This is a genomic window from Actinoplanes sp. NPDC004185 (assembly GCF_053603475.1).
Genome location: NZ_JBSGFR010000013.1, coordinates 1 through 55,691 on the forward strand (window position 1 = coordinate 1; position 55,691 = coordinate 55,691).

The 55,691-nt window shown below is 67.1% G+C and carries 60 protein-coding genes and 1 tRNA gene (1 of these 61 running past the window's edge); 43 read left to right on the forward strand and 18 right to left on the reverse strand.

The window, feature by feature from the left end:
- The 5 genes from ACWEOZ_RS15280 to ACWEOZ_RS15300 all read right to left on the reverse strand — a co-directional run.
- A partial coding sequence (locus tag ACWEOZ_RS15280) for a helix-turn-helix domain-containing protein (RefSeq protein ID WP_451911299.1) occupies nucleotides 1-365 on the reverse strand: 365 nt, incomplete at its 3' end.
- 150 nt (nucleotides 366-515) lie between these two features.
- Nucleotides 516-1,073 (reverse strand): hypothetical protein, encoded by a 558-nt coding sequence (locus ACWEOZ_RS15285; RefSeq protein WP_451911300.1) that lies wholly within the window; start codon nucleotides 1,071-1,073, stop codon nucleotides 516-518.
- Between the two features lie 87 nt (nucleotides 1,074-1,160).
- Nucleotides 1,161-1,583: a hypothetical protein gene (locus ACWEOZ_RS15290; protein ID WP_451911301.1), complete on the reverse strand. Its 423-nt coding sequence runs from the start codon at nucleotides 1,581-1,583 to the stop codon at nucleotides 1,161-1,163.
- A 98-nt stretch (nucleotides 1,584-1,681) separates the two neighbouring features.
- On the reverse strand, nucleotides 1,682-2,569 hold the full coding sequence (locus tag ACWEOZ_RS15295; protein ID WP_451911302.1) for an SDR family NAD(P)-dependent oxidoreductase: 888 nt from the start codon (nucleotides 2,567-2,569) through the stop codon (nucleotides 1,682-1,684).
- Nucleotides 2,570-2,573: 4 nt separating this feature from the next.
- Complete coding sequence (locus ACWEOZ_RS15300; protein WP_451911303.1) at nucleotides 2,574-3,338, reverse strand: SDR family oxidoreductase; 765 nt, start codon at nucleotides 3,336-3,338, stop codon at nucleotides 2,574-2,576.
- A gap of 100 nt (nucleotides 3,339-3,438) precedes the next feature.
- Here ACWEOZ_RS15300 and ACWEOZ_RS15305 point away from each other — a divergent pair, with 100 nt between their 5' ends.
- The 4 genes from ACWEOZ_RS15305 to ACWEOZ_RS15320 all read left to right on the forward strand — a co-directional run bounded on the left by ACWEOZ_RS15305 (nucleotide 3,439) and on the right by ACWEOZ_RS15320 (nucleotide 6,856).
- Nucleotides 3,439-4,290, forward strand: a complete 852-nt coding sequence (locus ACWEOZ_RS15305; protein ID WP_451911304.1) for a helix-turn-helix transcriptional regulator — start codon at nucleotides 3,439-3,441, stop codon at nucleotides 4,288-4,290.
- Nucleotides 4,291-4,617: 327 nt separating this feature from the next.
- The gene (locus ACWEOZ_RS15310) at nucleotides 4,618-5,559 is read left to right on the forward strand and encodes a helix-turn-helix domain-containing protein (protein ID WP_451911305.1); all 942 of its coding nucleotides are present in this window, start codon (nucleotides 4,618-4,620) and stop codon (nucleotides 5,557-5,559) included.
- 39 nt (nucleotides 5,560-5,598) lie between these two features.
- Nucleotides 5,599-6,189: a hypothetical protein gene (locus ACWEOZ_RS15315; RefSeq protein WP_451911306.1), complete on the forward strand. Its 591-nt coding sequence runs from the start codon at nucleotides 5,599-5,601 to the stop codon at nucleotides 6,187-6,189.
- A gap of 478 nt (nucleotides 6,190-6,667) precedes the next feature.
- The gene (locus tag ACWEOZ_RS15320) at nucleotides 6,668-6,856 is read left to right on the forward strand and encodes a DUF397 domain-containing protein (protein ID WP_451911307.1); all 189 of its coding nucleotides are present in this window, start codon (nucleotides 6,668-6,670) and stop codon (nucleotides 6,854-6,856) included.
- Nucleotides 6,857-6,878: 22 nt separating this feature from the next.
- On the opposite strand, the gene ACWEOZ_RS15325 is transcribed toward ACWEOZ_RS15320, so the two are convergent.
- Both ACWEOZ_RS15325 and ACWEOZ_RS15330 read right to left on the reverse strand, forming a co-directional pair.
- Nucleotides 6,879-7,895: a toll/interleukin-1 receptor domain-containing protein gene (locus ACWEOZ_RS15325; protein ID WP_451911308.1), complete on the reverse strand. Its 1,017-nt coding sequence runs from the start codon at nucleotides 7,893-7,895 to the stop codon at nucleotides 6,879-6,881.
- Nucleotides 7,892-8,494, reverse strand: coding sequence for a hypothetical protein (locus tag ACWEOZ_RS15330; protein ID WP_451911309.1), 603 nt, complete (start codon nucleotides 8,492-8,494; stop codon nucleotides 7,892-7,894). Before ACWEOZ_RS15330 ends, ACWEOZ_RS15325 begins: the two co-directional genes overlap by 4 nt.
- Before the next feature lie 737 nt (nucleotides 8,495-9,231).
- Between ACWEOZ_RS15330 and ACWEOZ_RS15335 the strand changes: the two genes are divergently transcribed.
- Nucleotides 9,232-10,389: a hypothetical protein gene (locus tag ACWEOZ_RS15335; RefSeq protein ID WP_451911310.1), complete on the forward strand. Its 1,158-nt coding sequence runs from the start codon at nucleotides 9,232-9,234 to the stop codon at nucleotides 10,387-10,389.
- A gap of 448 nt (nucleotides 10,390-10,837) precedes the next feature.
- On the opposite strand, the gene ACWEOZ_RS15340 is transcribed toward ACWEOZ_RS15335, so the two are convergent.
- Together ACWEOZ_RS15340 and ACWEOZ_RS15345 are read right to left on the reverse strand one after the other, a co-directional pair.
- On the reverse strand, nucleotides 10,838-11,629 hold the full coding sequence (locus ACWEOZ_RS15340) for a protein phosphatase 2C domain-containing protein (RefSeq protein WP_451911470.1): 792 nt from the start codon (nucleotides 11,627-11,629) through the stop codon (nucleotides 10,838-10,840).
- Nucleotides 11,630-11,646: 17 nt separating this feature from the next.
- Nucleotides 11,647-12,471, reverse strand: a complete 825-nt coding sequence (locus ACWEOZ_RS15345) for a winged helix-turn-helix domain-containing protein (protein WP_451911311.1) — start codon at nucleotides 12,469-12,471, stop codon at nucleotides 11,647-11,649.
- Between the two features lie 143 nt (nucleotides 12,472-12,614).
- Here ACWEOZ_RS15345 and ACWEOZ_RS15350 point away from each other — a divergent pair, with 143 nt between their 5' ends.
- The 17 genes from ACWEOZ_RS15350 to ACWEOZ_RS15430 all read left to right on the forward strand — a co-directional run bounded on the left by ACWEOZ_RS15350 (nucleotide 12,615) and on the right by ACWEOZ_RS15430 (nucleotide 25,190).
- Entirely contained in the window at nucleotides 12,615-13,004 is a 390-nt protein-coding gene (locus ACWEOZ_RS15350; RefSeq protein ID WP_451911312.1) for a hypothetical protein, read from the forward strand.
- A 125-nt stretch (nucleotides 13,005-13,129) separates the two neighbouring features.
- Entirely contained in the window at nucleotides 13,130-14,065 is a 936-nt protein-coding gene (locus ACWEOZ_RS15355) for a hypothetical protein (RefSeq protein WP_451911313.1), read from the forward strand.
- 117 nt (nucleotides 14,066-14,182) lie between these two features.
- Nucleotides 14,183-15,037: an FtsK/SpoIIIE domain-containing protein gene (locus ACWEOZ_RS15360; protein ID WP_451911314.1), complete on the forward strand. Its 855-nt coding sequence runs from the start codon at nucleotides 14,183-14,185 to the stop codon at nucleotides 15,035-15,037.
- Entirely contained in the window at nucleotides 15,034-15,225 is a 192-nt protein-coding gene (locus ACWEOZ_RS15365) for a hypothetical protein (protein ID WP_451911315.1), read from the forward strand. Before ACWEOZ_RS15360 ends, ACWEOZ_RS15365 begins: the two co-directional genes overlap by 4 nt.
- Before the next feature lie 113 nt (nucleotides 15,226-15,338).
- Nucleotides 15,339-15,863 (forward strand): DUF6197 family protein, encoded by a 525-nt coding sequence (locus ACWEOZ_RS15370; RefSeq protein WP_451911316.1) that lies wholly within the window; start codon nucleotides 15,339-15,341, stop codon nucleotides 15,861-15,863.
- Nucleotides 15,860-16,048: a hypothetical protein gene (locus ACWEOZ_RS15375; RefSeq protein ID WP_451911317.1), complete on the forward strand. Its 189-nt coding sequence runs from the start codon at nucleotides 15,860-15,862 to the stop codon at nucleotides 16,046-16,048. The genes ACWEOZ_RS15370 and ACWEOZ_RS15375 overlap by 4 nt, the downstream gene beginning before the upstream one ends.
- A 776-nt stretch (nucleotides 16,049-16,824) precedes the next feature.
- On the forward strand, nucleotides 16,825-17,172 hold the full coding sequence (locus tag ACWEOZ_RS15380) for an RRQRL motif-containing zinc-binding protein (protein ID WP_451911471.1): 348 nt from the start codon (nucleotides 16,825-16,827) through the stop codon (nucleotides 17,170-17,172).
- Complete coding sequence (locus tag ACWEOZ_RS15385; RefSeq protein ID WP_451911318.1) at nucleotides 17,169-17,441, forward strand: hypothetical protein; 273 nt, start codon at nucleotides 17,169-17,171, stop codon at nucleotides 17,439-17,441. The genes ACWEOZ_RS15380 and ACWEOZ_RS15385 overlap by 4 nt, the downstream gene beginning before the upstream one ends.
- Nucleotides 17,438-17,863, forward strand: a complete 426-nt coding sequence (locus ACWEOZ_RS15390) for a DUF3307 domain-containing protein (protein WP_451911319.1) — start codon at nucleotides 17,438-17,440, stop codon at nucleotides 17,861-17,863. Before ACWEOZ_RS15385 ends, ACWEOZ_RS15390 begins: the two co-directional genes overlap by 4 nt.
- A gap of 14 nt (nucleotides 17,864-17,877) precedes the next feature.
- Nucleotides 17,878-18,084 (forward strand): hypothetical protein, encoded by a 207-nt coding sequence (locus ACWEOZ_RS15395; protein ID WP_451911320.1) that lies wholly within the window; start codon nucleotides 17,878-17,880, stop codon nucleotides 18,082-18,084.
- Nucleotides 18,081-18,989 (forward strand): DUF2637 domain-containing protein, encoded by a 909-nt coding sequence (locus ACWEOZ_RS15400; RefSeq protein ID WP_451911321.1) that lies wholly within the window; start codon nucleotides 18,081-18,083, stop codon nucleotides 18,987-18,989. The genes ACWEOZ_RS15395 and ACWEOZ_RS15400 overlap by 4 nt, the downstream gene beginning before the upstream one ends.
- A 97-nt stretch (nucleotides 18,990-19,086) precedes the next feature.
- On the forward strand, nucleotides 19,087-19,428 hold the full coding sequence (locus tag ACWEOZ_RS15405; RefSeq protein ID WP_451911322.1) for a hypothetical protein: 342 nt from the start codon (nucleotides 19,087-19,089) through the stop codon (nucleotides 19,426-19,428).
- A 41-nt stretch (nucleotides 19,429-19,469) separates the two neighbouring features.
- On the forward strand, nucleotides 19,470-20,999 hold the full coding sequence (locus ACWEOZ_RS15410) for a replication initiator (RefSeq protein ID WP_451911323.1): 1,530 nt from the start codon (nucleotides 19,470-19,472) through the stop codon (nucleotides 20,997-20,999).
- 41 nt (nucleotides 21,000-21,040) lie between these two features.
- Nucleotides 21,041-21,250, forward strand: a complete 210-nt coding sequence (locus tag ACWEOZ_RS15415; RefSeq protein WP_451911324.1) for an excisionase family DNA-binding protein — start codon at nucleotides 21,041-21,043, stop codon at nucleotides 21,248-21,250.
- Nucleotides 21,250-22,398: a tyrosine-type recombinase/integrase gene (locus ACWEOZ_RS15420; RefSeq protein WP_451911325.1), complete on the forward strand. Its 1,149-nt coding sequence runs from the start codon at nucleotides 21,250-21,252 to the stop codon at nucleotides 22,396-22,398. Before ACWEOZ_RS15415 ends, ACWEOZ_RS15420 begins: the two co-directional genes overlap by 1 nt.
- 484 nt (nucleotides 22,399-22,882) lie before the next feature.
- The gene (locus tag ACWEOZ_RS15425) at nucleotides 22,883-24,181 is read left to right on the forward strand and encodes a hypothetical protein (RefSeq protein WP_451911326.1); all 1,299 of its coding nucleotides are present in this window, start codon (nucleotides 22,883-22,885) and stop codon (nucleotides 24,179-24,181) included.
- 355 nt (nucleotides 24,182-24,536) lie between these two features.
- Nucleotides 24,537-25,190: a DUF6082 family protein gene (locus ACWEOZ_RS15430; protein ID WP_451911327.1), complete on the forward strand. Its 654-nt coding sequence runs from the start codon at nucleotides 24,537-24,539 to the stop codon at nucleotides 25,188-25,190.
- A 253-nt stretch (nucleotides 25,191-25,443) separates the two neighbouring features.
- Here ACWEOZ_RS15430 and ACWEOZ_RS15435 read toward each other — a convergent pair whose 3' ends face one another.
- On the reverse strand, nucleotides 25,444-26,031 hold the full coding sequence (locus tag ACWEOZ_RS15435; RefSeq protein WP_451911328.1) for a hypothetical protein: 588 nt from the start codon (nucleotides 26,029-26,031) through the stop codon (nucleotides 25,444-25,446).
- Between the two features lie 701 nt (nucleotides 26,032-26,732).
- Between ACWEOZ_RS15435 and ACWEOZ_RS15440 the strand changes: the two genes are divergently transcribed.
- Nucleotides 26,733-27,290 carry an HD domain-containing protein gene (locus ACWEOZ_RS15440; RefSeq protein WP_451911329.1) on the forward strand — a complete coding sequence of 186 codons (558 nt, stop codon included), beginning with the start codon at nucleotides 26,733-26,735 and terminating at the stop codon, nucleotides 27,288-27,290.
- Here the strand turns inward: ACWEOZ_RS15440 and ACWEOZ_RS15445 are convergent.
- Both ACWEOZ_RS15445 and ACWEOZ_RS15450 read right to left on the reverse strand, forming a co-directional pair.
- Nucleotides 27,278-27,748 carry an NUDIX hydrolase gene (locus ACWEOZ_RS15445; RefSeq protein ID WP_451911330.1) on the reverse strand — a complete coding sequence of 157 codons (471 nt, stop codon included), beginning with the start codon at nucleotides 27,746-27,748 and terminating at the stop codon, nucleotides 27,278-27,280. The genes ACWEOZ_RS15440 and ACWEOZ_RS15445 overlap by 13 nt on opposite strands.
- A gap of 12 nt (nucleotides 27,749-27,760) precedes the next feature.
- On the reverse strand, nucleotides 27,761-28,504 hold the full coding sequence (locus ACWEOZ_RS15450; RefSeq protein ID WP_451911331.1) for a helix-turn-helix domain-containing protein: 744 nt from the start codon (nucleotides 28,502-28,504) through the stop codon (nucleotides 27,761-27,763).
- Nucleotides 28,505-28,662: 158 nt separating this feature from the next.
- On the opposite strand from ACWEOZ_RS15450, the gene ACWEOZ_RS15455 reads away from it, so the two are divergent.
- From ACWEOZ_RS15455 to ACWEOZ_RS15530, 16 genes are all read left to right on the forward strand, one after another.
- Nucleotides 28,663-28,980 (forward strand): hypothetical protein, encoded by a 318-nt coding sequence (locus ACWEOZ_RS15455; RefSeq protein WP_433724610.1) that lies wholly within the window; start codon nucleotides 28,663-28,665, stop codon nucleotides 28,978-28,980.
- A 252-nt stretch (nucleotides 28,981-29,232) separates the two neighbouring features.
- Nucleotides 29,233-29,658: a DUF3307 domain-containing protein gene (locus ACWEOZ_RS15460; RefSeq protein ID WP_451911332.1), complete on the forward strand. Its 426-nt coding sequence runs from the start codon at nucleotides 29,233-29,235 to the stop codon at nucleotides 29,656-29,658.
- An 87-nt stretch (nucleotides 29,659-29,745) separates the two neighbouring features.
- On the forward strand, nucleotides 29,746-30,672 hold the full coding sequence (locus tag ACWEOZ_RS15465; protein WP_451911333.1) for a hypothetical protein: 927 nt from the start codon (nucleotides 29,746-29,748) through the stop codon (nucleotides 30,670-30,672).
- A gap of 9 nt (nucleotides 30,673-30,681) precedes the next feature.
- Entirely contained in the window at nucleotides 30,682-31,056 is a 375-nt protein-coding gene (locus tag ACWEOZ_RS15470; RefSeq protein WP_451911334.1) for a hypothetical protein, read from the forward strand.
- 68 nt (nucleotides 31,057-31,124) lie between these two features.
- Nucleotides 31,125-32,003 (forward strand): FtsK/SpoIIIE domain-containing protein, encoded by an 879-nt coding sequence (locus ACWEOZ_RS15475; protein WP_451911335.1) that lies wholly within the window; start codon nucleotides 31,125-31,127, stop codon nucleotides 32,001-32,003.
- Nucleotides 32,004-32,098: 95 nt separating this feature from the next.
- Nucleotides 32,099-32,539 carry a DUF6197 family protein gene (locus ACWEOZ_RS15480; protein WP_451911336.1) on the forward strand — a complete coding sequence of 147 codons (441 nt, stop codon included), beginning with the start codon at nucleotides 32,099-32,101 and terminating at the stop codon, nucleotides 32,537-32,539.
- 2 nt (nucleotides 32,540-32,541) lie between these two features.
- Nucleotides 32,542-32,862 (forward strand): hypothetical protein, encoded by a 321-nt coding sequence (locus ACWEOZ_RS15485; RefSeq protein WP_451911472.1) that lies wholly within the window; start codon nucleotides 32,542-32,544, stop codon nucleotides 32,860-32,862.
- Nucleotides 32,859-33,275: an RRQRL motif-containing zinc-binding protein gene (locus ACWEOZ_RS15490; RefSeq protein ID WP_451911337.1), complete on the forward strand. Its 417-nt coding sequence runs from the start codon at nucleotides 32,859-32,861 to the stop codon at nucleotides 33,273-33,275. The genes ACWEOZ_RS15485 and ACWEOZ_RS15490 overlap by 4 nt, the downstream gene beginning before the upstream one ends.
- Complete coding sequence (locus tag ACWEOZ_RS15495; RefSeq protein ID WP_451911338.1) at nucleotides 33,272-33,460, forward strand: hypothetical protein; 189 nt, start codon at nucleotides 33,272-33,274, stop codon at nucleotides 33,458-33,460. The genes ACWEOZ_RS15490 and ACWEOZ_RS15495 overlap by 4 nt, the downstream gene beginning before the upstream one ends.
- The gene (locus ACWEOZ_RS15500; protein WP_451911339.1) at nucleotides 33,457-33,747 is read left to right on the forward strand and encodes a hypothetical protein; all 291 of its coding nucleotides are present in this window, start codon (nucleotides 33,457-33,459) and stop codon (nucleotides 33,745-33,747) included. Before ACWEOZ_RS15495 ends, ACWEOZ_RS15500 begins: the two co-directional genes overlap by 4 nt.
- Nucleotides 33,744-34,034: a hypothetical protein gene (locus ACWEOZ_RS15505; protein ID WP_451911340.1), complete on the forward strand. Its 291-nt coding sequence runs from the start codon at nucleotides 33,744-33,746 to the stop codon at nucleotides 34,032-34,034. The genes ACWEOZ_RS15500 and ACWEOZ_RS15505 overlap by 4 nt, the downstream gene beginning before the upstream one ends.
- Complete coding sequence (locus ACWEOZ_RS15510) at nucleotides 34,031-34,729, forward strand: hypothetical protein (RefSeq protein WP_451911341.1); 699 nt, start codon at nucleotides 34,031-34,033, stop codon at nucleotides 34,727-34,729. Before ACWEOZ_RS15505 ends, ACWEOZ_RS15510 begins: the two co-directional genes overlap by 4 nt.
- Nucleotides 34,726-35,022 (forward strand): hypothetical protein, encoded by a 297-nt coding sequence (locus ACWEOZ_RS15515; RefSeq protein ID WP_451911342.1) that lies wholly within the window; start codon nucleotides 34,726-34,728, stop codon nucleotides 35,020-35,022. Before ACWEOZ_RS15510 ends, ACWEOZ_RS15515 begins: the two co-directional genes overlap by 4 nt.
- A complete protein-coding gene (locus ACWEOZ_RS15520) occupies nucleotides 35,022-36,842 on the forward strand; it encodes a replication initiator (RefSeq protein ID WP_451911343.1) in 1,821 nt (606 codons plus the stop codon). Before ACWEOZ_RS15515 ends, ACWEOZ_RS15520 begins: the two co-directional genes overlap by 1 nt.
- 26 nt (nucleotides 36,843-36,868) lie before the next feature.
- A complete protein-coding gene (locus ACWEOZ_RS15525; RefSeq protein WP_451911344.1) occupies nucleotides 36,869-37,057 on the forward strand; it encodes a helix-turn-helix transcriptional regulator in 189 nt (62 codons plus the stop codon).
- Entirely contained in the window at nucleotides 37,054-38,436 is a 1,383-nt protein-coding gene (locus tag ACWEOZ_RS15530; protein ID WP_451911345.1) for a tyrosine-type recombinase/integrase, read from the forward strand. Before ACWEOZ_RS15525 ends, ACWEOZ_RS15530 begins: the two co-directional genes overlap by 4 nt.
- Nucleotides 38,437-38,656: 220 nt before the next feature.
- Here ACWEOZ_RS15530 and ACWEOZ_RS15535 read toward each other — a convergent pair.
- Nucleotides 38,657-38,729: transfer RNA gene (locus tag ACWEOZ_RS15535), tRNA-Arg, on the reverse strand.
- A gap of 272 nt (nucleotides 38,730-39,001) precedes the next feature.
- Here ACWEOZ_RS15535 and ACWEOZ_RS15540 point away from each other — a divergent pair.
- On the forward strand, nucleotides 39,002-40,009 hold the full coding sequence (locus ACWEOZ_RS15540; RefSeq protein ID WP_451911473.1) for a beta family protein: 1,008 nt from the start codon (nucleotides 39,002-39,004) through the stop codon (nucleotides 40,007-40,009).
- Between the two features lie 68 nt (nucleotides 40,010-40,077).
- Here the strand turns inward: ACWEOZ_RS15540 and ACWEOZ_RS15545 are convergent, their stop codons facing one another.
- The 5 genes from ACWEOZ_RS15545 to ACWEOZ_RS15565 form a co-directional block, all read right to left on the reverse strand.
- A complete protein-coding gene (locus ACWEOZ_RS15545; RefSeq protein WP_451911346.1) occupies nucleotides 40,078-41,229 on the reverse strand; it encodes an endo-1,4-beta-xylanase in 1,152 nt (383 codons plus the stop codon).
- Nucleotides 41,230-41,547: 318 nt separating this feature from the next.
- Nucleotides 41,548-41,802 carry a hypothetical protein gene (locus tag ACWEOZ_RS15550; RefSeq protein WP_451911347.1) on the reverse strand — a complete coding sequence of 85 codons (255 nt, stop codon included), beginning with the start codon at nucleotides 41,800-41,802 and terminating at the stop codon, nucleotides 41,548-41,550.
- A 10-nt stretch (nucleotides 41,803-41,812) separates the two neighbouring features.
- On the reverse strand, nucleotides 41,813-42,271 hold the full coding sequence (locus ACWEOZ_RS15555; RefSeq protein ID WP_451911348.1) for a hypothetical protein: 459 nt from the start codon (nucleotides 42,269-42,271) through the stop codon (nucleotides 41,813-41,815).
- Between the two features lie 175 nt (nucleotides 42,272-42,446).
- Nucleotides 42,447-42,770 carry a hypothetical protein gene (locus ACWEOZ_RS15560; RefSeq protein ID WP_451911349.1) on the reverse strand — a complete coding sequence of 108 codons (324 nt, stop codon included), beginning with the start codon at nucleotides 42,768-42,770 and terminating at the stop codon, nucleotides 42,447-42,449.
- Between the two features lie 9 nt (nucleotides 42,771-42,779).
- On the reverse strand, nucleotides 42,780-48,908 hold the full coding sequence (locus ACWEOZ_RS15565; protein WP_451911350.1) for a DUF6531 domain-containing protein: 6,129 nt from the start codon (nucleotides 48,906-48,908) through the stop codon (nucleotides 42,780-42,782).
- 306 nt (nucleotides 48,909-49,214) lie between these two features.
- On the opposite strand from ACWEOZ_RS15565, the gene ACWEOZ_RS15570 reads away from it, so the two are divergent.
- From ACWEOZ_RS15570 to ACWEOZ_RS15580, 3 genes are all read left to right on the forward strand, one after another.
- Nucleotides 49,215-51,758 (forward strand): RICIN domain-containing protein, encoded by a 2,544-nt coding sequence (locus tag ACWEOZ_RS15570; protein ID WP_451911351.1) that lies wholly within the window; start codon nucleotides 49,215-49,217, stop codon nucleotides 51,756-51,758.
- A gap of 113 nt (nucleotides 51,759-51,871) precedes the next feature.
- On the forward strand, nucleotides 51,872-52,885 hold the full coding sequence (locus ACWEOZ_RS15575) for a hypothetical protein (RefSeq protein WP_451911352.1): 1,014 nt from the start codon (nucleotides 51,872-51,874) through the stop codon (nucleotides 52,883-52,885).
- Nucleotides 52,882-55,691 carry the 5' portion of a hypothetical protein gene (locus ACWEOZ_RS15580; RefSeq protein WP_451911353.1) on the forward strand. 1,390 nt of this gene lie beyond the right edge of the window, so the window shows 2,810 of its 4,200 coding nt (coding positions 1-2,810); its start codon is at nucleotides 52,882-52,884; the stop codon falls past the right edge of the window. Before ACWEOZ_RS15575 ends, ACWEOZ_RS15580 begins: the two co-directional genes overlap by 4 nt.

Here is a 55,691-nt window from a genome sequence, read left to right on the forward strand (position 1 = left end):
GTGGCCCGGTCGAGGTGGGTGAGCCGGTCGAGGCGGTAGCGGGTCAGGACGCGGTGGACTGTGGCCGGGTTCAGACCGAGCAGGTAGGCGATCCGTGCGGGTCCCCAGCGGCGCAGGATCCGGACTTTGATGATCCGCCGTTCGGTGCGCGCGGGAGTCCGGTTCGGGCTGTGCCCAGGTCGTGACGAGCGGTCCGTCATCGCGGCCGGCCCGCCGGTGCGGTAACGCTCGGCCCACCGTTTCGCTGTCGTCGCGCTGACCTGGAAGCGTTCCGCGGCTCGGCGCAACGGCCAGCCGTCCTCGACGACACAACGGGCCAGGCGCAGCCTGCCGGTCTCGGACAGCGGGGCATTACGGTGGGGCATGAGGGCCTCCGGTCGTTCGGGGTAGGACGTCGCAATCCACACCGAACCCGAAGGCCCTCACCTACTTCAAGATCTCCCGTCACCAACGTCCCGGGTCAGTACATCTAGCTGTCCAGCCCGCTTTCCCATCGGCCGCTGCGCACGGCTTGGTCAGCCGGCGCAGGCGACCTCGGCTTGTTCGCTCCACGGGGTGCCGTCGAAGCCGTCGCGGGGGCGGGTCTCGCGGTCCTCGTCGTCGTAGGTCCGCACCGCCAGCGTGATCGGGAGCCGGCCGAGCGGCAGCCCGTGGGCACAGTCGACCTGCACGTCGGCGTCGGCCTGCACCGTCGCGCCGGGCGCGACCCAGCGTTCCTTGTTCACCCCGCGCACGCTGACGCCCGCCCGCGACGCGGAGAGATCGAGAATGTTGATCGGCAGCGGGCCGGCGTTCACGAGCGTCACCCGCCGGGTGAGCGTGACGGTCGCGACCCGGCCGCCGGAGACGACGGTGTCCGCGGGCAGGCCGTCGACGAACGGGCTGGCCTCGGCGAAGACGAAAACGGCGACCTGCCGCTCCCGGGCCACGGTCTGCCGGTGCACGGACCAGCCGTAGGTGGCGCAGGCGCCGAGGACGGCGCCGATCACCAGCGCGGAGGCGACGAGCAGGCGGGACTTGCGCTGCGGAGCAGGGGGTACGACGGCCGGCCGGTCCAGATCGATCACATTCATACGAGGCCCTCGCCCTGGCTCGGAACGGGAACGGACGGTCAGTGAACGTACGGCATGAGCAGTGGGTTGCGGCCTGGGCCCAGAACCCTAACCGTCCGTGGCGTCCTGCACCCGTTCCACCGTGGCCGATGCGCCCGCTGCCCGCAGCCGGCCGGCCAGCAACTGCAACTCCGTCTCCGTGCCGGGCATCCCGTCCCCGGTCAGGGCAGCGAGCGATTCCGGTACGGCGGCCAGCGACGTCCCCCGCGCCCGCAGCACCTTCATCACGGCGACCTTCGCGGTGCTCTCCCGCACCAATCGGAGCCGGTACGTGCCGCACTGATCAAGCAAGGCCTGCCGCAGGTCGCCGGGTGTCTCGTCCCAGCCCATCGCCTCGACGAAGCCGTCCCCGCAGTCGTGGGTCAGCACCCAGTGCAGCCGGCCGTCGATGATCGTCTCGTAGACCTGCCCGGCCGCCGGCCCGTCACACGACTCGCATGCGACGGGCACGACGGCTTCGCAGTCGTTCATGGTCGTGAGCGTAGCGACCGCTTTCTGCGTACCGTTTCTTTCGTGGTCTTGACCGGCCCCGCGGTCAGCTCTCTTTGCGGTCTTGGCGGACCTTGCGGTCAGCCGGCCGTGGCCGGCGTCAGCAGGTCGGCCAGGCCGATGCGGCGCAGGAACTCGCTGCGGATGCGGTCGGCGACGGCGCTGACCACCTCGCTGCCGTCGTCGCTGGGATCGACGTGCACCCGGAACGGGCGCTGTCCGGGCGGCGTGCCGACGATCGTCGTGATGGCGTCGGCCACCTGGTTGACGTCGGCGGTCGGCGGGGTGAGCGCGGCCAGGGCCTCGCCGACGTGGTTCATGACTCCGGCGTACTTCTGCTCGTAGGCGGCCACGGTCGCGGTGTCGGCCGGGCTGCCGGCGTGCGCGAAGTGGTTGGTGCCGGTGGTGAAGGCGCCCGGCACCACGATGGAGGTCTCGATGCCGAAGCGGGCCAGCTCACCGGCGTAGCTGACGGCCAGGGCGTCCATGGCGGCCTTGGCCGCGAAGTACGGGCCGAGGTAGGGCGGGGTGCCGCCGCGAGTGCTGGTGCTGCCGACCCACACCAGCAGGCCGTGACCCTGAGCCCTCAGCTGGGGCAGCACCGCACGGTTCACCCGCTGGGCGCCGAGCACGTTGACGTCGTACAGCGCCGCGAGCTGCTCGGGGGTGAAAGCCTCCGCCGGTCCGGTGACCATGTGCCCGGCGTTGTGCACGACCACGTCGAGCCGGCCGATCGTCCGGGCGGCTGCTGCGACCGACTCGTCGGCGGTGACGTCGAGCTCCACGGTACGGAGATCCACGCCGTGCCGGGCCGCGTATTCGGCTGCGTCGGCCACGGCGGGGGCGTTGCGGCCGTTCGGGTCGCGGATGCCCGCGTACGCGATGTGCCCGGCGCGGGCCAGGGCCCGCGCCGCCAGCGCACCGAATCCGCTGGACGCGCCGGTGATCAGGATGGTCTGGCTGCTCATGTCGTCACTTCCCGTGCGGGTCGGCGGAGTTCACCGTTTGGACGACCTGGTCGTACTCGCCGCGCACCTCGGCGTATCGGAGGAACTTGACCCGCTCGACCTGGATCTCCTTGGCGTCGGGGTGGTCCTGGAGCAGGGACACGACCTCCGACACGTACTCGTCGAGCGGCATCGCGAAGTCGCTGGTCTCCTGGCCCGGCAGCAGCGCGGTCCGCACCGAGGGCGGGACCAGTTCGACGATCTTGACCGAGGTGTCGGCGAGCTGCAGCCGCAGCGACTCGCTCAGCATGTGGATCGCGGCCTTGGACGCGTTGTAGCTCGGCGTGACCCGGAGCGGCACGAACGCCAGGCCGGAGGAGACGGAGACGATCGTCGCGTCGGGCTGCTTCTGCAGGTGCTCGATGAACGCGCCGATGAGCCGGATCGGGCCGAGGACGTTGGTGGTGATGGTCGCCTCGGCCGAAGCGAGGAAGGAGGACGGGGTGTGCCAGTCCTCGACCCGCATGATCCCGGCCATCGTGACGATCACATTGAGGCCGGGGTGGCGGCCGAGCACCTGCTGCGCGGCGGCGTCGATGCTGGCCGGGTCGGCGGTGTCGATCCGTACGGTGTCGATCCCGGGATGTTCCCGCGCGATCTGGTCCAGCAGGTCCTCGCGCCGGCCACCGACAATGACGGTGTTGCCGCGGGCCTGCAGCGCGAGGGCGAGGGCAAGGCCGATGCCGCTGGTCGAGCCGGGGATGAAGATGGTGTTTCCGGAGATGTTCATGCCCTGAAGTCTGGGCAGCCGGGCGGACCGGCGGCAGAGATCCGTCATCGGGGGATCAGAAGTCCCTGGATGTGCCGCGCGGGCCGACGATACTGGGCAGGTGGACCGTGCCGCACTCGCCGACTTCCTACGCCGCCGCCGTGCATCTCTGCAGCCGAGCGACCTTGGTCTGCCCGCTGGGCTCCGCCGCCGCACGGCGGGACTGCGCCGCGAAGAGGTGGCGACGCTGGCGTCGATGTCGACTGATTACTACACGCGGCTGGAGCAGCAGCGGGGGCCGCAGCCGAGCGAGCAGATGCTGGGGTCGTTGGCCCGGGCTCTGCGGTTGAGCAACGAGGAACGGGACTATCTGTACCGGGTGGCCGGCCACAACGCCCCGACCCCGGCGACCGCGGCGACGCAGGTGGCGCCGGCTCTGATGCGGGTGCTGGAACGCCTCGACGACACCCCGGCGCTGATCCTGTCTCTTCTGGGCGAGCGCTTGGTGCAGAACGCCATGGCTGCGGCGCTGCTCGGGGACGTGTCGGGGTATACGGGGCTGGCTCGGAGCGAGATCTATCGGTGGTTCACGGATCCGGCTGAGCGGCTCCGGTATCCGGCTGAGGATCGGGATCGGCAGAGCCGGGCTCAGGTGGCTAATTTGCGGGCGGCTTATGGGGCTATGGGGGCGCGGTCCCGGGCCGGGGAGCTGCTGCGGGCGCTGCAGGGGGTCAGTGCGGAGTTCGCGGAGCTCTGGGAACGGCATGAGGTGACCCGGCGGTTCGGGGATCACAAGGTGCTGGTCCATCCGGTGGTGGGGGAGATCGAGCTGGACTGCCAGGCGCTGTTTACGGAGGACCAGTCGCAGTGTCTGCTGGTGCTGACGGCGCCTCGGGGTAGTGAGGGGTTTGAGAAGCTGCAGCTGCTGGGCGTGATGAGCCGGCGCGGCGTGACAGAAACGGCCAGCGCCTGACGGTGTCCCGGCAGGATGGAACCTACGGCGATGGTTACGACCCATCGCGATCTCGAGCTTGTCATTCGCCAGCCCTTTCCACTGTGTCAGGGCCGAGTGCCGTCGTGCCGATCGGCGCCGTCCTCGTCACACCGGCCCGGCAGGTCTCGCTCCTGTGAGTCCACTGCATCGTGACATCGTATTAATGTGACCTGACTCGCACGTGACGTCACTCCCGGGTGTATGGTTCGGGATGAAACCTCAAATGTGACGTCACAAGATCACCTCCCAGCGATGCGTGACGTCTCATGGACGGGCAAATGCCGATCAGCCATATGGAGACGCCGTATGACAACCCGCGAGCGGGGACCCGCAGTTGCACGTAGACAACTGCGCCTCACCCTGCGCAAAGCACGTGCCGTGGCGGACAAGACGCAGGCGGAAGTCGCTGATGCGCTCGACTGGTCGCCGTCGAAGATCATGCGCATCGAGAACGGGCAAGTGGCCGTCCAAACCTCCGACCTGATGGCTCTGGGCACCCAGTACCCGAGCCTGACGCACGAGCAGATGAACGAACTCAAAGAGCTGGCCCGCATCGCCCGGTCGCCCAACGTGGCCAGCCGGTACGAGGACGTGCTGACCAAGGAATTCAAGGAGTGGCTGGAGTACGAGGCGTTCGCTCGATCGATCCGGCAGTACGAGACGCAGTTCGTGCCCGGTGTCCTGCAGACCGACGAATACGCCACCGGCATCGTCATCGGGCTGATGGGCGTCGGCCGCTCCGACCGGCGGGCGGAGCGGATCGTCCAGGCCCGCCTCGAGCGCGCGGAGCCTCTCGTCGGTCCTGATGGGCCGGCCATGAGCTTCATCGTGGATCAGGCTGCGCTTGTCCGGGCAGTGGGCAACGAGGACGGCTCGCGCGGCGTCCAGACCATGCTCGACCAGCTGAACTACCTGAAGAAGATGAATACCCGTGGCCGTGCCGCCCTCAAAGAGACGATCGAGGAGGACCTTAATCCGAACATCTCGGTGCAGGTGGTCCCGTTCTCGATCGGGGCGTACCAGGCTTTGCGGGGTCCCTTCGAGATCGCCGAGTTCGAGGAGGAGTCCCTCGACTCAATGCTCTACTTCGAGAATCCCGAAGGGGACCAGGTGATCCGGGACAATCCGGAAACGCTCGAGGCATACTCCGACCTGTTTTCCGCCATCAAGAAGCGGGTTCCAGGCCCTGCGGAGACCGGCCGCATCCTGGACTCGATCATCGAGCAGCTGCGCGGCCAGGACGCCTGACGCACCAGCTGCGAGCCCAAGCGGGAGGAGGAACTGCACGTGACGCCGGACAACTACGACAGCGCGCGTCCACGCGGCACAGACCCTTCTGCTCCCGGCGAGCCCATCCCGGAGCCGCAACCTCGCACGTTCATCGAGTTCCTGTCGTTCTACGTCCGTACGGTGGCCCAGGCCCGCGGTGATCCGGATCGCGTCAAGCAGACCAGGGAACTTCTGGTCGACCCGGCCCGGCTCGTCATCAACCGGCTCTTCGTCATCGCCCTGGTGGCCCTTCTAGTGCTGGCTGCGCTGGCACTCAGTGCGACCCGCATCGACCTTGGCCCGGTATCGAAGCAGCCGGTCCCCGGCGGGTGGGTCGTCGGCGGATCCGGGGTGGCGGTGGTCGCCCTGATGCTCCTGCTCCGGAGGCGAGGCCGGGGCAGGGCCGCTACAAACCGGCGTCGTACCGACTACATCGACTACAGCGGGTCAGCCCTGATCAACGCGACCAACCGTCGCGTCCCGCCGCAGCGGCCGAAAGTGGACTCAACGGCGGAGAACCTCGACTACCCGTCGGCGGACGGCGCCCACGACGCGATCGCCGACCAGACCCGCCACGCCGATGACCACTACGACACCAAGAATCTGTAGCGCGGCGCCCACATAGGTCCGTCGGCCGGTGATCGCCTCATCGAGGTCGCCGAGCACCCACGCCATGCCTGCGGCGACCGTGCCCGTGGCGACTCCGTACAACACCAGGTCGGACCACTTCGGCCGGTGATCCGCGACCCGCGGGAAGCGGTCATCGACCTCGGCCGAGCCGGAATTCAACCATCTGTCCGGAGCTGGTCTGGTCATCCCGCCTCCTCCGTATCCCTTGGCTACACCATATCGCCGGGCCGCTGATCAAGCGTGCACCCTGCCTACGTCCGACAGAAACGATGCCCTTTCAAGATCTTGCCGTGCCCACTCTGCGGTCGCAGTCTGGTCTAGCCATCGACAAACTTCTACACTGGCACGGTAGTTCACGGCAGAACCAACTCAGCGGTCCAACTCAGATCCCAGTCGATCTTCCAATCGGTTCGGACGGCATTCTGGCTGAGTAGGGGATGGACATCGGGGAGGGCACGTGAGCGGTCGTAGCGATGAACCGATCTGGCGCAAGAGCTCATACAGCGGAACCAGCGGATGTGTCGAGGTCGCAGTCGTTGGCGACCAGGTTTTGATCCGCGACACAAAAAATCGCGACGCAGGCCACCTGACCGTTTCCCGGGAATGCTGGAACAATTTCTTGGACGCGGTGCGGAACGGACTCTGAGCAGGTCCAGGCGGCGAGCCGATCAAAGCTGGTCCATGCCCGCCGGCAGGTCGGCCCACAGCTTCTCGAACAGGCGGCCGAGCACGTGAGCGGCGCGGCCGTCGGCAACGGCGAACGGCTGACCCCCCGGCACCCGGATCACCACGTAGGTGCGGTCCACCACGGAAAAAGCGAACTCGCCCAAACGGTTCTGCCCGTCGATGCCATAGCTGCGCACCTCGTAGTTTTCGTTCTCCCTGGCCAGGGCGCCCATCTGGGCAACGAGCGCGCGGTGCCGGGCGTCGTCGGCGAGCACCACGATCCGCCGGACCGCCACTTGCGGACCGGCTCGCAGGCTCAGCATCGGCTCACCGCCGTCCGGGTCGAATGACTCCGAGATGTGGCAATCCAGGACGCTGTCCACGGCGTACCGAGCCTCCCGGATAACTGAGGTTGGCGCTAGCTCGTAGCTGCCCCGACCGCCGGTCGGGGCGGGTGCGGCATCATGCCGGCGGTAGATATCGAGGATTTCTTGGCGCACGTCGGTCGGTTCGCGCTGTGGTGGCGCCGGTGGCCGGGGGTCGCTCCGCAGCGCCTCGATCTGCGTCTCCAGCTCGGGCCAGAAATGGCGGAACGAAGCCTCGAGATTGTTATCCGGCACGGCCTCGGACGAGGACGAGTTGATACTCCGTACCAGTTCGAGGATGTCCTCGGCGGTGAATGAGGTGGTCTGGAACTGCTTGAGCGGCCCCCGGAAATCGCCCGGCTCCAAGTCGATGAGCAGCGGCGCGACCCGGACGTCGAGAGTCTTCGACAGTGCGCCCGCCTCGAAGTTGAGCCACGGCGCCGCCGAGTTGTCGGCGGTCAAGCAGATGATGCCGAACGTCGATTTCTCCAGCTCCTCAGCAAGGTCGCGGCTCCATCGAGAACCTTTCTTGATCTGCGAACTCGAGAGGAACACGGTCGCACCCTGAATGACGTTACGCAGCCAGGTGCTCAAGATCTTCGCCACCTCGTGGCTCAGCGTTCCGTGCCAGCTGAGAAAGATGTGGGGCTTCACCGGTCCGACGGTACCTGCCGACCAGCCTGTGTGGCCGGTCGCGCAGTCCCCAGCAGCGTCGCCTGTCGTTGCTTGAGTAACGCGAACGAGTTTCGGACGTACTCGCCGAACTCCTCGCCTGGGTGCGGGACGAGCGCGCGGGCGAATTGCTTGCGTCGATCGCCACTCTGCGCCAGAACTACCTCATAGGACGCGACGTGCGAGCAGAAGTCGCCGAGCACGCGCGGTACTTCATCCTCAATGAGCAGGTCGGCGTGCTCGATGACGGCGTCGCGCATCCGCACATTCCCGGGCATGAGCGCCTCTTGCACCCACAGGCGCCACTCGGCCCGCTGGGCCTCGGTAGCTGTGCCCGCGCGGCGGATCTCCCGGCCGGGAAGACCGGAGGCGCGCAGCGCCCGCCAGATGGTCTCGTTCACCTCGTACTGCGCGTAGAGCGGCCCATAGAGTTCTCGGAGTTGCGCGTTGAGCCGCTCCAGCGCCACTTGGCGGCGTTCGTTGCGGAACTGAACGATCAGGTTGGCCACGAAGACCGCGGCGGCGACTAGAACGCTGGCGGAAGCGGTGATCAGCGCCGGAGTGACGGCCGTCGTGGTCATCAATTCATGATTCCGACACCCGCACTGCCGGTCAATCGGCGCAACCCGCTCGAAGACTCGTTCCGGTCGCGCCTTGCCGGCGAATCTCGAGTACGCGGTGACCGTGTTCGTTGCCGAGATCGCTGATGCTGGTACTCAAGGATTGTGCCACCGCCCAACTGGGCCACGGCGGCAAGGAGATCATCAACAAGCACTACATCGACAAGCCGGCTTTCTCACTCCTGCCAGCCTGGCTCAAGCTGGGCCGTGCAGGGAGCACACAGCGCCGATACCGTCCGGCGTATGCACAGCAAATCGGGCCCTCCAGGCGTTATCTGGACTTTGGGGACAATGCAAACTGCGTAGAAAAAATGAGGCCCTGGCCCGCGTTTCCGCTGGCCAGAGACCTCGTCATGTGCCCCCGGTAGGAATCGAACCTACGACACACGGTTTAGGAATTGTCGATCATCGGGCTGTCACGGGTCCCTCACCTGCCGTCTTCACAGCTCAACGGCACTGGTGGTTGACCGTCGTTGACCGCCATCACTACCCGTTCGCCGCCATATCGGGCACGTAGCGGGCACGACCGCACGGCGCGACACGTCGCGGCACAGTTGCCGATCGATTCCACACTCCGTTCTTTGACATCTCCCACGTGGGCCCAGTGACCCGCTGGGCCCGCATCGATCGAGTACTTACGCGGCAGATGCCTCCCAGGACAGGCCACGGACGACTACGGGTCCTCTAGACTGTCTGGCGTGCTGCCCAACCTCCAGTTCACCGACTTCCACAAGTTCTTGGTCAGTGCTGGCGGCCTCGCCTGTGTCGCATCGGGCGCTCTCCCGTTCCTTCTACTGAGGACCCAGAAAACGGTCTCAGCCACCACCAAGCAGTTAGGAGAGCTAAGCCCTGACGCCCGGAGCGCCACCGAAGTGCAGCAGTCGCAGCTTCTGTGGCTCCTAAAGGTGTGGCCTTGGATCTCAGGTGCACTGCTGATTATGGGCTTAGCCCTCATCGTGTTTGGCGCCATACAGTGGCAGAAGCGACAGAGTGTTCTCGATTCCAAAGAGGCGGCCGAGATCGCAAAGCTGCAATCGGAACGCGAGAAAGCCGACGCGGAGCGGGAAAAGGTATATCAGGAAAGCGTCGCGTTGAGCAGGGCTAACCAAGAATCTCCAGCAGAGGCGGGTAAGTCGCTAGAGGAGAAGGCGACCGAATCTCTCGATAGAGAGAACGCGCCGCTCAGTGAGTCCGAGGTTGAAGGCGATAGATCCGGCGCCGAACCCATCAACGAGGAACCGCGCGACGATGCGACCATAAGTGCACTGCGCACGATCATGGACGCGTCTGAAGACTTGCCGGCAGAAGCGCGGGGCTATATTGCCACACTCAGCGCGATAGAGCTGACGTTTCAGGCAATCCGCCGCTCACTCCCGAACGCCTCGATCGTCCGAAATGTAAGGTTGGGACGTACACGTGCAGATGCTATTGTTACGTCCCGAGATCTGGATAGGTACGACTTAGCTATTGATATCAGGCGTCTCAACGGAAGCGCGCGCGATGCCAGGTGGGCAGTAGAAAAGGTTAGAGGGTGGGGCGACGCAGTGGGCATGACGCCACATCCTGTCCACGGTAAGCACTACCGTCCAGTGTCAATTCTGATTCTTCCCGACCAGCCCTCCTGGCAGCCACCCGGCAAACAGCTGGATCAGTTCGTAAGCTTCCTGCAAGAGCCTGGCTTGAAATTTTCGGGCAACGCGCCGATGATGATCGGCGTGCTCAGCCCATCCATTATTCAGGAAGAGAACGTAACGTTCGATTTTCTGAAGGAGCTTCCGCCTGAGACTTCTCAGACAGAGGTAATCCTAGCGGCTGGGGGGTCCATGAGCTTGGTGCAGACCATCCGCGACAGCTGAGCCATCCCGTCGGCCTTCGTCCACACACCGTGGTGCGGGCAGGGCCTGCCTGGGCAAGGTGGAGCACCCTTCGTCTGACCGACCTTGACCAGGCAGGCCCTGTCTGCTCGGCTTCGCCTGGACGAAGGTTGACGGGATGGCGCCACCCATCCCAGAGGTCAGAGTCCCCGCCGGAGGCGTCATGCCACCGCGGACTGTTGAGCCCCGGAACTGCCGGCTACTTCGGCGGCCCGGGGCTTCTTTGTGTGTCGCGCCTGCCGCCGGGCTGAAACCGCCGGGGTGCGCCCAGCGAAGCGGCCGGGCGTGGGGTCCCCGAGCGGCGGGCGTCAGCCCGGCCCTGCTGGGCGGCGCGAGCGGCCTGCGAAGCGGGCCGCCTTGAACCCGTATAGAAACTTCTCACAAGCTTCGACCGAGATGCGACCGAGATGCGCCTACCTACCAGCGACGCTTACAGCGCCTTGAACTCCACCAAGACCAGCGACTTGTCGTCGTGAGCCTTACCGCGTGGCCATTGGCGTCCGTCAGAATCCTGTGATTCCGCACCCTGGACCACTCCGAGCGCGGCTTCCGCCCCGCGTTCGACGACCATCTGTCGTGCCCCGGCCCAGTCGAGAACGCCGTAAGTCAGCACTCCGTCAGCGAAGCCGTCCGACGCGAGAAGCACTGCCTCGACGGCTCGTGTTGGAAGCTGACATGTCCAAGCCTCATCAGCGGCACCCGGTTCCGTGGCGGCGATCCAGAATCCGTCCGGGCGATTTCGCAGACGCAGTTGCTCGGCTTGCAACTCCTTCAACCGCTCTCGGTGCGACTCGGTGAAGCCTTGACCCTTCCGAAGCGCGTCCGCGTAGGATCGCCGCAAGTCAACGCCCACCTGGTCAAGCCGGGTGTCTTGCAGCACTTCAATGCTGCCGGTCTTGTAGTAGATGACCGCCACGCTGTCACCAAGTATCAACAGATCCACGGTCTCGCCGCTCCAGCGGACCATGGCTACGGTGCTTGAGGGTGAGCCGTCGTCGTGTCCGAGCTCTGAGGCCACCTTGGCGATTGCATCGCGCAGGACTGTACGTAGCTCTGCATCTGGGTCGGCCTCCAGCTTGTGGCACAGCTCGTCGGCCAGATGGTTTGCGTACCAGCCGCCATCGAATCGTTGCGGCCGCACAGCCGACGCACCATCGAGCAAGATCGCAGCGTTCTTGGTGGTACGGATACGGTCCTGATTCGGGCGCCGGCCGCCGGGCATGGAAGCCACTGCTCGTATCACTGGTGCCTCCATGGCCCTGCCAGCGCCTCTGCCGTCAAGACCTCACCGTCCCGGTGGGCACTTTCGACGATCATTGAAAAGTCGCTATCCCCGACGGCTGCAGCTACGCGGGGGAGGTTGCGGATGAGATAGTCCACCGCCCCAACCGACCCGAGTGCGTGAATCCCTGCGATGATCGTTATCGGTTGCTCGTCTACGTGCAGGCGACCGACATAGGCGATGTCGGACCACTCTGGCTTGTCCGCATCCATCGGTGACCCAAACTGTCGACCCGATTCGCGTTCCTTAATGGTCCACCTACCGTCGTCGTCCCGACTGAAGTCCAGGACTGGGTCACTCGCGATAGCCCTGCTCGTCACAGGGGACGACTTGGGACCACAGATCGCAACGACGTCACCGGCGGGTTGCCATTGACCACTCGTTGGAATCCCGAACGGTTCGACAGCGAACGCTAGACGCTTCTCCAGGAAGTCGCGAAGCGCATCGCGCGCTTGAGCATCCTCGGACGCGATGACCGGCAATGCTCTGCCAGGTACTTCCCGTAGTGGTACCGCAAGCGTGATCGGCCCAACGCCGAAGAAGCTGCGCTCAGCGGGCGGCGCGGTCTGACGGATCTGGGTGACCCTGCCCTTCGACAGTCCGAGCTTCCGGGCGACCTCGGCTGACGACATGCCGCCATCGGCGAGCAGCTGGTTGATGGCCTGCTTCCGGAGTCGCGCCAGCTCAACCGCTCGCTGCTGGTAGACCGTGATCAGCTCCCCCGCGCGGACGGCTTGGCGCAGGGGATCGCGCTCAGCGCGTACGGCGTCGAAGTCACTCACCTCTCTAGTTTAGGGGGTCTTGACGCTCGGGGCATCGGACTGTACGGTGCGTTTATACCCCCTAAACGATCGCTTCTCGATCGCAACCCAGTGGTTTAGGGGGGCTAAACATCGGAGCCCGACAGGGCAAGAAGGAGCCAGTTATGCCGACCAACCAGCCCCGTCTGATGCTGGACACCACGAACGTCATCTTCGAGCTGTCGGATGACGTGACGCCGAAGCGTGACGACAAGGGTGTGCAGAAGACCGACCGGGAGACCGGTCTGCCGCTGTGGACTGCGCCGATCTACGGTCGCGGTCGTTCCGCGGGCAAGAAGTGGAACGCGGTCTTCAACATCACCGTCGTCAGCCTGGACAAGCCTGCCGCTGAGGAAGGCGACCAGGTCGTCCCGACCGATCTGGAGGCCCTGCCGTGGGTCTCGGAGCAGAACGGCCGCACGCGTAGCGGTACCGCGTTCAAGGCCACGGGCCTCGATGTGGTGTCCGCTCCGATGAGCGTCTCGACCCCGGCGGCCGTTCCGGTCGCCGCCTGATCCGCTACTGGCTCCTGTAGCCACCGACCGCAGGAAGCGGGGCCGCCAAGAGATTGGCGTCCATGTGCGGCCCCGCACCTGTTCATCGAACAATCCCTGAGCCCCGTTGAAGGGGAGGAATCGTCGTGCCCAAGTCTACTCGCCGCAGCATGTTCGGCTCGACCAACAAGGGTCCGACCGTCACGGTCATCGAGGCCCCGATTGCCCGTTCCCAGCGTCGTAAGGCGATCATCGCGTTCTGGGTCACCTTGCTGACCGTCGGGCTGCTGACCGCTACGGTTGCCGGCCACTACATGCACCCGATCCTGGGTGGCCTGCTCGGCATCGTCTGCGGTGTCGTGCTCGGCGCGGTCCTGTTCGCGCTGATCATCGCCTGGCCGGTCCTGCGGATCGTCTGGCACTGGCTGCCGGAGATCCTGCTGAGCCTGGCCGTGGTCTACGGCTGGACGTGGCTGATGTCGGCCACCCCGCTGTGGCTCGCCCTGGTCCTCGTGACCGTCGGCGTCGGCGTCCCCGCCGCGTTGCCGAAGTTTCGGCACTGGGTGCTGGCGCCGCTGTGGTGCCTGGTCGTGCGTCACCGGCTGCGGATGTGTTTCGCCGCGTTTATCGCTACCAACCGTTCCGGCACGTTGCCGCTGATCCTGCTTGCCCGGCCGACCCCGGCCGGTGAACGCGTGTGGGTATGGCTGCGTCCCGGCCTGTCCATCCGTGACCTGGAACAGGACGGCCAAGTCCAGAAGCTGGCCGTCGCCTGCTGGGCCAACGAGGCCCGCGTAGCCCGTGCGTCACGTAAGTACGCCGCGCTGCTTCGGGTGGACATCACCCGCCGCGAACCCTTGGCCGCGACGATCGTCTCGCCGCTGCCGGATTACGTCCCCGACGATATGCCGGCCACCGCGCCGGTCTCTCCCGCGCCCGCCCCGAGCGGCGTGAACCTGGCCGACGTCACGGCCCCGCGCGGCAAGCGCGCCCCTGACACCAACAGCACCGAGTCCCGGACGCGTCGCGCCCGCAACCACCAACCACCGCCGCCGGACTTCGATCCGAGCGACTACGCCTGACCGCACTTGACACGTAGGTGTCAAAACCTTCCCCGTGTGCCCCGGCGTGACCCCGACCTTCTAGGTCACCAGCGCCACGCCGGATCACACCCTCCGCCTCCGATCGGAGCTTTCACCATGACGTTGTCTCCGGCCCCGCCGAGCGTTCCGGTCGGCACGGGCATGTCCATCTTCGACCCGGCTTTTCTCGGCATCGACGAGTTCGGCCACCCGGTCTACCTACCGCTGATCTACCGCAACGTGCTCATCGGCGGTGAACCCGGCGCCGGTAAATCCAGCCTGCTCAACACCATCGTCGGGCACGCCGCGCTCTGCGACGACGTGGACCTGATCCTCATCGACGGCAAACAGGTCGAGCTCGGCCTGTGGAAAGACTGCGCCGACGTGTTCGTCGGCCCGGACATCGACCACGCCATCTTCACCCTCGAACGGCTGCAGACCGTGATGGACAACCGGTGCACCTACCTGCTGTCCCAGCGCCGCCAGAAGGTCGAGAAGGGCGATGACATCAGACCGATCCTGCTCGCCATCGACGAACTGGCGTACTTCTCCGCCACCGTCGGCACCAAAATCCAGCAGGACTACTTCTCCGCGCTCAACCGGGACATCGCCTCACGCGGCCGCGCCGCCGTCATCATCGACGCGTCCGCAACCCAGCGGCCGAGCGCAGACATCATCCCGACCTCGCTACGGGCGTTGTTCGCCTGGCGCTGGGCCGGTCGCTGCGTTGATGAGGCGTCGTCCGACGTCGTGCTCGGACGTGGCTGGGCCGCACGCGGCTACTGCGCCAACACGATCGACCCGGACAACCGCGGTGAGGGCCTGCTCATCGCTGAGGGCGGCATCCCCCGCCGGACCAAGGGCGCCCACATGACCAACGCCGAAATCATCAGCGTCGCTGACTACGCCGCCTGGGTGCGGCGCACCACCCGGGACAGCAAACTCACCGCCGAATTGAGGGCCGTCGCATGACCAGCATCGCCGCGCTCATCCCGCGTATCCGCTTCCAGCGCTGCGGCCGTGTCGTCGCTATCCGCTGCGCGGCCTGCCAGACGTGGCGCAAGCCTCGCTACTTCGCCCGGAATTCCAACACCTGCCACCCGTGCTCGTACGGCGCGGCCCGCAGACGCATCACCGCCCGCGCCACCCGGCACGACTGACCTACGGCACTACCAGCACCACCCATAGGAACGGCCGACGAACCGGAACCAGCCCTAGGAAAGCGAATCCGGCCCGCCGGCCACCACCACCGCCCACGAAAGGACGTGGCGTCATGCACCGTACCCAAAACCCGACCGCTTCCGCCGCCGACACCGACGGACTCGATGCCGTCACCCCGGCCGATGTACTGCGCGGAGCCGCCCGCTACCTCGACCTTCGAGGCTGGGTCCAGCACGTCTACTACGGCGGCACCGCCGCCGACGCCTTCCCGCCCGCCGACGCCATCGGCGCCATCGGCATGGCCGCGCACGGTGTCGTCACCGACTGCCCCGAGATGAGCGGCCCCAACCTGGCTCAGTTAAACAAGGCCGCCGATCACCTGCGCTGGTACCTGCTCGACCAGGGCCACCTCGCTATCGGCCCGGACCGCTGGAACACGCCGACGGATATCGGCGCATGGAACGACCTCGACTGGCACACCGTCGACGACATCGCCACTGTCCTGCGCTCGGCTGCCGACGAGTACGACTTTCGGTACGCCACCCAGGATGACCTCGAAACCTACGCCGGGGCCTGCGCCTCGAACGAAGAGCACCCCACCCGTGAGGGCTTCCTCGCCTGGCTGCGTGCGCGATGACCGCGCCCACCCTCACCCGCCCGGCGCAGCTCTGCGACCGCTGCCACCACGCCTTCACCGCCGCACCCGACGACCTGGGCCTCGGCTACTCCCGCGAACCCGACACCGACCTGCCTAACACCCCGGTGCCGGACGGCATCGAACTCATCGCCCTGACCGGACGCACCCTGCGAGGCACCCGATGACCGTCACCGAGATCACCGATGTGACACGTACGTGTCAACCCACCTCCGGTTTCAGTACCGCTGGCCTACTCACGGCCCTTGAAAAGGCGTGGGCGACGATCCGCCTCCATCACCCTGAGGTCCCGGAAGCCGTCATCGTGGTTGGCTCCGGTTCGCCCGCCAAGGGCAGCCAGTCGATGAAGTGGGGCCACTTCGCCTCGCTGCGCTGGCAGTCCGGTGACACCCAGCTGCCGGAAGTCCTCGTCTCCGGCGAGGGCCTGTCCCGCACCCCGGCCGAGGTCTTCACGACATTGCTCCATGAGGCCACCCACGGTCTTGCCGAAGCACGTGGCATCCAGGACACCTCTCGCCAAGGACGGTGGCACAACAAGAAATTCGCCACCCTCGCCGCTGAACTCGGACTGTCCGCTCGCAAGGACGACAAGCTCGGCTACTCACCCTGCTCCCTCACCGACCAAGCAGCCATCGACTACGTCGGCGCTATCTCCCGACTTGGTGACGCGCTTTACGCCTACCGGCACCCCGAACCGACCGGCGAGGGGAAGCAGCGCACGAACAACAACAACGGCGTATCCGCCGAGTGCGAGTGCCCTCGCAAGATTCGGCTCTCCGCAACGGTTTTCGAGCTCGGCCCGATCGTCTGCGCGGTCTGCGAAGCGGCGTTCGTGCCCGAGGACATCGACCGCGACACCTACGACTTTCCGTCGTTCGGCCAGCCGTGCTCTCACGGCGACGACCAGGCCGACACCGTGCCGGCCGATGAATCGGAGGACCCGATGGTGTTCTACGACCCCACCGGCGCCAAGTTCGGCATCCCCACCTACCCGTTCAAGTTCGCCCCGGATGGCTACGCCACCCGCCGCCAACTCACGGCGCGGAACCTGCGTCCTGGTGGTCAATCCGTTGCCGCACAAGTGATGTGGCGTCGCGGCAAGCGCGTCGCCTACCTCTACCGCATCGACCTCGCGCTACCCAAGCGCACCGCGACCGCCGCACAACTCGCCGCCCTCGACAAGGCCAATCGCGCCAAGCGCGTCTGCCCGGCCTGCCACCAACTCAAGCCCTACATCATTCCGCGCCGTACTGGCGCCTGCCTCGACTGCAACCCCGGAGGTCCCTCATGACCGCCGCTGTCACCGACTGCCGTTACTGCATCGACGGTCACATGCCTGCCGGACGCGACGAGTCCCTCGGCGAACTGTTCGAACGCTGCCCCGAATGCGCCATCCCGTGCGCTGACTGCGACGGCCTGGCCGTCTACCCCGCCAATTACAACAGCCTGCTGGAACTGGTCACCGACCTGCTCATCCAGCGCCTCGGCCCGGTGTTCTGCCCCGGCTGCCTCGGCGTGATCGCTGTCATCCCGCTCGGCCCGACAGGAGCCTGCTCATGACCACCACCGCCGCGACCTTCGCCGCGATCGCCGTCACCCTGCACGCCGCCCACCAACTCGGCGACCACATCTTGCAGACCGACACCAACGCCAACCACAAAGCCGCACCCGGCCGCACCGGCTGGACCCACCTGACCATCCACGTCGGCACTTACCACGCCGCCGCCCTGGTGATGCTCACCGCCACCGCAACCCTGCTGAACCTGCCGATCACCGCGACCGGCCTCGCCGCCGGTATCGGCTTCTCCGCCGTCACCCACGCCTTCCTCGACCGCCGCTGGCCCGTGCGCTGGCTGCTCGAACACACCGGCTCGGCTGCCTTCGCCGACCGGCAAACACCCATCTGCGGCCTCTACCTGGCCGACCAATCCCTCCACCACGCCTGCCTATGGGCCAGCGCCCTACTCATCGCCTGCTTCTGACAAGGAGAACCACCATGACCACCGCATTCGAGTACTTCGTCTCCTTCAACGCCGTCCGCCCCGACGGCCCCACCTTCGGCAACTTCACTCTCACCCTCCCCGCTCCCATCACCTCGATCGACCACATCCGTGGCCTCGAACGCGTCTTGCGCAAGGACGGCCACGACCACGCCATCGTGCTCGGCTACCACCTGCTGCGCACCATCGAGGCGCACTCATGACCACTACACCCGTGCCCGGCACGGACACCCAATCCAAGCCCGCCCGCGCCGACCGTCTCCAAGACGGCGTGCTCCTGCTCATCGTCCTGCTCGTCGGCGTCATGGCCGGAGCAGCCTCCTTCACCCACGTCCACGACTGGACCCTCGCCCACAGCCCCGCCGCCACCCCGGACTGGTTCGGCTGGGCCAACTCCGTCATCAGCGAACTCATCCCGATGGCCGCTCTCATCGAGATCGGCCGCCGTCGCCGCCGCAGCACCACCGCGTCGGTGCGTTACCCGATGAGCCTGCTCGTGGCCGCAGTCGGCGTCTCGCTGACCGCGCAGCTCGCCGTCGCTGAGAAGTCCCCGTTCGGCTGGATGGTCTCCGCGCTGCCCGCGCTGGCCTTCTTCGCCCTGTCCAAGCTCGTCTTCACCGCCACCGCAACACCCCGGCCCACCCACAACCCGGTCACGGCCTTAACGCCGGCCACCTCGCCCGCCCCGTCTGTCGACACCACGCGCGCAGAGGTCCGCCCGGCCGCCGCACCCAAGAAGACCAGGGCCACCACACCCGCCAAGAAAACCGCACCGGCGAAGAAGACACCCGCACGGACACCGGCCAAGAAGACCACCGCACCCGCAACCGTGGACACCACCCCGGCCGCACCCGCGACCACCCCAGCCCCGGCACCAGCTGCGTCTGTCGATCAGCGGTTCCCGGAACCTCTGCTGTCCAACGCACGCGCCATCGTCACCTCGCACCGCGACGAACACGGCGAAGACATCAACCCCAACCAGCTCGCAGTCCGACTCCGCGTACCCACCCCGACCGCTACCGACATTCTCACCCGACTCCGCGATAACCCACCGCAGCCGGACAACACCCGGCCGCACAACGGCAACCGCGTCGCCGCCACTGCGTGACTTCGACGCTGCCTCTCGTGCCCACAACTCCTGTTGTGGGCCCGGGGGACGCCGCCGAAACCCCTCGACGGCCGCACCTCACTGAAAGGAACCACCCATGACCACCACCGCACCCACCCCGCCGAACGACGACCAGACCGGCCCGACCGTCACGGACGACTACCGGAAGATCCTGGCCGCCAACCTCGACGACCCGGCCGCCTACTGGGCTCTGCTGGCCTCTCTCATGAGCCTCTACCTCGGCATGATCGCCCATCAGCACCGCCGCTGCGTCGGCTGCCGCACCTGTGACCTGCTCACGGAGGTCACCGACCTGGCCCGCGCGCACAACAGCCTGCAGACGTTCAACGAGGTCCTCGAAATCGACGAGCCTTACTCGCTGCTCTCGCACATCACCCCCGACCGGACCCCGACCACCAACACCGGAGCCACCGCCTGATGAGTAGCTCGACGCTGCCTCTCACACCCACAACGTCTGTTGTGGGTGCGGGGGAGAACGCCGAGACCTGGCCGTGGGCCACCCCCACCGCCACGGCTGCCAATCACCCGGATGCCCGGCTCGGGTTCGACCCGGGCGAGGTCATCACCGCCCGCCGCCGTGCCCGCACCGGCGATTACTTCGAATGGCTCGACCACGTCAAGGGCGCCGCCGCCTGCAAGCACCCGATCCGGCTCACCGGCCAGATCGACGTGAAGAACCCCGACGGCTCGCTGATGCACTCCATCGACACCGACACCATGCCCGACGGCGCCATCTACACCCCCTGCGGCAACCGCCGCGCCTCCGTCTGCCCGTCCTGCGCCGAGGTCTACCGCCGCGACACCTACCACCTCATCGCCGCCGGACTCCGCGGTGACCGCTGGGGACTGCCGCCGCTCGGGCAGCACCTGGCCGTGTTCCTCACCGCCACCGCCCCCTCCTTCGGCACCGTGCACCACCGGGTGGTGAAAACCCACGCGACGGACTGCCGTGCCAAGGACACCTGCACGTGCCGGCCGAACGTGTGCCACCCGTTCGGCAAGCCCTGCGAGCACGGCCAGCCCACCCGCTGCACCACCCGGCACAAGGCCACCGACCCGGCTCTCGGGCAGCCGCTGTGCCTGGACTGCTACGACCACACCGCCCAGGTCGTCTGGAACCACGAAGCCCCCGAGCTGTGGCGGCGCACCATCCAGGAAGCCGACCGTGAACTCGCCCGCCTCGGCAAGCGTCTCGGCGTGGAGCTGCGCCGCCGCTACGTCAAGGTCTACGAGTTTCAGGCACGTGGGGTCATCCACTACCACGCCGGTATCCGCCTCGACGGCTACCACCCTGACTGCCCGTCGGCCATCGTCACACCGGATCAGGTCGTCACCCGGGCCATGTTCGCCACCGTCCTGGAAACAGCGTTCCGCAAGACGGCCTACACCACCGCCGGCCACCCAGCCAACGGCGGCAACGGCTGGCGCATCGCCTGGGGACAGCAGGGCCTGGACCTCAAGCACATCAACGCCCCCGGCGGTGACGAGAACCTGGCCAAGCTCACCGGCTACCTGGCCAAGTACGTCACCAAAAGCACCGAAGCCACCGGGCAGGTGTTCCGCCGCATCGATGAGATGACCATCGAGCTGCACGCCACCCCCGACACCCACCTCGGGCGGCTCATCCGAGCCTGCTGGGACCTCGGCCTCACCGAACGATGGCACCGGCTGCGCCGCTACGCCCACCAGTTCGGCTACGGCGGGCACATCACCACCAAGAGCCGCGCCTTCTCCGTCACCTACGGCTTCCTGCGGATGCAACGCACCATCTGGCGGCGCACCCAAGGCTTCCCCCAGCTCTGGGACGACCAACAAGCCGACCTCGTCGTCTGCCGCCTCGGCTACCACGCCACCGGCTGGATCACCACCGGCGACGCCCTGCTCGCCAACTCCGCCGCCGACGCCGCCCGCCGACACGCCGACGCCGCCCGCGACTACGCCGACGACGATGACCGCGCCAGCTCGCTGGTGCTTCCCACTGCTGCGTGACACGTACGTGTCAAACCTGTTCAAGCCAGGAAGGGACTTCAATGGACAAGCTGCTGACCGTGGAAGAAGCGGCAGCCATACTCGGCACCACCGAGCGTTTCCCGCGCCGTCTCATCGCTGAGCGACGTATTCCGTTCGTCAAGCTCGGCACCCACGTCCGCATCCAGGAAAGTGTCCTGGCCGCCTACATCGAGGAATCAACGGTGCAGCCGCCCTCGTTGCGGTGGCGTGACGGCAAGGTGGTGGCCTGATGGCTGCTGCCAAACGTCGCTTCGGCCGTGTCCGCAAGCTGGCCTCCGGCCGCTACCAGGCCCGGTATCGGGGACCGGACGGCCTGGACCATCCCGCGCCGGCCACCTTCGCCAGCAAGCGGGACGCCGACCGGTTCCTCTCGCTGGTAGAGGCGGACATCACTAACGGCAAGTGGTACTCGCCCTCGGCGGGACGCACCACCGTCGGTGAGTGGACTGAGCTGTGGTTCGCGGCGGTGGAAGCAGGGTGGAAGCCGAAGACCCGGCACACCTACCGGGACGTGCTCGACCGCCTGGTCCTGCCGCACCTCGGCCCGGTGCAACTCGCCAACCTGCGACCCATTCAGGTGAGCAAGTGGGTCGGGACGCTGGCTGAGGGGCGCAGCCCTTCCCAGGTGCGGCAGGCGTACCGGCTGCTGTCTCAGCTCATGGCCTCGGCCGTGGACAACGACATGATCCCGGCCTCGCCGTGTCGCGGGATCAGGCTGCCCCGGTTGCCGGAGGGAAACCCGCACATTCTGTCGATCGCTGAAGTCACCCGGCTGGCTGATGCCTGCGAGCTGGGCGATCGGGTGCTGGTACTGCTGCTGGCCTACGGCGGCCTGCGCATCGGTGAGGCGTTGCCGTTGCGGCGTCGCCACCTGGACATCGCCGGTAAGCGGGTGCTGGTCGTCGATGCGGTCACCGAACTGCCGGGCGGGCCGGTCATCGCCACCCCGAAGGACCATCAGCGGCGGGAACTGCTCGTGCCGGCCTTCGTGGTCAGGCTGCTCAGCCAGCATCTGGCCACTCTGCCGGAGGATCCGGATACGTTTGCGTTCCCCGGCCGTCAGCGGCATACCAAGCATCGGCAGCAGAGCTATCACGGCTTCCGTCGGCGCTTCGGGATCGCCCTGGCCGCCGCCGGGCTGACCGATGTGACTCCGCACGACCTGAGGGCGACGCATGCCACCTGGGTGGCCGACTCGCACGGGGTGATGGTCGCCGCTCGCCGGTTGGGGCACGCTAACGCCAGTGTCACTACCAGGCACTACGCCCGGCCGATGGACGACCGTGACGCCCAGGTCGCCAAGCACCTCGACCAGCTCGGCGGCGGCCAGCCAACGGGCACGCAACGGGCACGAAAGCCCCGAAAGAAGGACTCATGATCGGTGATCAAGGGTCTGACCTGGTGCCCCCGGTAGGAATCGAACCTACGACACACGGTTTAGGAATGGGAGAGCGACGCACACGCCATACGGCCTCTGATCTGCTGCGAGTCAGATCCGGTCTGATCGGCAACGCAAGATCATTGCATGCACTCTGCCTTCGTTGCCCCGCATAGCTCAGCGGTGCCTCGTCGATCCCCGCCGAAGGACCTGCCGGGCCACGGCAGAACAGCCAGGCGATCGAACTCTCGCTCGTAAGCTCTCGGCAGCTCGTCCGCCCACACTTGTTCGAGTGCGTGGCCCCGGACGGGTGTTCGTCACTGCATCGTCCTGGCGGTCGCCGTCTTGACCGGCTGCCGTCAGCGTTATCGACATACCCTGTTCGTCAGCCGAGCCACTAACGCACGGCGAACGCAGCTCGCTGCCGCTGGTCACGTGCGAGGTACCTGAGCACAGCGTCGAACCCGTCTGAGATCCTTTCCACGTGACTGTTGAGCCGGACGAAGGACAACTCGCAATCGCGGTCGAGACCGAGGCTGGGGTCTTCGTGCGACGTATCCGACCGGCCGCCGTACTGCCGCCAACTGTCGACCCCGGCACGGCTGCGGAAGGCGCAACCCGCACAGCCGCTGCCGTATGGGGTCTACCCGATTTCGTCTTTCAATCGGCGGTCCGATCGACTGGTTCTGGTGTGCGCGAACTGGGCGACAGCATCATTATCGCCGGGCAGTTCGCCGCCGTCGTGCAGGTCAAGGCGCGCGCTGCGCTGAGCGCCGACCTTGGCAAAGAGCGAGGATGGCTCGACAAGCGCATCGACAAAGCCGCCCGCCAGGCGGCCGGGACGATCAAGGCCTTCGCAACCCGGCCTGACGCGGCCCTAATAAACGAGCGGGGCACGACGGTCGAGGTGAACGCGCGCGATAAGGCCTGGGTACCCGTAGTCGTATTGGATCACCCAGGTGTACACGGCTACACGCCGACAGTTCAAGCCGTCGTCCTACTCCGCCGCGACTGGGAGTTCCTTTTCGAGCAACTCAAGTCCACTCACGCAGTCCTGGGCTACCTACACCGAGTGCACCTACACGAACCCATCCCATTGGGTGACGAACCCCTGCGCTACTACCGGCTCGCAGCCGACGACGCCGTCGCCGAGCCATCTTCGATTGACGCCGGCCGGCTTAGCGCCAGGGTCCACCAGATGTCCACACCCTTGCTGCCCCAAGCGCCAGCGGGCCACGACGATCGCCGGCACCACTTGGTCCTCCGGACCATCCTGGAAGAGGTCGCTAAGAGCCCCCTCCCAGAGAAGGCAACGGCCGCTGACATCATCGATGTCCTCGCAGCTGTCGATACCACACCAGTCGGATACCGCAGCGAACTCGGTCGCGACATCATCAAGTGGCTGCACGATGTCGCCCAGGTCGACCAAACCGGGGTGAAGTGGCAGTTCCGTATTGTGAGCGGCACGGACCGCGTCAACCTGATCTTCGCAGCTGCCAGTCGTTACGACGAGACGGTACGCACCCACTTCAGGTGGTACATCAGCCTTCGTCATCAGCAACTGAGCGAAGCGCTGCCCATTCAGGCTGAGGCTCTCACCGTAGGAGTCTTGCTGACACCTCGGCACGACGGGCTTCGACCTTGGGATACAACAATGGTCGCCACCAAAGGTGAGCAGGGACTTGACGTCTCAATCCGGCAGCAGTTGGAAGCGCTTTGGGGCGAGCCAGGTACGAACCACCCGACAGCGAGCCCAGACACCCGGGGGAACCCTCGCTTCTAAGTCCTGGGCGGCTCGTCCAGCGCTGTTCGCTTGTTCGCTGCGGCCTGACTCCGGTTGACCTCGTCCGTGTCGGTTGCTGTCAGCGTTGCTGCCACGAACGCGCCAGTCAGGCCGTGCCTGAACCCGCCGAGTCGCACCCAAGCCCCGAATTAGAGGCACTTTGCGGTGCTCTGCGTGGTTAACTCGCTAGCTGGCATCCGTAGACTTCGAGGCTGGACGAGCGGGACCACACTGAATGCTCCAGGTTACTGCGCTACCACACGGAGCGAATATGCCGCCACGCGTCCGCACTACCCTTGGCCTTGCCCTAACGGCCTTAGCAACCATTGGTTGCGCGTTATTATCCCCACTAGTCTTGGCAGTCGCCGGTAGCTGGTGGCAGACCGACTGGGTCAAGCTGGCTAACATTGGCCAGGCTTACGGAGCGGCCTCAGCAGTATTCAGCGCCCTGGCGGTTGTTGGAGTTGCCGGCAGTATCGTTTACCAGGCTCGCCAGTTGCGCCTCGCACGCATGCAATCGCTCCGTGCAGCGCACCGTGATCTCATCAAACAGATAATCGAGGAGCCGGAAGTCTTCGCGCCAGCGGTCGGATATGATTCACTCAATCGCACCGGGATCGACGTTCGACAACATCTTTTTATTACCAGCTATATGGGTCACCTTGTATCCTCACTTGACACCGGCTTCGTATCGGAGCAATCGCTTCGCTCAGAGGTTCTTCGATACATGTTTCAAAGCCCTCAGGTGCACAGATGGTGGGAGGTCGCTGCGCCCGACTGGGCCAATGCTGGACATGAAATAGATCGCCGCTTCGGTAAGATTCTCAAAGCCGCTCATGAGGATGCAAAGCTGAATGGATACCCCCGACTCGAAAGCCCGATAGATATGGCAGTAACTCGTCTCGACGAAGGAGAGAAAGGAAGGGAGGGCAGAAGTCGCGGCCTGGCGATTGTAGCTATTACGGCCGGTGTCGCTGGCGCATTGGTTGGTTGGTTTGCAAGACGCTGAGCCACGCGCACGTAAAGACTCACTTGGCGATACACCTTGGCCCCCGGGCAATTTATGATCTTGAATGAGCGCGGTCATCCTGCCACCGACGTGCACATTTCAGTCCGCAGGCGTCCGTGAGTGTCGACGATGATCACTGACGGTTGTCGCTCAGTTAGTCACCCAGTTCGCGGAGCGGACTCTCTGCTGCATCCCAACCCATCACTGTGAACTGCGGGAGCGGGTGTTGCATTCATCTTCGATCAAATCTCTATTAAGCTTCGGAATGGGTGACGCAGAAACCAATGAAACAATAGGTTGTCACGATGAAAACCGGAATGCTTCCTGCGACGAGCCAACCACCGGCAACAATCGGCCCACCTGCCTCATGGATGACCCAGCCCACAATGGCCGGAATCCCCACCGGGATTACAATCAAGGTGGATGCGAAGGCAGCTAGGATGAGCGGCCACAGCCAATCGACACTGTCGTCCACTCGCCTGAATATGGCGTCACCCGTGTCTGTCAATCCTAGAAACAGTCCCAGGATTAATAGAGCAAGCACATAAGCTAGGAAGGCCGTCACCCACCCAGGTACGTGGGCGCGAGTTGACTCTTCAATAATCCACGCAACCAGACGCGCGAGACCTAACGGCAAGGCACACAGAACGGCCGCGCCTAGCAATAGTCGCATTCCGGCCGAAAGAGCTTCATCTCGCACAGAAGGGTGCTCGCTGGAATGTTGGCCTGAAGCCGCATTTGCTCGTCTCGCCTGAACGATAGAAGCAGCGAAAGCCAGAACAGCTATCCCGCCGCTGACAACGGAAGCGATCTTGTCAGCATTGTCAAGAAACCCGGCCACGCTGCCCTCCGTCGAGCTTCGGCCTGCCCATCACATCGGTCGTTGCGACGCTCCAATGTATCCTTTGATCCGCGCGGCCAGCATCGGTTCTGCCACGATCGGAGGCTTGCTCAGCCATCCCGTCGCCCTCGACCCGCCCGTCGTGGGAGCGGGGCTCCGCCGGCGCCCGCCGCGTCAAGACGGCCTTGACACTAGGCACCCAGGCCGGTGGGCGCCGGCGGGGGTCTGCTCGGCTTGCCCGGGGCGAGGGTGACAGGGTGCGCGGCCATCCCGGAGCCGGAGCGCCCCCGCCGGAGGCGCAGTAACCGCAACCACGCTCTCAACCCGACCCACGCGCCACGGCCCGGCGCGGCAGCTCGGCCGCGTCGCCCTGGCCGTGCCGGTCGGCTGCCGGCCGAAATTCAACTCGTCCCACACCGCTATCTCTGTCGTCGCTGCGGCCCGACTCCGCTCCTGGCACGCCAGCCGACGGGCTGCCTGCGTGTCCGGGCCAAGCGACAGCGGCGGCCCAGGGCACGCGCCCAGGCGGCGGCGTGAGCGGCCCGTTTCGGGCCGCCTTGAAGACGTACAGAAAGTTTGAACCACATCCGGCAGCCGACCGGCGTCACCGAGATTTTCCCCAGGGTGAGGGACGCAGGACACGTCCTAAGACGTCCCGATGGCGGTAGTGCTGGACCAGCCGTTCGTGCAAGCCTTGAGCGGTGAGTGAACTTGTAGATAGGGCAGCGACCCTCGCTGAGTCCTACCTTGCCGATGCGCTTCCGCAGCGCTGGCAACATGTGCAAGCGGTTGCGGCAAAGGCAGCTGGCCTCTCCCGTTTGATGTCCAGCTCTGACGCAGAGGTCCTGACGGCAGCCGCGTGGCTGCACGACATCGGGTACGCACCGCAGGTGGTCGATACAGGGCTGCACGCTCTAGACGGCGCTCGTCAGTTGCTACGGGATGGCATCCCTTCGCGGGTTGCCGCCTTGGTAGCGCATCACTCGTGTGCGCTCTTCGAGGCGTCTGAGCGTGGCCTGTCCGCGCACCTGGCCCGCGAGTTCAAGAATGAGCAGTCAGAGGTGACCGATGCGCTCTGGTACGCCGACATGACCACAGGACCTGATGGCCAAGACCTGGACGTAGAAGCCAGGCTCAGCGAGGTCCGTGACCGGTACGGCCCTGATCACTTGGTGACTCGCTTCTGGGCTCAAGCTGAGCCGACACTGGTTGCAGCAGTTCGGCGAGCAGAGGAACGGATTGCCGCTCAGCCGATGTAGGGCTTGGCACGGTGCTCGAAGCCGTGATCGATCCGGAGTCGCATCGACGGGTGGATGGGCAACGCATCCAACTCGTCAGCTGCTACCCACCGCACCTCCGAGGACTCATCACTGGTCTTGGGCTCCCCGCTGACGTACGTAGCTCGGAAGCAGATCGAGAACTGTTGACGCACCTCGCCGTCGCTGTACTCCACCACGTGGTGAGGATTCGTGTAGATCCCGACCACGTCGTCGACGCTGACCGTTACGCCGGCCTCTTCAACCGTCTCTCGTACGGCAGTCTCAGCGACGTATTCGCCGAAGTCTTGCGCTCCTCCGGGCAGTGCCCACAGCCCGTTGTCAGTGCGCCTGATCAGGAGCACCCGGCCGCTGGCGTCCTGGACGAACACGGTTGCGGCGACGACGATGCTGTTCGCCTTTGGCGCTGCTGGGTCGTTGAAGTGCTCGATACGTGCCATGCCCTCAGCCTGTCACGGCCATACGTACTTCGACTTGGAGATCACCCGCTGGAAGCTGTTGGCGTAGCCGTCGAACAGATCGCCACCGCTGAGCCTACGAAGGTGGAGAACCGGCGCATACGCTGCTGGGATGCCGTAGAGGTGCGTGTTGACCAGCATCTCGTCGTCGAACCGATAGATCGAGTTGTACAAGATCGTCTGATGGAAGTAGACCGACGCGTTGTCGTTCCCTCGAAGATCCTGGTAGAACGCCAGCGTGTTGCGGATCTTGCCTGCCATCGTGTCGCCGATGCCCTCGTCTTCACCACGCTGAGCGACTGCCGCGCACTCGGGGTCGCCTAGAGCGATCTCGACGATGGCCCCAGCATCGGCCTTCTCAACGAGCGTCGGCACGAACTTCGGGTTCTGCTCAGGAAGGAACAGTCCCGCGTAGGCGAGGATGCCGATCTGGTTGTTCGCCTGTTCGAGCAGCTGCGCCCACAGGTCGTGCGGGACCGTGCTGCGGCGAGGGTAAATGTGCAGAATCTCCGACTCAGCAACACGTGTAGCCCTCTGCGGTGACAGTGCGTCCGGCCACAGGTAAGACTCACTTTGCCGCACAGCAGCCGCGATGGAGTGGCGATGCTTCGGATATGGCGTCCTGTCCTGCGTTATCCAGCGCTCCACAGTCTTGGGATCGACGCCGATCTGATCAGCGACGGCCGCGGGCGTCAGGCCGTTACGCAAGATGGCATCACGCAGGCGCTCATTCGGCACAGGGACCTCCGGACTTCTAGGGACGTCTTTAATCTACTCAGGACGTCCCCAGTAGTCCAGCACGATGGTGAAGTCGTCTCCCCTCATCGAGAGAAGCTCATGTCACGCAAGCGAGCAGTCGTCCACAGGGGACGCGCTCTTGACAGGAGGAAGCTCTGATGAAGCTCTACGTGGACACGACCGGCAAGCAGGTCACGGTGTCGAAGCCCACCGAGACGAAGAACGACCAGAACGGCAACCAGCGTTCCGAGAAGGGAACGGGCCGACTGATGTGGTCGACCCAGGTCATCGTGCTCGACGAGACCGGCGGTGAGGTCATCGCCATCACTACGGCTGGTGAGAAGCCGAACGTGACGGTGGGACAGCTCGTCGCTGTCGAGCAGCTTGAGGCCATTCCGTGGGCGACCAACGGTCGTAACGGCGTCGCGTTCCGCGCGGTGTCGCTGAAGCCGCTCTCTGGTACCTCGTCCAAGTAGGTACTCCGCAACATCCGTACTGCCTCGCCACAGTGTCCGTGGCATTCATCCACCGAGCGGCCTATCGCCGCTGACAACTCGATCTGATTGACGGTCCGGTAGCAGCTCTGGCTCCTATGTTCCCGGCCCGGCGACCACCGACAGGTGGCCGCAAAGTTCTGAAGTGTGGCGCGGGGTCGGTACTGGCTCCTACACCTGCCGGCCTCGCCGCCTTCCAACCCATCAACCCTTCTATGAAAGGGACGGTTGACCGTGTCCACTTCAGCTGTGGTGTTCGCCATTTCGATGGGGACCCTGATTGCCGCGCATCAGTTCGCGGATCACATCATCCAGACCGACACCGACGCCAACAGCAAGGCCGATCCCGGATGGGACGGCTGGCGTCACCTGCTCGCCCACGTCGGTACCTACCATCTGACCGCCCTGGTGATGCTCCTCGTCACTGCGGCGGTTCTTGACGTTCCGGTCCCGGTCACCGGCGTCACCGCGGGTCTCGGGTTCTCCGCGGTCACCCACGCGATTCTGGATCGGCGCTGGCCGGTCCGCTGGATCCTCGAACACACCGGGTCCGCCGCGTTCGCGGAACTCAAGACGCCGCTGTGCGGCATGTACCTCGCCGATCAGGCTCTGCACTACGGCTGCCTGTGGATCGCAGCCCTGCTCATCGCCTGTCTGTAGGGAAAACGACGCGGGGTCGGTACTGGCTCCTACACCTGCCGACCCCACGTCTTCCAACCCATCCACCCCCGAAAGGGAGGACGTGTCATGTCCAAATCTACTCCCCGACGCGGTTTCGGGAAACGCTCCGGAACGGTGACGGTCATTGAGGCCAAGGTCCACCGTTCGGCTGAACGCGACGCGCGGATGGCGTTCATCATCACCGCGATCGTCGTCTGGCTGATCGGGATGACGGTGGCCTCGGACCACATGCACCCGATTCTGGCGTTCATGCTCGGCGCGGTCATCGGCCTGGTCACCGGTGGCATCGTCTGGACGCTCGTACGGATCTGGCCGGTCATCCGGCTCATCTGGTGGTGGGCACTGGAGATCACCACCGCTGTGCTGCTCACCTACGGCTGGATGCAGCTGGCCAACCACACCCCGGCGCCGGTCACCCTCGCTGTTCTGGCCCTGGTCGTCGGCGTTCCCGCCGCCCTGCCCCAGATCCGCCGGCGCATCGTCGCGGTCGTCTGGTGCGTCGTCGTGCGGCACCGGCTGCGGGTCTGTTTCTCGCAGTTCATCGTGGCGAACCAGTCCGGTTCCCTGCCGCTGATCCTGTGGGCACGCCCGACCCCGGTCGGGGAACGCGTCTGGGTCTACCTACGCCCTGGCCTGTCTCAGGCCGACCTTGTCGGCCGCCTCGACAAGATCGCCGTCACCTGCCACGCCTCCTCGGCGCTCATCGAGCGCGCTTCTGAGGGCAACGCCGCCTACCTGCGGTTCGACATCAAACGCCGCGAGGTCCTGAACCGTCAGGTCAACTCGCACCTGCCCAGCCTGGTCGACCCCGACATCACGGTGATGCCGCGTCAGCCCCAGACGGTCCCGACCGCCCTGGACCTGCCCGACGTCCCCGCCGAGTCCAAGGCGACCACCGCCGCGAAGACGGCCCCGTCACCCAACGGCAGGAAGCCTGCTGCTTCCTCTGCCGCAGACGCCGACTCCGGCGACGACATCAACGACTGGATCTGAGGAGCCGTCATGAGCATCGACCTTTCCGCCTTCGACCTGGTCGAGCACCGGAACTGCCTGACGGCCCGGGACGTCGCCCTGCACAGCGACCTGTACGTCCTGACCTACCTGTGCGGCAACCGCGAACTCGTCGCGCACCTGCTCGACGTCGCCGCCGACCTCATGATCAGTTCGCAGACGCTGATCCTTCTGTACCTCACCGACGGCTACGACCCTGACCACAGCACCCAGTCCGGGCTGACTGAGGCGGAACGCCACCAGGTCATGACCGTGGCCTCGACGTGTGTCTACAACGCGGTCCTGTTCGTACAGGAAGCCCAGCGTCGCAAGGTCCGCCGCGCCAATGCCGGTTGGGACCCCATCACCGCACCACAAACCGCTTAACCCCGATCGGTACAGGGCGCCCTTTCACGGACGCCCTGTACCCCAAGCGCGCCTTGGAGGCGACCACCATGACCACCATCGCCCGCGACCTGCTCGGCACCGACCGGGTGCCTGTCGGGCCTGGCATGTCGATGTTCGACCCCATGTTCATCGGGATCGACGAATTCGGCGAACACGTCGCCCTCGACGTCGTCTACCACAACCTGCTCGTCGCCGGGGAACCCGGCGGAGGCAAGTCCGGCCTCGTCAACGTCGCCGCCGCCACCGGCGCCCTGAGCGACAACACCCGCCTGGTGTGCTTCGACGCCAAACTCGTCGAACTCGGTCCCTGGCGCGATATCTCCGATGCGTTCATCGGCCCCGACCTCGATGAGGCCATCTCCGTGCTGCGACGTCTGCTGACCGTCGCCATCAACCGCTACCAGTGGCTGCTGGCCCACCGCCGCCGCAAGGTCAGCCGCTACGACGGCCTGTCGACCATCCTCACCATCATCGACGAACTCGCGATGTTCTCCACCGTGCTCGGTACCGAAGCCCAGCAGAAGGAGTTCTCCACTCTGCTCCGCGGTCTCGTCTCCCTCGGCCGGGCCTGCGCCATGCCTGTCACCGCCGCATCACAGCGGACCAGCTGGGACATCATCCCCGCCTCGCTGCGCGACCTGTTCGGCTACCGGTGCGCGTTCCGCTGCACCACCACCGGCAGCTCCGACGTCATCCTCGGCTCCGGCTGGGCCGAGCTCGGCTACACCGCCTCCGACATCAACCCCGAAAACCGGGGCGCCGCCTACCTGCTCGCCGAAGGCGGCACACCCAAGCGCATCAAAGCCGCGTACCTGTCCGACGACGACATCTACAGCATCGCCGACTACGCCGACTGGATGCGCCGACCCTCCGGCCTCACCGTCCCGGCCACCGGTCACAGCGCCGACTGGCAGATGGCCGCCTGACCAGCACCACCGATAAGAGAGCCGACAGAACCCCACCAGCCGCCAAGCACAGCGGGTTCTGCCGGCCACCACCAACAGCCCCTCAACGAGAGGACGTGGCTGCCGTGAAGGCTACCCACAACCAGCCCACCACCACCGTCATCGACCCGCGGATCACCCCGGCCGACCTGCTACGCGGTGCCGCCCTCTACCTCCAGCACTACGGCTGGACCCAGGGCGAACTCTTCGACTACCTCACCGCAGCGGCGTTCCCGCCCGCCTGCGCCATCGGCGCCCTCAATGTCGCCGCCTACGGCCGTTGCGTGCTCACCGCCGACGACGACACCGACGAGTCCGACGCCTGGGGCGTCCTGACCGCCCTGCGGATCTTCGCCGCATCCATCGAACCCGACTACGACCCGTTCCAGACCAGCGCTATCGACGTCATCGGCGGCTGGAACGACGAGAAGGACCGGACCATCGACGAGGTCGTCCAGGCGCTCACCGAAGCCGCCGACGACTGGGACACCGCCCACCCCACCGGTGGTGCGCGGTGAGCCTGACCGACGTCAACCACACCTTGACTATCCAGCCGTCCGGCAACAGCCGGCCTCCGCGCCCCCGCCGCCGCGACGTCGTCGAGAACGACGAATACGCCGCGTTCACCCGCCGCATTATCCGCGCCTACGCCCGACGTGTCGCCACCGGCGACGTCGAAGCCCTCACAGACATGGTCTCGCTGTCCGCTCTGCTTGACGACGCCATCGGCGAAGCCGTCATCGGACTACGCGCCCACGGCTACTCCTGGGCTGAAATCGGCTCACGGCTCGGCATCAGCCGCCAAGCCGCCCAACAGCGGTGGGGAGGCGACGACCGATGACTACCTCGGCACTGACCAATCCGTTCCTCGACGCACTCGGAGCCCGCACCGGCATCCGTATCGAGTTCTACGACCCCACCGGAAGCCACTACGGCTTCCCCACCTTCCCCTACCGATACGCACCCGACGGCCTGGCCACCCGACGCCAGCTCCGCGCCGAAGGACTGCGCCCCAACGGCAACGACCCCGTAGCGCAAATCCTGTGGCGGCACCGCAAGCAGGTCCGCGTCGCGCACCTCTACCGCCGCGACCTCGCCGCCCCCAAACGGCACGCCACCCCGGCCCAACTCGCCGTCATCGAACGGATGCTGCTCGCCCGCCGGACCTGCCAGCACTGCGGCACCACACAGCCCTACTACATCCCCCGCTCGACCGGCGCATGCCTCGACTGCGAACCCGGAGGACCCCGATGACTATCCAGCCGAACGAGCCTGCCCAAACGCCGTGCCCGTGCGGCGATTACTACTGCTCCGACTACATGCCGAAAAACCAGGACCGCTCGCAGTGCTGCATGTACTGCGGCTACTACGACTGCGACGTCTGCGGCTGGATCGACCCCGCCCGCATCACGCCCAACACCGAAGAGGTGCCGTCGTGAGCCTCTACGACCGCCACGACACCCAGACCGCACCCCACTGCCTGTGGTGTATCGACGGCATGACTCCCGCCGGAATCCACCCCGACCTCGGTCCCGTCCTGCGGCTGTGTCCCACCCAGAAGTGGTGCGACGAATGCGGCGACACCTCGGTCTTCCCGGCCGAGTTCGAAACCCTCGACGACCGCATCAACGAAATGCTCGACGACGGCCTCGCTGCCGTCTGGTGCTCGCACTGCAACGGCATCACCGCCGTCCTGCCCGTCACCAACGACGGAGGCATCCGATGACCACACCTGTGCGCCACGACCAGGAAACCGCTGCCACCTGCACCTGGTGCATCGACGGCTTCACCCCGATGGGTGTTCACCCCGACCTCGGACCTGTCTTCCGCATGTGTCCCACCGATGACTGGTGCGAGGTCTGCGGCGACTACGGCCTGTTTCCGGCCGACTTCATGCCCCTCGACGAGCGCATCAACGCGATGCTCTCGCTCGGCCTCGCCGCCGTCTGGTGCCCGAATTGCCTCGGCATCACCAGCGTCATCCCGCTGACCAACAACGGAGGCATCCGATGACCGCCGTCAAAGCCCGGACGGAGAAGGTCGAGGGCCTGGTCCTCGTCGCCATTCTCCTGCTCATCGCCGTCGCGGCCGGTGCCGCATCGTTCACCCACGTCCACGACTGGACGATGGACAACACCCCGACCGGCACCCCCGGCTGGTTCGGCTGGGCCAACGCCGTCATCTCCGAACTCGTGCCCGTTGCCGCCCTGCTCACCATCCGGCGACGCCGTCGCAGCAACGGCCCGATCGGCTACCCCCTCGCCCTACTCATCGCCGCCGCCGGGCTCTCCCTGGCCGCCCAACTCGCGGTCGCCAAACCTGGCCCGTCCGGATGGCTGCTCTCCGCAGTGCCGGCCCTGGCGTTCATGGCCCTGGTCAAACTCGTCCTGGCCCCTACCCACGCACCAACGCCGCCTGCCGTCACCACGGACACAGCGGCCACCGTCACCGACGAAACGCCGGCCGCTCCGGCGCCGGTCGTGATCGACGCCGCACCCTTGCCGGAACCTCCCGCTCACCTGGTATCGGTCGCCCGGTTCTCCGTCGTTCAGCACGAGCAGACAACCGGCCAGCCCATCACCGTCGACGAGCTCGCCGCTCGGATGAGCGTCACCCCGGCCATCGCCGGACAACTGCTCGCCACGGTCAAGCCCAGCCATCACAGCCCGATCAACGGCAACACGCCCGTCCTCGGCGGTGCCCGATGACCTTCGTCCACGTCGACGTCCTCCACCGCACCCACACCTGCCCGGCCGACCCGGAACCCCACCCGTACGACACCTGGCGCCGCATCGTCGCCGTCGTCGACGGAGGCCCCTGCCGCAAACCGGTCACCATCCGGTCCGGCGACACCACCGCCACCATCGCGTGTGGCCGTCACGGACCCGCCGCACGGCAGTGCCCGGCCTGCCGGGTCACCGTCATCGAGAGCACGGTCACCGCGACCTTCACCGGCCACCACGGCCTGCAGCACCCGACCACCGGCGGGACTGCTGCCTGATGAGTTCGACGCTGGACCTCGCATCCCGGGAGCAGTCCGCCCGGGGTGCGGGATCGAACACCGAAACCATCACCCCCGCCTGGACGCAGCCCGACCCGTCCTACACCGCCGCTGGACAAGCCCTCGCCCGTGCCGCACGACCGGACTACTTCGCTTGGCTCGAACACGTCAAAGCCGCTGCCGGGTGCACCCGCCCGATCCGCCTGTCCGGCTCCCTGTCCACGGTCGAGGCCACGACCGGGAGGCTTCTGAACGACCGGCACACCGACGCGTTGCCCGACGCCGCCATCTACAAAGCCTGCGGGAACCGCCGCGCCACCGTCTGCCCGTCCTGTGCACAGACCTACCAGCGCGACGCCTACCAGCTGCTGCGCTCTGGACTCGTCGGCGGCAAAGGCGTGCCCGCCACCGTGGCGACGCATCCGGCCGTGTTCGTCACTCTCACCGCGCCCTCGTTCGGCACCGTCCACAACCGCATTGTCCGCAAGCACACCTGCGCCGACCGGCGTCGCTGCGACTGCCGGGCCGAACCCTGCCACGCTCGCCGTGACACCGGCATCTGCATGCACGGACAGCCGGCGGTTTGCTGGTCCCGCCACGAAACCGGCGACTCGCTCCTTGGGCAACCGCTGTGCCTGGACTGCTACGACCACGTTCACCAGGCCGTGTTCAACCTGTTCGCCCCCGAACTGTGGCACCGCACCAAACAGGCCGCCGAACGCGCCTTGAAGAAGCTGTGCCGTCGCCGGGGCATCCCGTTCCATCCCGTCGTGTCAGCCAACGGAAAGGTCGCCTACAAGGCCCCGATCCGCCTCTCGCCCGGCAAGGTCGCCGAAATGCAACGCCGCGGTGCCGTGCACTTCCACGCCATCGCCCGCCTCGACGGCGTCAACCCCGACGACCCGGCCGACATCATCGCGCCACCGGCCGGGATCGGCATCGACGACCTCATTGCCGCCTTCGCCCAGGCCGCGACGGACATCGCCTTCACCACTCCTGCCCACCCCGATCAGCCCGAGGGCTGGCACATCGGCTGGGGCGAACAGGTCGACATCCGGCCCATCACCATGACCGGCAACGATGAGGTCACCGACGCCATGGTCGCCGGATACCTTGCCAAGTACGCCACGAAGAGCACCGAGGCCACCGGGCACACCTCCGGCCGCATCACCGCCGACACCGTCGACGACTTCGCGGACCCGGCCGGAGACCACATCGCCCGCCTCATCGACGCGTGCTGGCACACGGGCCGACCCACTCATACACCGGCGCCGCTGTCCGGCCGCCCTCAACCGGAGCGTCCTGAGCCAGGCGACCGGCTCGCCCCGTTCGACACGCCTTGGACGTGTCAGGACTGCGGCACCCGTACCCGCTACGCCGCTTGCCCCGTCTGCGTCGCGGAACGTCAAGCCAGCCTTGACACCGAACCGGCCAACACGAGCAATGCCCACCCGTATGCCCGGCTGCGCCGGTGGGCGCACATGCTCGGTTTCGGCGGTCACTTCCTCACCAAGGCCCGCCGGTACTCCACCACCTTCGGTGAACTTCGCTCCGCGCGTATCGCGTACCGCCGTCACGAGCCGCAGGCGTTGGCAGACGCTCACCCTCACGCGGCCACGTCGGCCGAGCATCTTGAGCCGGAGACAACGCTGCTCATCGGCACCCTCACCTTCGCCGGAGTCGGCTGGCACACCCACGGCGACGCCCTGCTCGCCAACACCGCCGCCGCACTGGCCCGCGCCCGACAACAAGCCGGACACGAAGAGATCTCCCACGAACTCGGAAGCTCCATCACCGGCGCTCAGCCGGTCGCCGCATGACTCAGATCGGAGAAAGGTATTTGACGGTGGACAACGACCTGCTGACGGTGCGGGAGGTGCTTGACGTCCTGCACGACGTTTCGCGACGGACGTTCTATCGCTGGCGCGAGCTGGGAATCGCCCCGGCCTGCGTGCGGCTGCCCAACGGGGAGCTCCGCATCTACCGGCGAGACCTTCAGGAATGGATTGACCGCCACCGGGAGGCGGCAGCGTGAAATCCCGCAACGTCCGGGTCCGGGCAATCCAGATCAACACCCTCGCCCGCCGGAGGAAGTCGTACACGGTGCGATGGGTCGTCGAGAACGACCCCCGCTCACGGACGTTCTCGACGCGTGCCCTGGCCGACAACTTCCGGTCGGATCTGATGCAGGCCATCAACCGCGGCGAGGCGTTCGACACGGACTCTGGTCTGCCTGACTCGCTCGTGCCGACCCCCGAGGGTGTCAGCTGGCTGTCGTTCGTCCGCCGATACCTGGACATGAAGTGGCCGCACGCTGCGGCCAAGTCCCGCGACAGCCTGACCGAGTCGCTCGCCACCGTGACCCCGGTTCTGGTCCGCGACGTCGCCGGGCGGCCAGATCCGGTGTTGCTGCGCCGAGCGTTGCGCCGGTACGAACTCCTTCCGAATTCCCAGCAGACCGAACGACCGAACGACATCGCGGCCGCGCTGCGCTGGCTGGAGACGGCATCCCTTCCGCTGTCCGAGCTGAGCGATCCAGCCATCATCAGGCCCGCCCTCGATGCCCTCGCCACGCAGTTGGACGGGCGCCCGGCCGCCGCCACAACGGGCAGACGCAAACGCGCGGTGTTCTACAACGTCCTGCAATACGCGGTCGAGCTGGAACTTCTCGACTACAACCCGGTCGACAAGCTCCGCATACGGTCGGTGCGGCACAAGGTCACCGCCGAGGTGGACCGCCGCGTCGTGGTCAATCCACGCCAGGCCCGGGAATTACTCGTCGCCGTCACCTACGTCGGTGCGCGAGGCAAACAGAGCCGACGCGGTGAGCGACTGCGGGCCTTCTTCGCCTGCCTCTACTTCGCTAGCCTTCGACCAGGCGAGGCAGTAGATCTGCGCGAAGCCAACTGCAAGCTCCCGGAATCAGGCTGGGGGCTCATCACGGTGGAGCGGTCCCGCTCTTCGGCAGGAAAGCGCTACACCGATAGCGGAGAAGTCCACGACGATCGGGGACTCAAGCACCGGGGTCAGCAGGACACCCGCGACGTACCGATCCCTCCGGAACTGGTCGCCATCCTGCGCGAGCACCTCGACCGCTTCGGCGTTGACGACCGGGGCCGACTGTTTCGCAGCCCACGCGGCAACGTCGTGGGCGCATCGACCTACTCCCGCGTCTGGGAGGCAGCACGCGCCATCGCCCTGCCACCCGATCGGCTTGCCTCTCCCCTTGCCGGTCGGCCCTACGACCTGCGCCACGCCGGTGTGTCCCTCTGGCTCAACGCCGGGGTCCCCGCCACCGATGTCGCCGACCGCGCCGGCCACTCGGTCGACGTCCTGCTCAAGGTCTACGCCAAGTGCCTCGACGGCGACCGCGACCGGATGAACGCCAGGATCGATGAGGCCCTGGGCGAGTAAGCCAGCCGGTAAGGTCATGAGGGTCGTAGCCGCTGCGCTGCGGCCCTCTTTGCGTGGCATGACCTGCGGAAACGTGGCCAAGATCCATTGCACGTACTCTGCAGGACTGCCGACAAACGGCCGCTTCCGGTGGCACACAGTTGCACACGGTGACCGGCCGCAGCCCATCGATCGACTTCTGTTTGCGCTGCTCAGCGGCCGTTTCCGCTGGTGGTGGAGGTGCCCCCGGTAGGAATCGAACCTACGACACACGGTTTAGGAAACCGATGCTCTATCCCCTGAGCTACGAGGGCCTACGGCCCACATGTTACCTACCAGCACGAACGCAAATCTGCCCGGGCGTCCCAGCCGCTGCCTCACCGCCCTGAACGCCGCCGCGGGTATGCGTGGGAGCAGTCGCGTACATGGTCGGAGCACGTCGACAGCCTGGCGGCATGCACGATACCTTCCGCGAAACGCCGCTGACGGTCATCAAGCGAACACTCAAAGTTGCCGACCAAGTACGCACAGTGCATCATCGAGTGAAAGGTGTGGATGGCTGCTGAGAGGGTGCGCCGTGGTCTACATGCCCATCCTCAAGGGCCGCGACGGTGAGTTCAGAGCCATTGCCCGGCTGCCGGCCATGCTGACGCCGGGCATCCTGCCGGTCTTCGAGGTGCCGCCGACGGACCGCGGTCCGATCAGGGATGCGTACGCGTTCACGGGAAGGGCTCGTCGCTCGGTTCCGCCGAACATGGCGATAGCCGTCGATGCCGGCTACCTGACAGATCCGCACGACGGCCGACGCGGGCCTCTACGAGACATCGCCGAGGACCTTGCCGCCTGGGGCATCCCCCTTCGCCCTGTTCTCCATCTGCACGACTCCGCCCGCCGACTGGAAGAGGCTCGAGAGGCTGCGGAGATGCACAGTGGTCACGCGGTCATACGGCTCGGTGGCGCCATCGCTGACCCAGACGGCGGCGAGGAGGCGGACTCACAGCTCCTCGACCTTTGTCGGCGCACCGGAACGACTATCGAGCAGTCAGCCCTCATTCTCGACTTCTTCGAGGTCCGCTCAGAACGCGACATCGGCAGGGTGGAACCGCTGGTCAGAAAGTGCGTCGCTTGGGCGCGGCGGTATCCCTGGGAGTCCATCACGGTGGCCTCCGGAGCGATGCCGGAATCGATCGCTGATCTGCCGGCGAACGCGGCCACCCCGATACCCCGGCACGATCTGGCCCTGTGGAAACGCCTGCAGGACCCCGACCTGGGATTCGGGGACTACGGCATCGCCCATCCCCAGATGAGAGCCGGAGGATGGAGTCCGGCGCCGAACCTGAGATACACAGACGATGACGCGTGGTGGATATACCGACGAGCACGTGACGGCAACGGCAACAAGGCGATGTACGACCTCTGCGCGTCGCTCGTCACGGCGGATCACTGGCCGGCGGAGGGACCGGACTATTCCTGGGGCGACGGAGAGATAGCGCGACGCGCTCGCGGGCACGGTGGGCCGGAGATCCCGACCGGTTGGCGAGCCTGGGGTACGGCGCATCATTTGACGCACGTACTGAAGATGCTGCGCGGTTGAATGGTCGCTGTAGTCCGTCACAGACGAAAGCGGCAGCACCGAAGTGCTGCCGCCTCCCCCGTTCGACCTCAGCGCTTCCAGCGCGCCGCAGCCAGCGTGTCGCGGAGCGTGTAATACGCCGGCTTACGCTCGAAGTTGTCGCCCATCACCGTCGCGGCGCCTTCCGCGGGGAAGAACACCGGCACCCACGAGTACTTGTCCGTGAAGCCCCAGATGGTGAACGAGTTGCAGTCCTCAACGGCCAGGCAGGCGTCCAGGACGGTCTTGTAGTACGCGGCCTGCGTCTGCAACTGCTCGGCAGTCGGCACGCCACCCTCAGGCAGATCCATGCGCACGTCGAGCTCAGTGATCGCCGTGTGCAGACCCAGGTCGTCGAAGCGCTGCAGTACGGCCTGCAGCTGGTCCGGCGCGCCGTATCGCGTACTCAAATGGGCCTGGGACGCAAAGCCGTTCAGCGGCACCCGGTCGGCCAGCAGCTGCTTGGCCAGCGCCTCGTAGGCGTCGACCTTCACGCCCGGCCATTCCACGCCGTAGTCGTTCAGGAAGAGCTGGGCCTTGGGGTCGGCCCGGTGCGCCCAGCGGAAGGCGTCGGCCACGATGCCCGGGCCGAGTTCGCGGATGAAAATGTTCTCCTGCCGGTACTCGCCGTTCTCGTTGAAGATCTCGTTGGCGACGTCCCACTGCTGGATCTTGCCGCGGTAGCGGCCGACCACCGTGGTGATGTGGTCCTTCAGGATCGCGCGCAGTTCCGCCTTGGTGAACTCGCCCTCCGCCAGCCACGCCGGGTTCTGGCTGTGCCAGAGCAGCGTGTGGCCGCGGACGACCTGGCCGTGCTGCCGCGCGAACTTCACAATCGCGTCGGCCGGGCCGAAGTTGTACTTGCGGCGCTCGGGGTGGATGAACTCCCACTTCATCTGGTTCTCCGGGGAGACCGAGTTGAATTCCCGAGCCAGGACCTTCCGGTACGGCTTGTCGAAAGTGAACGGGTCCGGGTAGTCCTGCTCCAGGTGGTGACCGCCACCGGCGACCGCGGTCCCGATGCGCAGATCACGCGGCGCCGCCCAGCGCAGCGGCACATTCCACTGGCCGGGGTGGTGGTTCACCGCGGACGACCCGGCGGTTGCCTTCGTGCTTGCCTGCGCCGGCTGGATGCCGGGGCCGATCAGCGTCGAGGTGGCGAGGACGGCCACGGCGACACGGTATGCCTTTCTCAAGATCACTCCTTTGAGGGGCGTCGGCCCGCCGCACGCATCAGCTCGATGCCGAAAGTTTCGGGGCGGACAGACCGGAAGACCCTCGTACGCTAAGCCGGACGTGCAGCCTCCGTCAATGTTTCAGCTTCATGAACGACCGGACTTCGCGCCTATCAACCAGGGCATCTCACCCCGGAACTGACGAGTCAGACAGGGCGGTCGGCTACCGATCATTTTCCGTAAGTTTCGGCGCCGGAGGAGGCGCCAACCGGTGGCCGAGCACACTGCTGGCCGGGAGCGTCCCGCGGAGACGCTGCCCGGCCAGTCTGCTGGAGGTGCGAACGGTCAGCTTTCCACCATGCCTATCATGCGCGGTATGTCGCGGATGAAACGCGCGTCGTGCTCATCCGGCGTACCGTCGGCGATCCTTTCGATCAGTCGCAGGAAGTCTTCCCGGTCCGGTCCCGCGTATTGCAGAAGCGCATGCGACATGTTCTCCAGGGCGCGTTCCGCCGAGTCCGGGTCGACTTCGTCGTCGCCCGACTCCTCCAGGAACATCATCGCGGCCGCGATGGCCTTGACCAAGGGTTCGCAGTTCATCTGAGGATCGTCATGCCTGGTCCGCCCAGACCAGAAATTCCCGCGGCTCCCTGCTTCCCAGGAGGTCACCGATCGGTGACCTGGACACCGACTCCAACCAGGCATCGAACGGTGTAGCACCCCCGGGGAACCACCATTCCGAGTGACTCTCCGCTTCAAGATCGCGATCCAGCGAGAATCTGTACTCGAACTGCACCTGCGAGTAGGACTCGTGCTCTCCGTCCGCATCAACGACTTCGAGCTGTCTCACCATGCTGATCACAAAGGTGGGCTGCGGGAGCCAGCCGGCCTTCCCGTACTGAAAGAGGTATCCGTCGGCGTCCTGGTCTGCAGGAACGTCGAACTCCGTCGCAGCGAACCTTCGAGCCAGCCCCGTCAGAGCGAGTACGGGCGGGCCGACCGGGATCTCCTCGTCGACGAGGCTACGGACGATGTCGACCGCCTCGTCCACCTGGCGTTTACCGGACAATCAAAACCTCCTTCATGCGACGCCGACGAGCTCGCTGAACACGACGCGGCCACCCAAGGCCTCACCGCCGACGTCGCCGAACACAAGGAAGAGCAGCCCGGCCGAAGCTGGGCCGCGCGCACGCGCCAACCGCGACGCACGGCCCAACTTAGCCACAGCAGCGACAACGAAGTGCCTAGATAGGCTCACCGGCCACGCCACTGAATCCGACCAGGCCGTTTTCTTTCGCCATGGAGAGAATCTCTGGCAGATATTCCAGCTGGCGAACGGACAAAGTCAGAAGCACGTACTTCAGTGCGTCGTCCGGACTGTCCTCCAGGTCGAACTCCGAGGGCTCCAATACATCCTCGATGTCCGGCCAGCGAGCGAGCAGCCCTGCGCGGAACCGCATGACGTCCGGGCTTGAAGTCAGGTCGCTGGTGTCACCCTCGGCAAGCTTGTCGAAGATCTCCTCATGATCACCCGCACCGTGCTTCCAGAAGCCGAAATCACTGCTCACGGCACCATCCTAGGGGAACTTCGGCGAACAGATCGGACACTCCGTACTGCGACGGATGACCGTCGTCGTGAACCCGTAGGTCTTCTCCAGCCATTCGTCTTTCCTGCGCTGACCCCTGGTGTAGTTCGACTTGTTCACCTTTATCTCAAAGAGGTCGAGGCCTCCGCTTTCATTCCTGATGGCAATGTCCACTTGCCGCCGACCGTAGGGCGTCCAGAACTCGAAACCATTGCCATATGTTTCGCTGTAGATGTCCGATCGCTTGTTGAACCGCTCGAACGTAGCCGTCATCTCGTCGACGCCTTCAGCGCCCCGAGCCTTGTCGTGAGGCCGGTTACCGCAGTTGTGGACCAGGACCTGCTCGTCGCCGGCCACCACGTAGTACGTGTGGGCGCCGCTGACCGTGAGGTTGTAGACGGTGGTGTTGCTCGTGGTGGGTTCCCCGACGAGCGCGACGCTGACCTCGGCGCCGGACTCGTCCCGGAGGATGTCGCCGGTGCCGAGTTCGGACGCCGGGATCCAGCCGCGGTCGGGGCTGTAGAACTTGTGTCCCGCGGTGGCGGTGATGACCGACGGTGGCCCGCCGCCACCGGAACCGGCTCCCACCAGGGTGAGGTCGATGAGGTCCTTGTCGCCGGTGCCCTCCACCGTGGCGGTCACCTGCTGCGGCTCGGTCACGCCGGTCACCGGGTCGGTGGCGGTGACCGTGTCGCCCGGCTGCAGCTTCTCGATCGGCTTGGTGCTGCCGTCGGCCAGGAGCACCAGGGTGCCGGCGGCGAACGAGTTCGACGCGAGGCGGGCCTTGTTGCCCTGGGCTATCTTGCAGCTCTCGCCGGTCGACGATTCCTGCTTCTTCGCCTGTTTGGCGTTGTCGGCCGCCTTCTGCGAGGTCGCTTTGGCCTTGCCGCCGGCGTCCTTGGCCCCCTTCGCCGCCTTCGCCGCCTCGTCGGCGTACTTCTTGCTGTCCGCGGCTTCGTCCGCGGTCCGGGTGGCCTTCTTGATGTAGCGCGGGATGCTCGACAGCGCGTTCTTGGCCGATTTCAGCCGGCTGTACGCGTCGACGAGGCGGCGGCCGACACCGATGGCCTTGATCGCCACCTTGGCCGCCTTGAACATCTTGCCCCAGGGCACGGCCTGCAGTGCGGTGGAGACACAAGCGACGATGTCGCCCTCGGTGATGCACTTCTTGGCGTCGTTGAAGCCGACCAGGTCGAGGATCAGATTGACGATCTCGTCGCCGATCTGCTTCACGAAGCCCTCGGCCTCGTCGACGATCTTCTTCGAGTTCAGCCAGTCCGGGTTGTCGGTCGCCTGCTCACCCTCGCCGGCGGCCGGGGTGTTGGCGTCCGTGGTCCCCTGGCAGGCGGCCGGATTGTTGGCGCAGGCCATCGACGAGTAGTAGTCGACGTACGCCTGGGTCATCCCGTTGCCGTCCGGATCGCCCCCGGTGGGGTCGGTCAGCACGGTCGGACGGGCATTGGTGTACGAGTACGTCGAGACAGCCTGATCAGTGGCGGGCTGGGCGACCGGGTCCGCCGAGGCGAAGCGGCCGGTGGCCGGGTCGTAGCTGCGCGCACCCATCGCGTACCGGTCGCCCTGGCTGACGTCCTGGTACGTCCCGGCGTACTGCATGGGGTTGGCCGGCGCGTCCTCGGCGACCTTGGTGCCGCCCTGGGTGAGGCCGGTGCCGCGGGCGACGCCGAACGCGTCGTAGTCGTAGCTCCATTCCGGTGCCCCGGACGGCGAGACGACACCCGCCACACCGCCGAGCCAGTCGCGCAGGTACGAGTGCGCGGCCATCCCGTCGGCGGACGGCACGATCAGGGCGAGCGGCTGCCCGGACGGGTCGTACAGGTAATCGCGTCCCACAGTGCCGGCGGCGTCGGTCTGCCGCTCCTGGGCCAGCACCGGCCGGCCGCCGTTGACGTCCCAGCTCCAGCTCTGCGTGACCGCGGCCGCGCCGGAGCCGGTGACCGCCTTGATCCGGTTACCCGTGGCGTCGTACGTGTAGTTCGTGGTCTTGCCGCCGACGGTCGCCGACGTCATCGTGTGGTCCAGCGCGTACGTGAACCGGTCCGTTCCGGCCTCGGTCTGGTTGCCCTCGAGGTCGTACGCGAACGAGCGGGTGCTCGAACGGCTGCCCGTGACGCTCTCGCGGGTCAGCTGGTCCGCACCGTCGTACGTGTAACTGGTCGTGGTGTTCTCGCCCGGAGCGACCCGGGTCTTGGTCTTGCGGTTGCCGACCAGGTCGTAGGTGTAGTCGGTCCGGTCGGCGACCGCGCCGGCGCAGGTCTGCGCGCCGAAGCACTCGGCGGTCAACCGGTTGGCGGCGTCGTAGGTGTAGGCGGAGGCTTCGGTGACCGTCGGCTGGCCCGGCTCCCCGCTGGTCTCGACGATCTTGGTCGGGTTGCCGACCTTGTCGAGGGTGAGGTCGAACGCGGACAGCGTGGTGTCACCCTTGGCCGCGGCGATCCGGGTCATCCTGCCGGCCCGGTCGTACTCCCGGCTCTCCGAGACGCCGGTCGACTCCGGGTACGTGATCCCGGTCAGGTGATCCGCGACGTCGTACGAGAAGCCGTACTCCGCGCTGCTCCCCCCGCGGGTGGCCGTGAGCGAACGCACCCGGTCCCCGGCGTCGTACGTGGCGCCGATCTTCGTGCCGTCCGGGTAGGTCCTGGCGGTCACCCGGTCCGTGCTGTCGTACTCGTACTTGAACGTGTCCGTCCCGCGGGTCACCGAGGTGAGCCGGTCGGTCACGTCGTAGACGTACGACTGCACGCCGGCCGGATCCGCGGCGCTGACCACCCGGTTCTTCGCGTCGTAGCCGAACGAGTAGGTGACCCCGTCGGCGCCGAGCTGCTTGCTGGTCAGCCGGCCCAGGTTGTCGTACGCGTAGAAGATGGACCGCGCCGGCCGGTTCGGGTCGGGTCGTCCCTCCTCGACGATGCGGGCGGTGACCTCCTGGACGACGTTGGAGTCGGCGTCGTAGACGTACTCGCGGCGACGGCCGATCGGGTCGGTGGTCACGGTGGTGCGCCCGGCCCGGTCGTACTCGGTCGAGGCGGTACGGCCGAGCGGATCGGTCCGCTTGATCACCTGACCGTTGGCGTTGTAGCCGTAGACCAGGCCCTGCCCGCCGGTCGCGTCCGGGCCGATGACCGTGGCGAGCCGGTCGGCCGCGTCGTAGGTGAAGCGGGTGGTCTTGCCGTTGGCGTCGGTCTGCGCCGTGGGCCGGTTGACCCCGTCGTAGTCGACCTTGGTGACGTTGCCCAGCGGGTCGGTCACGGCTTCCGGGTTGCCGGCGCGGTCGTAGGCGTACCGGGTGGTGTAGTTGTCGGGGTCGGCGCCGGAGACGTTGCCGCGCGGCTCGGTGACCGCGACGACGCGGCCGTCGTCGTCGTACCGGGTGGTGATCACACCGCCGGTCGGGGTGGTCTGGCGGACCGGGTTGCCGGCGTCGTCGTATTCGATGCCGGCCGCGCCCGCGGCGGGCCCGGAGCTTCCGGTACGGCGGTTCGCCTCGTCATAGGTGTTGGTCAGCTCTTCGCCGCGCTCGTTGGTCATCGACACGACGTTGCCGTTGTTGTCGTAACCGACCGTGGTGCCCTGCTTGAACTGGTCGCGCTGGGTGGTCGGGCGGTCCAGGGCGTCGAAGGCGGTGTCCACCTCGACCCGCTGACCGTCGGAGCCGTACGGCCGGTCGGCGCGGATCAGGTTGCCGTTGTAGTCGTAGTGGAAGACGGCAGTGAACAGGGCGGCCCGCGGCGGATCGGCGTTGCCGCGCGGCGAGGTCTCGGTCGCCACCCGGCCGTTGCCGTCGTACGTCCACGAGGTCTTGTTGGCCTCGCCGTCGGTCACCGAGGCGCGCCGTCCACCGGGCGTGTACGTCGTCGTGGAGACGTTGCCGATCGGGTCCTTGGCCTCGATCGCGCGGCTCGCCTTGTCGTACGTGAAGCGGGTCGAGTTGCCCAGCGGGTCGGTGGTGACGGCCACGTTGCCGAGCTCGTCGTAGACCGTGCGGGACGGCTGGGCCTTGCCCGGCTGCCACACCTCGGTGATCTGGCTCTGCTCGTTGTAGACGTACCGGGTGCGGTAGGCGTCCTTGTTGCCCCCGGCGACGGTGCCACGCGGGTCGACCACCGAGGCGAGGCGGCCGGTGCCGTCGTACGTCATCTCGGTGCGCCGGCCGGTCGGGGCGACCTCAGCCGTGCGGTCGCCGTGAGTGTCGTACTCGTAGCGGGTGACCTTGCCGCGCGGGTCGGTCCGGGACACGAGCTGGCCCTTGGCGTCGTACGCGTACTCGTACCCGGTGTCCTGCTTCGGGCTCTTCTGCCCGACCATCTCGTTGAACTCGTTGTACTTGTAGTCCCAGTCGTTCTTGCGACCGTCGGTGTACTTCGTCAGGTTGCTGCGGTTGTCGAACTTGCTGGTCTCGGTGAAGGCGAACGGCTCCGGCGCGGTCCGGGCGACCGGGTTCCCGCTGTCGTCGAACCGGGTCTCCTCCTGGTTGCCCTTCGGGTCGACGACCAGGCTCTTGTTCAGCTTGCCGGTGTACCGGTGGTTGACGGTGTCGTTGCCGGCGTTCTGGCTGTAGAGCAGCACGTTGTTGCGGTAGCCGTCGACGACCGCCACGCCGTCCGGGTCGGTGGTGCGGGCGACCTGCTGGCCGGCGTCCCACCGGAACTCGGTCCGCGCGTTCTCCGGGTCCAGTTGCTCGGTGATCCGCCCGGCGGCGTCGTAGGTGTTGCGGATCAGCTTGTTGCCGCGGGCGTCGGTGATGTCGTTGAGCCGGCCGGCGGCGTCGTAGCCGTAGGTGGTGACGTTGCGGCGCGGGTCCTGGACCTTGAGCAGGCGCCCGTTCTGGTAGTCGAACTGGGTCGACCGGCCGTCCGGCAGCGTGATCTTCGTGACGAGCCGCAGGTCGGCGCGGGACTCGAGACGCACCACCCGGCCACTGGCATCGGTGACCGTGCTGAGCAGCCCGTCAGCGGTGTACGCGAACGTCACACCGAAGCCGCGCGCGTTCCTGATGGAGAGCAGCTGACCGGAGGTGTTGAACCGCAGCACCCGGCGGTCCGGTGGCACCAACTGCCAACCACCGTCCACCTTGGACAAGCTGGCACGGACGCCGGCCGGTCGGTCGTACGAGCCGTCGGCGTTCGCGGTGTAGACCGCCTCCGAGCCGTCCTCCGCCCGCACCCGGGCCGCACCGTTGTCGGCGGCGATGATCCTGATGTCGTACGAGGAGCTCCAGCCCGGCCCGAACATGCCGGTGGCCGGGTTGCCGGACGAGTAGTAGCGCGCGTGGTTGAACGGGATGCCGTACGACGGCATCACGAAGTCCTTCTCCACCCGCAGGTAGGCGCCGGTCGCCGTGTTGACCGTCGCACCGCGCAGAGCCTGCGCGGTCACTGTCGGGCCGAGCACCGTGGCGCAGCCGCAGCCGGTGGCCTGCCCGGCGGGCAGCGCCGGCACGTCGTCGGTCTTGCGCGGCTTGGCCTCGGCCGACGCCGCACCGGTCAGCTCCGTGCCGTCCGGCGCGACCTCGGTGATCGTCACCGTGTAGGCCCGTGCCGGGTCGAGCACCCAGCCGTCCGCGGCACCGAAGCTGCGGCAGAGCAGAGCCGGGCTGTAGCACCGGCTCAGGTCCGCCTTGCCCAGCTCGGCGGACCGCTGCTCGGCCCCGGACCCGACGTCGGTGACGGTCGCGAACCAGCGCCCCCACGAGGTCGGATCACCGTCGTCGACGACGGCGTCCCAGTACACGACGAGCGAGGTGTCGCCGAGCAGGAAGCCCGGGCGGGCGATCGGCCGGCCCGGCAATTCCGCCTGCCGGGCGGCCACGACCCGCGCGGCCGCGATCGCCTTGGCGCGCCGCTGGGCCTTCTCGGTCGCGGTGGGCACCCGGACCTTGCCGTCGGCCTCGACCGCGGGTGGCACCGGAGGCGCCGATCTACCGGCGGGCAGGCCGTGATTCTTGGTCGCCGTGGTCGGCAGCGGGCTGTTGACCGGGCCCGCGCCCGGCGTCGCCGACGGCGCGGCCGAGGCCCGTGCCGACGGCAGGACGAAGAGGAAAGAAATGACGAGTGCCCAGATCAGGGCATGGCTGAGCAGCCGGAACCGGCTGGAAACGCGCACGATGCACTCCCCCGTGGAGATGGCGTTGCAGTCCGCAAGCACCATTACGCATCGATGTTGATCGACACATCCACCGAACGGTCCATCATGGGAGCGCTTCCATGAACCGGGCCGGGGCAAGAGGGACCACATTCGTCGATACCAGCTGATACGGTCTCCGGCGTCGCATCGACATCAGTAACTTCACGGCCTCGCTGTGGCTGAGTCGGGCGGACAACTGAACATCGTGTCTTTCGACTACGGGGGAAAGAAATGTCGGAGAGGAAGCACAGGCGCATGCGCCTGTGGACAGTGATTGCTGCCTGCATGGCGGTGACGGTCGCCGGTGGAGTCGCCGTTCCGTCCCAGGCGATGGCGAGCCCCGCGGTGCTCGCGCAGGCCGCCGATACCACGATCGACGAGAAATACCTCGCTGCGGCCGTGCTGGGCTGGGTGCCCCGCGAGGAGGTCACGCTCACCGACCGCGACTTCGTCACGGTGCTGTGGGAGAAGGCCTCCGAGAAGCACAATCCCGCGGTGAAGGCGGCGGCGCTGGCCGCGTTCAGCGACGCCACCGACGCCGAGGCCGCCTCCGCCGAGTTCATCCGGGCCGGCATATTCGCGGCCAACGACCAGGACGCCGCCCTGAAGGCGCGCAAGGCCGAGCTCGACACGCTCCGGCTGCGCGCGGCCCAGGAGATCAACTGGGTGCCGGCGACCACCGCCGAGCGCACCACCATGCTGGACCAGACGTTGCAGAACTTCCTGCTGGCGCTCTGGCGCAAGGCGGCCACCTGGCCCGAGGTCAAGGCCGCGGCCGAACCGCTCACCGTCGCCGACGCCACCGACGAGCAGCGGCTGGACTTCCTCCAGCACGCGCTGTTCGACAAGGCCGAGGCCGACCGGCAGAACGAGATCGCCAACGGCAACGCCGAGGAGCTGGCTGCCCGCGAGGCCGCGGCGCTGCGCTCGGCGAAGGAGAAGGCCGTCGCCACCGCGCTCAAGCGCTCGGCGACGCCGTACGAGCTGGACGAGCTCGAACTGCGCGAGCTCATCCACCTGTTCGCGGCGGAGAGCACCGGCCGGAAGGTCAAGTCGGACGCGACCGTCGCGTACGCCAACAGCGCCGAGCAGGCGTGGATCGCCTTCGTCTTCACCGGCGTGCACCTCGCGAACAGGGTCGACCTGGACGAGCGCGATCTGGCCGAGGCGCGGGCCAACGAGGTCAAGGTGCGCGACATCATGTACGCCGCCGAGGCGGACGGGTTCAAGCCCACCGTGGTGACCACGGCCAAGAAGGCGCTGGAGGGCGTGGCCCTGGACCGCAGCCTCTACCTGCTCGAGGGCCACGACACCGCCCGCCAGGCCGACTTCATCCGGCCGTCGGCCGACCGCACCGTGATGATCCAGGCCAACGGCTACAACGGCTGCATCGCCCGGCCCACCCGCCTGCAGATGTTCGCCCGCGCGGACGTGCGGCTCCGCGTCGACCCGTGCAACGAGAACAACCTCATGCAGCGGTGGCTGCTGAAGGCGGACACCACCGCGGGCCGGTACAAGCTGCTCAATGCCTTCAACGGAACGTGGTGCCCGTTCCCGGAGCGGGCCAAGGTCCAGCAGGACGGCGCCCCGATCATGACCTTCGACTGCTGGAACCCGCCGTCCGGAGCGCCCGCCGCGGCTGACGTCTGGGAACTGCTCGACGGTGGTCAGGGCAACGTGGAGATCCGCAACGTCACCAACAACAAGGTGATCACCGCGGTGGCGGGTTCGGCCGCGGGTTCGCTCACCGTCGTGCAGAACCCGAACGGGCACACGGCCACCCAGCAGTGGCGGCTGATCGACCCCTCGCACCAGGGGAACGCGAGCAAGCCGCCGACCGGCTCCTTCCGCCTCAAGAACGTGAAGTCCGGTCGCTGTCTCCGGCCGGCCGGTGCGCTCGACAAGCCGGGCCAGGGCGGGCTCGCGTCCTGGGTCAACCTGGAAGTGCGCGACTGCGGCAGCGGCACCGAGCAGATCTGGGACGTCGCCACGCTGTCCGACACGCGTTTCACGCTGCGCAACCGGGCCTCGCAGTACTGTGCCATCCTCGGCGACGACGACGACGCGGAAATGGCGCTCCTCCGGCAGGCCGGGTGCACCAGCACCAACGCGCCCTGGGTCGCGATGTTCACCAAGGCGTCCGGGCTGTACCTGCGTTCCGGGGCCAACGGCGACTACCTGAGCCTGCGCGACGGTGGCACCGCCAACGGCACGCTGGCGACCACGATGGAGTATTCGACCATCACCGACGAGCAGTGGGTTCTCGAACCGGTGTCGGACGGCGCGACCCAGCCGAAGCCGAGCTGGGTCTCCCCGGGCAAGCCGATCACGAGCTACGCCGGGACCGCCGTCACCTTCCAGCCGGAATGCAGCGGCACCGGCGTCCAGCTGAGTTTCGGCTCGTCCGGCACGAGCCCCAAGCCGGTGCGCGCCCACGTGGCCAACCCGATCAAGAATCTGGTCCGGGCTGACATCGCCACGGGCGGCACCACGGAGAACAACTTCCAGGTCTGCGTCGTCGCGAGTCCCACCAGCAGCAAGCTGGAAGTGACGCTGAAGAGCACGGCATCCAAAGCCTTCGTCCGCGAGGTCACCAACCCCAGCGCGGGTCTCGTCGCCGACCAGACGAACGCGGCCAACGCCGAGCGCTTCATCCTGCAGCTGCGCGGGTCCAAGGTGCGGCTGAACCTGGCCTACGACGTGCTGCAGTCCAAGAAGACCAACAAGTACGCGGTGCCGGACACCGCCGCGACGGGAACCTTGAACGGAGCCATCCGCTTCACGAGCGCGACACCGGTCGCAGCCGCGGAGTTGGGCGTCTTCTGGTAGCGGAGACACCGCGGCGGGCGCACTGCCCGCCGCGGCTCCGCCCTTGATCTGAATTCAGCGTCGGCCCGGCATACGCCGGGCCGCCATTCCTGCGTGCCGTCAGGAGGCACCCCATGTTGAAGGTCGACACCCGGGGCCGGATGTTGCTGGTCGCCCTGGCCTCCGTCCTCACCCTGCTCTTCGCCCAGACACCGGCGGTCGCGGACGCCAGCCAGGCCGACCGCGACCGGGTCCAGTGGCGGGCCATGTCCGACGGCCGCTGGGAGGTCCGCGACGCCGCCACCGTGGCGTTCAAGAACCGCGACGATCCCGACGCCGTCACCAAGTTCCTCAAGACCGGCCTGAATGCGGCCATCAACCGCGCCGCCATCTTCGAGCGCAGCAATATCGCGGAGATCAACTACTGGCTCCGGATCTCGCCGGTGAATTCGGCCGTCCACATCGGATGCGAGCGTGCGCTGCTGGCGACCCACGACGAGAAGGACGATTTCGTCCGTACCGGGCTGGCCATCGCCCGGAAGCTGGACGAGTCCGGTCAGCACCAGCATGAGGAGGAGGTGGCGAAGCAGGACCAGGCCGACCGTGACTTCGTCGCGTCCCTCGCCGAGACGGACCCCGGGCTGCACGTCCGGCAGGCGGCAGCGGCGGCCATCGCCGGCGGCGAAGACGCGGACATCGCCGACTTCTTCAAGTACTACTGGGTCGCCGGGGCGCGACTCGACGACGAGGCCTACAAGCTCGCGATCAGCGACCTCGACCTGAAGGGGAACGCGCGGCTGACGCAGCTGCGGCAGGCGGCCCTCACCGCGGCGGCGAACGAGACCGGAGCCAGCGGGGAAGCCGCCGAGAAGCTGCACGCGCAGACCGTCGCCGCCTGGCACGCCGCAGCGACCGCGGCCGCCGGCACCAGCGAGAACTGGGCCGCCGAACGCGACCGGGCAGCCCAGCAGGCGCAGAAGTGGACCACCGTGGCCGAGTACGCCCGCGGCGCCACCACCGCGCAGGACTGGTCCGCCGTGGTGGCCCGGGCCGGCACCAACGTCACCGCCTGGCAGGACGCGGTCCGATGGGCCGAGCAGCAGACCGCCGAGTGGGCCCGGCTCGCCGAGGAGCTGGACGAGCGATGAGCCGGCGGATACTGCACGCCGCCCTGACGGCTGTCCTCGGCTTCTCCCTGGCCGGCACGGTCGTGGCCAGGCCGGCGCAGGCCGACCCGAAGCCCGCGGCCGTCGCGGCGAATGCCGTCGACTGGACCGAGGAAGAAGCGGACTGGTATCGCGACAGCGTCGCCGACATCGCGGTCTACGCGGCCGAACCGGAGGTCCGCACGGCGGCCACCGCGGCGCTGGCCGCCGGCACGACGCAGGCCGTGGCGGACTTCGTGGAGATCGGCTGGGCCAAGGCCCGCACGGCCGCCGCCCAGCGTAAGACCCGGGACAAGAACCAGGTCAAGACCTGGGCGGCCAACGGCGGAGCGAACGTCAAGAAGGCCGCCAACCTGGCGCTGACCGGCGGCGATTACGCGATCAGCGAGTTCGTGGCGTACGGCTACGAGATCGCCGACCGGCTGGACCACCCGGTCGCCGACACGGCCGCCGAGCGGGAACGGATCTACCGGCGCGTCGAGCTGATGATCGCGATCGGCGGCCCGACCGTCGTCGCCGAGGGTGGCGTGGCCCTCGCCTCCGGGGATCCGGCGGTCATCGCCGACTTCTACACCAGCGGCTACGCGGTGGCCAACAAGACCGACTGGGACAACCGCGAACGCGTACGGCTCGCCATCGAGCGGCGCAACCAGACGCTGGACGACCTCACGGCGGCGGCCGGCGCCGCCGCGGCCGGCGCCCGGGCGCGGGCTGAGATCGTGGCCGCCAACATCAACGGCCTGCGGTACCTCGAGGACGCGCTGCTCACCATGCGGCAGTCGGCCGCTGCGGCCAACGCCGCGGAGCAGGTCTTCGAGCAGGATCGGATACAGCGGCCGAGCGGCGGGCGGGGACGCACAGCCCTGCTGGAGGCGCACAAGGCCGACGCCATCGCCGGCGCGAACCGGGCCGGCCAGACGGCGACGCAGATGAACGCCGTCATCGCCCGGGTCCAGGTGGCGGCCAAGGACCTGAAGGATTCCGGGCAGGACCACGGGCAGGACTGGGCGCAGGTCACCATCGCGGTCGGCCTGTCCGCGCAGGCGGCCGCCCATGCCGCCGCGACGGCAGCCGCGGCTGCCACCGCGACGCTCGCCGACAGCCTGGCCCTGGACGCCGACCAGAACGCGACGCTGCGCGCGAACAACGCGGCCCGGTGGCTGGCCGAGACCAAGTACCAGGAGAAGGTGGCCGCCGACCAGGCGGCCGTGGCCAAGCAGCAGCAGAAGATCGCCGAGGCCGCGGCTCAGCGGGCCAAGGACCAGCGCGGCATCGCCGAGCGCGCCGCCACCGACGCCCGCAAGCACGCGGACAACGCCAAGCAGCTGAGGGCCGACGCCGAGCGGGCGTCCGGCAACGCGGTCGCCCAGGCCCAGATCGCGGCCTCGGCCCAGCTCGAGGCCAACGACGCCACCCAGCGGGAACAGGCGGCGATCGACCGGGTCAACCGGGCCGGCGAAGAACTCTCGGCGGCCACCAACCGGTGCTATGCGGCCGAGCAGGAGTACAACGCGATCACCGCGGCGCTGCAGAAGGCCCGCGCCGAGGCCGAGGCAGCCGGCAAGGACGCCGACGAGGCGACCCGAGACCTCCAGATCCAGGCCGACCGGGCTCGGGACGCGTACCACGCGGCGCAGGCCTGGGCGGATCAGGCACGGGCGGCCGCCGACAAGGCCCGTGACGAGGCCGAGAAGGCCAGTGCCGCGGCCAAGCTGGCCCGGAACGCGGCCAAGGCGGCGCAGCAGAGCGCGCTCACCGCCCGGCGGGCCTCGGACAAGGCCGGGCAGGCCGCGGTCAGCAGTGTGCAGGCCGCGGAGGCCGCCCGGGTCGACGCGGATCGTGTCGCCGAAGAGGCCGGGGCCGCGGTCCGGGAGGCCGGGCAGGCCATCGTGCAGGCGGACATAGCCGGCAACGCATCCGGCAGTGCCGCCGCGCTGGCCCAGTTGACCGTCGACCGGGCCGGCACCGCGAGCTACATCGCCGCCCGGTTCGCCGCGGTCAACGCCGATGCCCGGGACGCGTTGTCGGTCGCGTCCGAGTCGCTGGTGCTGGCTCAGGAGCAGGCCGCGGCGGCCGCGAAACGGGCCGCCGAGGCCGAGGCGGCGGCGACCCACGCCGGCGCGCAGGCACAGGACGCGGTCGGTGACATCAAGCCGGCGTACGAGTCGGTGGCCCGGGCAGTCGATTCCGCCAAGACGGCGATCGGTGCGGCCAACAAGGCGTACGAGGCCGCGGTGGCCGCCACCAACGACGCGAACGGCGCCACCACGGCCGCCCGCACCGCCACCAACTGGGAGTCGGTGGCGTGGCGGGAAGCCAGCATCGCGGACGGCGCGGCGCAGACGGCCAGCCTGGCCGCGGCCAGTGCGGGCCGGGCGTCGGCGAGCATCGACCGGGCGTACGCGTGGGCCAAGGAAGCCACCGCGAGCATCCACACCCAGGCCAAGAAGCTCGGCGACACGCTCAAGGGCCTGCAGGACGAGAAGGCCAAGCAGGACGCGATCCTCCGCGAGCAGCAGGAGTTCGAGGACAAGGTCGAGGAAGGCATCCTCTCCTACCTCAAGTGCGAGGCCGCCATGACGGCCGCCTGCGAGAAGCTGTGGAACCTGGTGCAGCCGCACCTGCGTACGGCTCTGGATGCCAGCAAGAACCACATCGCCCTGCTGGCCAAGTGCTACACCGGTGACAAGCCTGCGTGTGACGCGGCCCAGGCCAACGGCGACCGGGTGAAGGACTTCTTCGTCCAGGTCGGTGCCGGTCTGGTCGAAGGGGCCAAGGGCTTCGTCAC

Excerpts from the sequence above, each read along its gene's own strand:
- ACWEOZ_RS15395 (WP_451911320.1), top strand. The coding sequence starts at position 17,878 with ATGACCACCGCATTCGAGTACTTCGTCTCCTTCAACGCCGTCCGCCCC.
- ACWEOZ_RS15290 (WP_451911301.1), bottom strand. The coding sequence starts at position 1,583 with ATGAACGACTGCGAAGCCGTCGTGCCCGTCGCATGCGAGTCGTGTGAC.
- ACWEOZ_RS15360 (WP_451911314.1), top strand. The coding sequence starts at position 14,183 with ATGACGTTGTCTCCGGCCCCGCCGAGCGTTCCGGTCGGCACGGGCATG.
- ACWEOZ_RS15475 (WP_451911335.1), top strand. The coding sequence starts at position 31,125 with ATGACCACCATCGCCCGCGACCTGCTCGGCACCGACCGGGTGCCTGTC.
- ACWEOZ_RS15445 (WP_451911330.1), bottom strand. The coding sequence starts at position 27,748 with ATGGCACGTATCGAGCACTTCAACGACCCAGCAGCGCCAAAGGCGAAC.
- ACWEOZ_RS15520 (WP_451911343.1), top strand. The coding sequence starts at position 35,022 with ATGAGTTCGACGCTGGACCTCGCATCCCGGGAGCAGTCCGCCCGGGGT.
- ACWEOZ_RS15330 (WP_451911309.1), bottom strand. The coding sequence starts at position 8,494 with ATGACCACGACGGCCGTCACTCCGGCGCTGATCACCGCTTCCGCCAGC.
- ACWEOZ_RS15340 (WP_451911470.1), bottom strand. The coding sequence starts at position 11,629 with ATGCCCGGCGGCCGGCGCCCGAATCAGGACCGTATCCGTACCACCAAG.
- ACWEOZ_RS15490 (WP_451911337.1), top strand. The coding sequence starts at position 32,859 with ATGACTACCTCGGCACTGACCAATCCGTTCCTCGACGCACTCGGAGCC.
- ACWEOZ_RS15570 (WP_451911351.1), top strand. The coding sequence starts at position 49,215 with ATGGCGGTGACGGTCGCCGGTGGAGTCGCCGTTCCGTCCCAGGCGATG.
- ACWEOZ_RS15420 (WP_451911325.1), top strand. The coding sequence starts at position 21,250 with ATGGCTGCTGCCAAACGTCGCTTCGGCCGTGTCCGCAAGCTGGCCTCC.
- ACWEOZ_RS15415 (WP_451911324.1), top strand. The coding sequence starts at position 21,041 with ATGGACAAGCTGCTGACCGTGGAAGAAGCGGCAGCCATACTCGGCACC.
- ACWEOZ_RS15510 (WP_451911341.1), top strand. The coding sequence starts at position 34,031 with ATGACCGCCGTCAAAGCCCGGACGGAGAAGGTCGAGGGCCTGGTCCTC.
- ACWEOZ_RS15405 (WP_451911322.1), top strand. The coding sequence starts at position 19,087 with ATGACCACCACCGCACCCACCCCGCCGAACGACGACCAGACCGGCCCG.
- ACWEOZ_RS15515 (WP_451911342.1), top strand. The coding sequence starts at position 34,726 with ATGACCTTCGTCCACGTCGACGTCCTCCACCGCACCCACACCTGCCCG.
- ACWEOZ_RS15540 (WP_451911473.1), top strand. The coding sequence starts at position 39,002 with ATGCCCATCCTCAAGGGCCGCGACGGTGAGTTCAGAGCCATTGCCCGG.
- ACWEOZ_RS15495 (WP_451911338.1), top strand. The coding sequence starts at position 33,272 with ATGACTATCCAGCCGAACGAGCCTGCCCAAACGCCGTGCCCGTGCGGC.
- ACWEOZ_RS15310 (WP_451911305.1), top strand. The coding sequence starts at position 4,618 with ATGACAACCCGCGAGCGGGGACCCGCAGTTGCACGTAGACAACTGCGC.
- ACWEOZ_RS15455 (WP_433724610.1), top strand. The coding sequence starts at position 28,663 with ATGAAGCTCTACGTGGACACGACCGGCAAGCAGGTCACGGTGTCGAAG.
- ACWEOZ_RS15350 (WP_451911312.1), top strand. The coding sequence starts at position 12,615 with ATGCCGACCAACCAGCCCCGTCTGATGCTGGACACCACGAACGTCATC.
- ACWEOZ_RS15505 (WP_451911340.1), top strand. The coding sequence starts at position 33,744 with ATGACCACACCTGTGCGCCACGACCAGGAAACCGCTGCCACCTGCACC.
- ACWEOZ_RS15375 (WP_451911317.1), top strand. The coding sequence starts at position 15,860 with ATGACCGCGCCCACCCTCACCCGCCCGGCGCAGCTCTGCGACCGCTGC.
- ACWEOZ_RS15365 (WP_451911315.1), top strand. The coding sequence starts at position 15,034 with ATGACCAGCATCGCCGCGCTCATCCCGCGTATCCGCTTCCAGCGCTGC.
- ACWEOZ_RS15285 (WP_451911300.1), bottom strand. The coding sequence starts at position 1,073 with ATGAATGTGATCGATCTGGACCGGCCGGCCGTCGTACCCCCTGCTCCG.
- ACWEOZ_RS15550 (WP_451911347.1), bottom strand. The coding sequence starts at position 41,802 with ATGAACTGCGAACCCTTGGTCAAGGCCATCGCGGCCGCGATGATGTTC.
- ACWEOZ_RS15390 (WP_451911319.1), top strand. The coding sequence starts at position 17,438 with ATGACCACCACCGCCGCGACCTTCGCCGCGATCGCCGTCACCCTGCAC.
- ACWEOZ_RS15575 (WP_451911352.1), top strand. The coding sequence starts at position 51,872 with ATGTTGAAGGTCGACACCCGGGGCCGGATGTTGCTGGTCGCCCTGGCC.
- ACWEOZ_RS15385 (WP_451911318.1), top strand. The coding sequence starts at position 17,169 with ATGACCGCCGCTGTCACCGACTGCCGTTACTGCATCGACGGTCACATG.
- ACWEOZ_RS15400 (WP_451911321.1), top strand. The coding sequence starts at position 18,081 with ATGACCACTACACCCGTGCCCGGCACGGACACCCAATCCAAGCCCGCC.
- ACWEOZ_RS15470 (WP_451911334.1), top strand. The coding sequence starts at position 30,682 with ATGAGCATCGACCTTTCCGCCTTCGACCTGGTCGAGCACCGGAACTGC.
- ACWEOZ_RS15380 (WP_451911471.1), top strand. The coding sequence starts at position 16,825 with ATGGTGTTCTACGACCCCACCGGCGCCAAGTTCGGCATCCCCACCTAC.
- ACWEOZ_RS15300 (WP_451911303.1), bottom strand. The coding sequence starts at position 3,338 with ATGAACATCTCCGGAAACACCATCTTCATCCCCGGCTCGACCAGCGGC.
- ACWEOZ_RS15295 (WP_451911302.1), bottom strand. The coding sequence starts at position 2,569 with ATGAGCAGCCAGACCATCCTGATCACCGGCGCGTCCAGCGGATTCGGT.
- ACWEOZ_RS15370 (WP_451911316.1), top strand. The coding sequence starts at position 15,339 with ATGCACCGTACCCAAAACCCGACCGCTTCCGCCGCCGACACCGACGGA.
- ACWEOZ_RS15465 (WP_451911333.1), top strand. The coding sequence starts at position 29,746 with ATGTCCAAATCTACTCCCCGACGCGGTTTCGGGAAACGCTCCGGAACG.